This is a genomic window from Fervidobacterium sp., assembly GCF_059913585.1.
The window spans coordinates 1-57671 of record NZ_DBOLZL010000022.1; the positions used below are offsets into that span (position 1 = coordinate 1).

General features: G+C 37.9%; 56 protein-coding genes (1 of these 56 running past the window's edge). 30 read left to right on the forward strand and 26 right to left on the reverse strand.

Going from position 1 to position 57671, the window contains the following annotated elements; translation table 11 throughout:
- The 4 genes from AC3M61_RS07605 to AC3M61_RS07620 all read right to left on the reverse strand — a co-directional run.
- A partial coding sequence (locus AC3M61_RS07605) for a hypothetical protein (RefSeq protein ID WP_500780272.1) occupies positions 1-407 on the reverse strand: 407 nt, incomplete at its 3' end.
- 89 nt (positions 408-496) lie between these two features.
- A complete protein-coding gene (locus AC3M61_RS07610; RefSeq protein WP_500780273.1) occupies positions 497-1540 on the reverse strand; it encodes a hypothetical protein in 1044 nt (347 codons plus the stop codon).
- Positions 1541-1555: 15 nt separating this feature from the next.
- A complete protein-coding gene (locus AC3M61_RS07615; RefSeq protein ID WP_500780274.1) occupies positions 1556-4114 on the reverse strand; it encodes a dynamin family protein in 2559 nt (852 codons plus the stop codon).
- Between the two features lie 39 nt (positions 4115-4153).
- A complete protein-coding gene (locus AC3M61_RS07620; RefSeq protein ID WP_500780275.1) occupies positions 4154-6667 on the reverse strand; it encodes a dynamin family protein in 2514 nt (837 codons plus the stop codon).
- Between the two features lie 411 nt (positions 6668-7078).
- On the opposite strand from AC3M61_RS07620, the gene AC3M61_RS07625 reads away from it, so the two are divergent.
- From AC3M61_RS07625 to hisIE, 10 genes are all read left to right on the forward strand, one after another.
- Positions 7079-7339 carry a DUF6429 family protein gene (locus tag AC3M61_RS07625; protein WP_500780276.1) on the forward strand — a complete coding sequence of 87 codons (261 nt, stop codon included), beginning with the start codon at positions 7079-7081 and terminating at the stop codon, positions 7337-7339.
- Positions 7340-7589: 250 nt separating this feature from the next.
- Positions 7590-8423 (forward strand): ATP phosphoribosyltransferase regulatory subunit, encoded by an 834-nt coding sequence (locus tag AC3M61_RS07630; RefSeq protein ID WP_500780277.1) that lies wholly within the window; start codon positions 7590-7592, stop codon positions 8421-8423.
- Positions 8417-9031 (forward strand): ATP phosphoribosyltransferase, encoded by a 615-nt coding sequence (gene hisG / locus AC3M61_RS07635; protein ID WP_500780278.1) that lies wholly within the window; start codon positions 8417-8419, stop codon positions 9029-9031. Before AC3M61_RS07630 ends, hisG begins: the two co-directional genes overlap by 7 nt.
- A complete protein-coding gene (gene hisD / locus AC3M61_RS07640; RefSeq protein ID WP_500780279.1) occupies positions 9015-10310 on the forward strand; it encodes a histidinol dehydrogenase in 1296 nt (431 codons plus the stop codon). The genes hisG and hisD overlap by 17 nt, the downstream gene beginning before the upstream one ends.
- Entirely contained in the window at positions 10307-11329 is a 1023-nt protein-coding gene (locus AC3M61_RS07645; RefSeq protein WP_500780280.1) for a pyridoxal phosphate-dependent aminotransferase, read from the forward strand. The genes hisD and AC3M61_RS07645 overlap by 4 nt, the downstream gene beginning before the upstream one ends.
- Entirely contained in the window at positions 11322-11909 is a 588-nt protein-coding gene (gene hisB / locus AC3M61_RS07650; RefSeq protein WP_500780281.1) for an imidazoleglycerol-phosphate dehydratase HisB, read from the forward strand. The genes AC3M61_RS07645 and hisB overlap by 8 nt, the downstream gene beginning before the upstream one ends.
- A complete protein-coding gene (gene hisH / locus AC3M61_RS07655; RefSeq protein ID WP_500780282.1) occupies positions 11906-12529 on the forward strand; it encodes an imidazole glycerol phosphate synthase subunit HisH in 624 nt (207 codons plus the stop codon). The genes hisB and hisH overlap by 4 nt, the downstream gene beginning before the upstream one ends.
- Complete coding sequence (locus AC3M61_RS07660; RefSeq protein WP_500780283.1) at positions 12508-13233, forward strand: HisA/HisF-related TIM barrel protein; 726 nt, start codon at positions 12508-12510, stop codon at positions 13231-13233. Before hisH ends, AC3M61_RS07660 begins: the two co-directional genes overlap by 22 nt.
- The gene (gene hisF / locus AC3M61_RS07665) at positions 13223-13975 is read left to right on the forward strand and encodes an imidazole glycerol phosphate synthase subunit HisF (RefSeq protein ID WP_500780284.1); all 753 of its coding nucleotides are present in this window, start codon (positions 13223-13225) and stop codon (positions 13973-13975) included. Before AC3M61_RS07660 ends, hisF begins: the two co-directional genes overlap by 11 nt.
- 23 nt (positions 13976-13998) lie before the next feature.
- Positions 13999-14643, forward strand: coding sequence for a bifunctional phosphoribosyl-AMP cyclohydrolase/phosphoribosyl-ATP diphosphatase HisIE (hisIE, locus tag AC3M61_RS07670; protein WP_500780285.1), 645 nt, complete (start codon positions 13999-14001; stop codon positions 14641-14643).
- Between the two features lie 166 nt (positions 14644-14809).
- Here hisIE and AC3M61_RS07675 read toward each other — a convergent pair whose 3' ends face one another.
- The 6 genes from AC3M61_RS07675 to AC3M61_RS07700 form a co-directional block, all read right to left on the reverse strand.
- Entirely contained in the window at positions 14810-15049 is a 240-nt protein-coding gene (locus AC3M61_RS07675; protein ID WP_500780286.1) for a thioredoxin family protein, read from the reverse strand.
- A gap of 32 nt (positions 15050-15081) precedes the next feature.
- Positions 15082-16185, reverse strand: a complete 1104-nt coding sequence (locus tag AC3M61_RS07680; protein WP_500780287.1) for a permease — start codon at positions 16183-16185, stop codon at positions 15082-15084.
- Entirely contained in the window at positions 16175-16474 is a 300-nt protein-coding gene (locus AC3M61_RS07685) for an ArsR/SmtB family transcription factor (protein WP_500780288.1), read from the reverse strand. Before AC3M61_RS07685 ends, AC3M61_RS07680 begins: the two co-directional genes overlap by 11 nt.
- Before the next feature lie 403 nt (positions 16475-16877).
- A complete protein-coding gene (locus AC3M61_RS07690; protein WP_500780289.1) occupies positions 16878-21188 on the reverse strand; it encodes a beta-alanine-activating enzyme beta-propeller domain-containing protein in 4311 nt (1436 codons plus the stop codon).
- A gap of 180 nt (positions 21189-21368) precedes the next feature.
- Positions 21369-22433 carry a PP2C family protein-serine/threonine phosphatase gene (locus tag AC3M61_RS07695; RefSeq protein ID WP_500780290.1) on the reverse strand — a complete coding sequence of 355 codons (1065 nt, stop codon included), beginning with the start codon at positions 22431-22433 and terminating at the stop codon, positions 21369-21371.
- A 28-nt stretch (positions 22434-22461) separates the two neighbouring features.
- Positions 22462-23736, reverse strand: coding sequence for a S41 family peptidase (locus AC3M61_RS07700; RefSeq protein ID WP_500780291.1), 1275 nt, complete (start codon positions 23734-23736; stop codon positions 22462-22464).
- Positions 23737-23885: 149 nt separating this feature from the next.
- Here AC3M61_RS07700 and AC3M61_RS07705 point away from each other — a divergent pair, with 149 nt between their 5' ends.
- Together AC3M61_RS07705 and AC3M61_RS07710 are read left to right on the forward strand one after the other, a co-directional pair.
- Positions 23886-24560 (forward strand): phosphatase PAP2 family protein, encoded by a 675-nt coding sequence (locus tag AC3M61_RS07705; RefSeq protein ID WP_500780292.1) that lies wholly within the window; start codon positions 23886-23888, stop codon positions 24558-24560.
- 35 nt (positions 24561-24595) lie between these two features.
- Positions 24596-25570, forward strand: coding sequence for an alpha/beta hydrolase family protein (locus tag AC3M61_RS07710; RefSeq protein ID WP_500780293.1), 975 nt, complete (start codon positions 24596-24598; stop codon positions 25568-25570).
- A gap of 38 nt (positions 25571-25608) precedes the next feature.
- Here AC3M61_RS07710 and AC3M61_RS07715 read toward each other — a convergent pair whose 3' ends face one another.
- The 10 genes from AC3M61_RS07715 to AC3M61_RS07760 form a co-directional block, all read right to left on the reverse strand.
- Positions 25609-25764 carry a hypothetical protein gene (locus tag AC3M61_RS07715; protein WP_448378159.1) on the reverse strand — a complete coding sequence of 52 codons (156 nt, stop codon included), beginning with the start codon at positions 25762-25764 and terminating at the stop codon, positions 25609-25611.
- Between the two features lie 134 nt (positions 25765-25898).
- A complete protein-coding gene (locus tag AC3M61_RS07720) occupies positions 25899-27263 on the reverse strand; it encodes an NCS2 family permease (protein ID WP_500780294.1) in 1365 nt (454 codons plus the stop codon).
- A 92-nt stretch (positions 27264-27355) separates the two neighbouring features.
- Complete coding sequence (locus AC3M61_RS07725) at positions 27356-27583, reverse strand: hypothetical protein (RefSeq protein WP_014451190.1); 228 nt, start codon at positions 27581-27583, stop codon at positions 27356-27358.
- 1 nt (position 27584) lies between these two features.
- Positions 27585-28715 (reverse strand): DegT/DnrJ/EryC1/StrS family aminotransferase, encoded by a 1131-nt coding sequence (locus AC3M61_RS07730; protein ID WP_500780295.1) that lies wholly within the window; start codon positions 28713-28715, stop codon positions 27585-27587.
- Positions 28716-28735: 20 nt separating this feature from the next.
- Positions 28736-29932: a hypothetical protein gene (locus tag AC3M61_RS07735; RefSeq protein WP_500780296.1), complete on the reverse strand. Its 1197-nt coding sequence runs from the start codon at positions 29930-29932 to the stop codon at positions 28736-28738.
- A 31-nt stretch (positions 29933-29963) separates the two neighbouring features.
- Positions 29964-30620 carry a RadC family protein gene (gene radC, locus AC3M61_RS07740; protein WP_500780297.1) on the reverse strand — a complete coding sequence of 219 codons (657 nt, stop codon included), beginning with the start codon at positions 30618-30620 and terminating at the stop codon, positions 29964-29966.
- Positions 30583-31224, reverse strand: coding sequence for a Maf family protein (locus tag AC3M61_RS07745; protein WP_500780298.1), 642 nt, complete (start codon positions 31222-31224; stop codon positions 30583-30585). Before AC3M61_RS07745 ends, radC begins: the two co-directional genes overlap by 38 nt.
- A 17-nt stretch (positions 31225-31241) precedes the next feature.
- Positions 31242-32180 (reverse strand): ribonuclease, encoded by a 939-nt coding sequence (locus AC3M61_RS07750; protein ID WP_500780299.1) that lies wholly within the window; start codon positions 32178-32180, stop codon positions 31242-31244.
- Positions 32181-32198: 18 nt separating this feature from the next.
- Positions 32199-32816, reverse strand: coding sequence for an MBL fold metallo-hydrolase (locus AC3M61_RS07755; RefSeq protein WP_500780300.1), 618 nt, complete (start codon positions 32814-32816; stop codon positions 32199-32201).
- A 34-nt stretch (positions 32817-32850) separates the two neighbouring features.
- On the reverse strand, positions 32851-33987 hold the full coding sequence (locus AC3M61_RS07760; protein WP_500780301.1) for a CD0519/CD1768 family membrane protein: 1137 nt from the start codon (positions 33985-33987) through the stop codon (positions 32851-32853).
- Between the two features lie 211 nt (positions 33988-34198).
- On the opposite strand from AC3M61_RS07760, the gene rnr reads away from it, so the two are divergent.
- The 10 genes from rnr to AC3M61_RS07810 all read left to right on the forward strand — a co-directional run bounded on the left by rnr (position 34199) and on the right by AC3M61_RS07810 (position 44865).
- Positions 34199-36505: a ribonuclease R gene (rnr, locus tag AC3M61_RS07765; RefSeq protein WP_500780442.1), complete on the forward strand. Its 2307-nt coding sequence runs from the start codon at positions 34199-34201 to the stop codon at positions 36503-36505.
- Positions 36453-38471 (forward strand): NAD-dependent DNA ligase LigA, encoded by a 2019-nt coding sequence (gene ligA, locus AC3M61_RS07770; RefSeq protein ID WP_500780302.1) that lies wholly within the window; start codon positions 36453-36455, stop codon positions 38469-38471. The genes rnr and ligA overlap by 53 nt, the downstream gene beginning before the upstream one ends.
- On the forward strand, positions 38468-39178 hold the full coding sequence (locus tag AC3M61_RS07775; RefSeq protein WP_500780303.1) for an IspD/TarI family cytidylyltransferase: 711 nt from the start codon (positions 38468-38470) through the stop codon (positions 39176-39178). Before ligA ends, AC3M61_RS07775 begins: the two co-directional genes overlap by 4 nt.
- Positions 39179-39214: 36 nt before the next feature.
- The gene (locus AC3M61_RS07780) at positions 39215-40279 is read left to right on the forward strand and encodes a lysylphosphatidylglycerol synthase transmembrane domain-containing protein (protein ID WP_500780304.1); all 1065 of its coding nucleotides are present in this window, start codon (positions 39215-39217) and stop codon (positions 40277-40279) included.
- Positions 40224-40736, forward strand: a complete 513-nt coding sequence (locus tag AC3M61_RS07785) for a metallophosphoesterase (RefSeq protein WP_500780305.1) — start codon at positions 40224-40226, stop codon at positions 40734-40736. Before AC3M61_RS07780 ends, AC3M61_RS07785 begins: the two co-directional genes overlap by 56 nt.
- Positions 40717-41400 (forward strand): ComF family protein, encoded by a 684-nt coding sequence (locus AC3M61_RS07790; RefSeq protein ID WP_500780306.1) that lies wholly within the window; start codon positions 40717-40719, stop codon positions 41398-41400. Before AC3M61_RS07785 ends, AC3M61_RS07790 begins: the two co-directional genes overlap by 20 nt.
- Before the next feature lie 33 nt (positions 41401-41433).
- Positions 41434-41694 (forward strand): hypothetical protein, encoded by a 261-nt coding sequence (locus AC3M61_RS07795; protein ID WP_014451204.1) that lies wholly within the window; start codon positions 41434-41436, stop codon positions 41692-41694.
- Positions 41695-41803: 109 nt separating this feature from the next.
- Positions 41804-43063: an ABC transporter substrate-binding protein gene (locus AC3M61_RS07800; protein WP_500780307.1), complete on the forward strand. Its 1260-nt coding sequence runs from the start codon at positions 41804-41806 to the stop codon at positions 43061-43063.
- A gap of 86 nt (positions 43064-43149) precedes the next feature.
- Positions 43150-44064 (forward strand): ABC transporter ATP-binding protein, encoded by a 915-nt coding sequence (locus AC3M61_RS07805; RefSeq protein WP_500780308.1) that lies wholly within the window; start codon positions 43150-43152, stop codon positions 44062-44064.
- The gene (locus AC3M61_RS07810) at positions 44065-44865 is read left to right on the forward strand and encodes an ABC transporter permease subunit (protein ID WP_500780309.1); all 801 of its coding nucleotides are present in this window, start codon (positions 44065-44067) and stop codon (positions 44863-44865) included. It begins immediately after the preceding gene.
- Between the two features lie 65 nt (positions 44866-44930).
- Here AC3M61_RS07810 and AC3M61_RS07815 read toward each other — a convergent pair whose 3' ends face one another.
- From AC3M61_RS07815 to uvrC, 5 genes are all read right to left on the reverse strand, one after another.
- Complete coding sequence (locus AC3M61_RS07815) at positions 44931-46118, reverse strand: ABC transporter ATP-binding protein (RefSeq protein ID WP_500780310.1); 1188 nt, start codon at positions 46116-46118, stop codon at positions 44931-44933.
- Positions 46115-47134, reverse strand: a complete 1020-nt coding sequence (locus AC3M61_RS07820; RefSeq protein WP_500780311.1) for an ABC transporter ATP-binding protein — start codon at positions 47132-47134, stop codon at positions 46115-46117. Before AC3M61_RS07820 ends, AC3M61_RS07815 begins: the two co-directional genes overlap by 4 nt.
- A gap of 27 nt (positions 47135-47161) precedes the next feature.
- A complete protein-coding gene (locus tag AC3M61_RS07825; RefSeq protein ID WP_500780443.1) occupies positions 47162-48076 on the reverse strand; it encodes an ABC transporter permease in 915 nt (304 codons plus the stop codon).
- Positions 48077-48117: 41 nt separating this feature from the next.
- The gene (locus AC3M61_RS07830; RefSeq protein ID WP_500780312.1) at positions 48118-49155 is read right to left on the reverse strand and encodes an ABC transporter permease; all 1038 of its coding nucleotides are present in this window, start codon (positions 49153-49155) and stop codon (positions 48118-48120) included.
- 137 nt (positions 49156-49292) lie between these two features.
- The gene (uvrC, locus tag AC3M61_RS07835) at positions 49293-50984 is read right to left on the reverse strand and encodes an excinuclease ABC subunit UvrC (protein WP_500780313.1); all 1692 of its coding nucleotides are present in this window, start codon (positions 50982-50984) and stop codon (positions 49293-49295) included.
- 209 nt (positions 50985-51193) lie between these two features.
- On the opposite strand from uvrC, the gene pyrG reads away from it, so the two are divergent.
- The 6 genes from pyrG (at position 51194) to AC3M61_RS07865 (ending at position 56172) form a co-directional block, all read left to right on the forward strand.
- The gene (gene pyrG / locus AC3M61_RS07840; protein WP_500780314.1) at positions 51194-52771 is read left to right on the forward strand and encodes a CTP synthase; all 1578 of its coding nucleotides are present in this window, start codon (positions 51194-51196) and stop codon (positions 52769-52771) included.
- Positions 52768-53499 carry a histidinol-phosphatase HisJ family protein gene (locus tag AC3M61_RS07845; protein WP_500780315.1) on the forward strand — a complete coding sequence of 244 codons (732 nt, stop codon included), beginning with the start codon at positions 52768-52770 and terminating at the stop codon, positions 53497-53499. The genes pyrG and AC3M61_RS07845 overlap by 4 nt, the downstream gene beginning before the upstream one ends.
- A 52-nt stretch (positions 53500-53551) precedes the next feature.
- Positions 53552-54145, forward strand: a complete 594-nt coding sequence (gene tsf / locus AC3M61_RS07850) for a translation elongation factor Ts (protein WP_500780316.1) — start codon at positions 53552-53554, stop codon at positions 54143-54145.
- A 195-nt stretch (positions 54146-54340) separates the two neighbouring features.
- On the forward strand, positions 54341-54763 hold the full coding sequence (locus AC3M61_RS07855; protein WP_500780317.1) for a prepilin-type N-terminal cleavage/methylation domain-containing protein: 423 nt from the start codon (positions 54341-54343) through the stop codon (positions 54761-54763).
- Positions 54764-54937: 174 nt separating this feature from the next.
- Complete coding sequence (locus tag AC3M61_RS07860) at positions 54938-55354, forward strand: type IV pilin protein (protein WP_500780318.1); 417 nt, start codon at positions 54938-54940, stop codon at positions 55352-55354.
- A 398-nt stretch (positions 55355-55752) separates the two neighbouring features.
- A complete protein-coding gene (locus AC3M61_RS07865) occupies positions 55753-56172 on the forward strand; it encodes a type IV pilin protein (RefSeq protein ID WP_500780319.1) in 420 nt (139 codons plus the stop codon).
- 76 nt (positions 56173-56248) lie between these two features.
- On the opposite strand, the gene AC3M61_RS07870 is transcribed toward AC3M61_RS07865, so the two are convergent.
- On the reverse strand, positions 56249-56818 hold the full coding sequence (locus AC3M61_RS07870) for a methionine synthase (RefSeq protein WP_500780320.1): 570 nt from the start codon (positions 56816-56818) through the stop codon (positions 56249-56251).
- A gap of 112 nt (positions 56819-56930) precedes the next feature.
- Between AC3M61_RS07870 and AC3M61_RS07875 the strand changes: the two genes are divergently transcribed.
- Complete coding sequence (locus AC3M61_RS07875) at positions 56931-57386, forward strand: YkgJ family cysteine cluster protein (protein WP_500780321.1); 456 nt, start codon at positions 56931-56933, stop codon at positions 57384-57386.
- 14 nt (positions 57387-57400) lie between these two features.
- On the forward strand, positions 57401-57671 hold the 5' portion of the coding sequence (locus AC3M61_RS07880) for a flavodoxin family protein (protein WP_500780322.1). Its footprint extends 227 nt past the window's final position; 271 of the gene's 498 nt are visible here — the first part of the coding sequence; its start codon is at positions 57401-57403; the stop codon falls past the right edge of the window.

Here is a 57671-nt window from a genome sequence, read left to right on the forward strand (position 1 = left end):
GATAAAATTCTGCTCTTTCTTACTAAATCGGCTGTTTTGACATCGATGAAGACACCGAGGTTCAACAATTGTTGGATGGTGTCGAAAACAATTTCTGGAGGGGTGTCTTCGGTGAAAATCAAGGAATCTGATATGTCGAAAGAATCTTTTAACTTGACAAGTTCTGAAAGAGACCTAACTTCTTTTTCAAAAGAATTTGTGGAAAATGTGGCACTTTTTCCAGAGTCAACTTCTCTGCAAACTCGCATTTTGATTTTCATTTCTTGTGGTATATCATCAGAAAGCTCCTCAAGAACGTTGTGTAGTTCTTCTTTTCCTCTCCAAATGCAAGGTTGTCCCAGTTCAAGAGCACGCTTTAGTTCCTTTTTACTTGAAGTGATGACTAAATTTGTCATCTTATTTTCCATATGCAGTCCCCCTCATAAGTCATTCTATACGATAATCTAAATACTTGTAGACAAAAGTGCACTTTATCTATCAATCGATTTGTCATTTTCTATTTTCTCGAACCGGTGTTTGTATCTAAAATTGTTGGAGTTGTTTGTTTGCTGTCAGTATTTTGGGTTGATTTTGTAGTGTAATTGGTTGCAGATGCTTGTTCTTGTGTTAAAGGAATCTTATTAACATTATTTTGTGTATTTGTTGAATTTATAGTTGTTGGAATTACCTTTTCTGGAGCTTTTTGGTCGCCAAGTTTTTCCTGTTTTAAGTCTGTCGCTTCAACCGAGGTTTTGACAGGTGTAGCTGTTTCAGTAGGCGTGTCTATTGTCGTAGTACCAGACAATTGGCTTTGGGGTGAAGCACTTTTGTTTTTTGTCAAAGAAATCGCAATAATTATGACGATGATGGTGAAAAGTAAGATAATCAACATTACTTTAAAGAGGTTAGATTTTTTCTGTTTTGTACTCATTTTTTTGTTATGGTTTTGTTTTGTACCATTTTTGGACTCTTGTGCTGGAGTTGAAATAACTCTATTGATCACCTCTTTGATTTTTTCATAGCGCTTTTTATATTGTTCTCCTGTCTCGTCTATAATTTCTTCAACGAACAGACGGTAGAGTTCACCATTTGTAAGTATTAAATCAAGTAATTCCCTGAGTTCTTCATCTGATTTGCTATTTACGAAATCAATAAAACCTTTTCGAATAATTTTTGAATCGCCCGTTTTTTGGCTTCTAATGTTTTGAAAGTTTTTTCTCAATTTTCCATGGTATTCGAGATTTTTAGCAGCATAAGACAGCTCTACCTCGTCATTTGTAACCAATCTTATTTGTTCACCTAAACCTGGAATGGAAATGTCTATGAGTTCTATTAGGAATGTGATAAGGTTATAATTTCCCAAGATTTTCTCTATTTTTGTTTTGACAAGTGAACTAAGAGTTTTCGATAGTTCGTAGCTCTCCGTCTTGGAACTCTGAGAAGTTATGTCCTCTATAGATTTTTTTAGTTCGTAAGCTCCAACAAGGTCGCAGAGTTTTTTTAAAATGGTTCTTCCTTTTTCGTTGACTAAACAGTCGTTGTAAAGATTGTTGAGGAGCATCTTATTACCTCCTGATTAATCTGAAAAGATAAAGTCTAAGGTTTTTTTCAAGTGTTCAAATCTTCTTAGAATTTCTTCGTAAAGTGAAACAAGAGCTTCTCTTTCACTTTTTTCTAATTCCACATCTTGTTTACGATTCTTCAGAACTTCCGATACTGATTTGTAGAAGTCATCTATTTGTAATACTTGAGAGTTTAGCACATTTTCAAATTCTTTGTATATGTTATTAACTAAGTCTGTCAAATTTTCTTCGATTTGTTTGACATAATTATCGAATTGTTCTTCGACTTGTTCGTAAAAGGCCATCAGTTTTTCTACGATAGTTTGTGGGTTGTAACGATATTCTTCAATCTTCAGATTTTTACCAAACATTTTTGAAAATTCCTTTAATATCTTTATTCCAATCAATACAATCGGATTCTTCATTTCAAGGTCACCAGTAATATCTACTTTTTGGTATTGAACATCTGGTATTTGCTCAATGAATTGTTGTAACAAAACTTCGATGTTAAGTGTTAAATCAATGTTAGGAACTTCTAAAAGTGCATTCTCTTCATTTTGGTTGCAAAGGATATCTGACAACTCTTTGTTTAAACTGTCTACTGCTTGTTTGAATTTTTCATAGTCTTTGCTTATTGTTTCGTTGAGCGCTAAATTGATCTTTTTCACAGACTCGGCTATATCATTTTTAGTAGTTTCGAGGTTATTACTTATAATATTTTCCAAGTCTGAGAAATCAAGGGTTGGTTCAAAGACTGTAGACTCTTCCTCACCATTAACAACACGGTTGAACCAATTCCAAAACTCATTTCTTATCGCTTCCCATTTTCTCTTTGTAGCATCGTCAACCGATAGTTTGATTTTCTTTATGAGTTCTTCTTTCGTTTCCTTCAATTCTTTCGAAAATTCGGATTTCTTATCTCCGACTAGTTTACTGAACTCCTCACCAATGTTACTTGTTTCAGACTCAAACTCTCTTATTGCCTCTATTATTCTGTCAAGTTCTTCAGCCAATAGCACTTTTGATGAATTGAGCTCGTTAAATATTGTCGTTGACGTTGTGGAGATTGTTTTCGCATATGAATACTCTTTTTCTACCTGAGCTTTGTTTTCGAAGATGTAGGTTATATATTTTATAACCATCGAAAAGTTTGTTAATCTGATTAACTCATCAAATGTCAATTTTTTCTCCCTGCCAAATACATTTCTCAAACTGTTCGAGTAATTTAAAACAGTTGTGAGATAGGTTTTCATTTCACTGCTCAACTGGTCGAATTTTTCATCAAGTATGTTATCAATATACTTCCTAGCATCCTCTTGGTTTTTTATTTCCGGGAACATCTTTGATATTTCATTTAAATAGAAATACATCATAGCTGTTGTTGGAATTACCATAAATTGTTGAAAACCAAGCTCTTTAAATTTTTCAAACATAAAGTCAGAAATTTTGACAATACTGTGCTCTACGTTTGCATCTTGGAACATCAAGTCTATTTTGTTTATAACACCTATAAGCGAGTACTTTTTGTCCTGATGAGTAAAGATATCTCTTATTTCATTTAGAATATCAACTTCACTTTGCTGAGCATATTTTGAATAGTCCACGATGAATATAGCCACGTCTGTTTCTTTTATTGCTCTTTCTGTTAATGCTTTGTGCTCAGAGCCAGCAAGGTCCGGACCTGGTGTGTCCCAAATTTCGTAGTTGATTCCTTCTTTTTCCGGATAGTAGATCACCATATCGTCGAGCGCAGTTCCTTTTAGGTTGTGTTTTTCAAATTCTGATTTGATATATGTTTTGAGTTCGCTTGCGTTTAAAAATTCTTTTCTTTCACCTTTGTATTCTAAGAAGATAGTTTTACTTTTGTTGGGCTTGTATATAATTATGTTAGGAGTGGCAAGTTCAAGGCTTGTTGGTGCGTATTCTTCACCTAATAAGGCATTAACCAACATGCTCTTTCCGGACTTTTTTGTTGCGAACACCGCGATTTTTATAACATTATCACTTTTGAACATTTCAAGTGATTCTTCAGTTTTTTCAGCGTTTTTTAATATGGCATCTATTCTGTCATTGAATTTTTCGTTTTCTTTTTCATTTTTCAAATTGCGAATGTGTTCAATGAAATCTTTTAATTCTTGGCTTAAGTCCTCATATCTATTTAGCATTTTCTCCAAGGTCATTCTCTTTTTTTCTTCTTCAGTTGTGTAGACGTCGGCTATATAACTCAAATTTATTAATTGTTGTATTGTCTCAAATACTTCATTTAAAGCCGAACCTCTGATTAGTATTCGGTCATTTTCATCCAAAACTGGTTTTTCAGAAAGTATATCTGAAAGCCTTTTTGCTACCTTAGAATAACCAGCAGTTTTGAATATTGCCTCCTCTGTGTATTCAACTTCTTTGCAAGCCCGAAGTGTTAGTTTCTTGTGCAGTGGCAAGTCTTTTGCTTGTTCGATAACAGAGTATAGGGGTTCTTTACCAGCCCAAACGATGATTCTATCTAATTCGAGGTTTTGTTTTAACTCGCTTTTGTCATTTGTAATAAGTGCCTCTTTCACTTTTTTATGGTCCATAATATCACCCCTTAATAATTGTTTTACGTTTTTTTATAATCATTTGGAGAATTTTAATCTACCATCCAGCTCAGCTTTTAAGTCTTGCAGGTCGCTGATAATTTCTTCGAGTCTTATTTTGCGAGTTTCTATTTTCTTTGCTTCGGAAAGACTTCGCTGTCTGATTAATTTTATGTTTTCCTTAATAAACTTATCAAAGTCCTTACCATCAATCTTAGCTATTAGTATGTTTACATACTTGGTTAATTGATTTTTCAATGCGTCCTCAGGATTTATTGCCGATACAACACATTGTTGGAGAACATCTTTGAGATTTGCAATGTCGTTTTCTATTTCGTTTTTCACATCTTCATAGTTCTGAGCTCTTCTTTCGTTAAGCAAAACTTTTAGCATGTCGCCCTCTTCAGCCGCTGAAATGTAATCATATATCTTGTTTGAAATCGATTTTAAGTCATCGAACTTTACACCATGCTCTTCAAAGAAACTTTTGTATTTTTCAATTTCCCTTAGCATATAGTCATACGGAACAAATACAAAAGTTTCTTCAAGATGTTTGAAAAGTTGTTCTGTGAGATTTTTGTCTTTTAATATCTCTTCAAACTTCGGTCTTACAGCATCTATGGTTGGTTCTTGCACTAAAACATTGAATACAGCTAACTTTAAGGTTTCAGATTTGGAAAGGTTGACACCTTTATGGAACACAAATAAGCTGAAAACTTCTTTTTCGACATCTTTGAATTTATTATACCTATCCACACCAAGAGGAGTCATCATTAGTTCTATTATGTGTTGTGAGAATCTGTCAACCAAAAGTTCTATTGCCGATTCCTCGAATAAAGGTCCCATCTTTTCGTGAATGAATTCTTTCGCTTTGTTCTTGAGTTCGGGTTTAACGGATTCCTCATCAGGTTTCAGAGCTTCGACGAAGAGAGTTGTTAAGTCATCTTCTATTCTGTCAGTCTCAATTTTTATTATTGTTTTAAACGAACCAGAAAACTTTTCTCTTGTCCTTTTAAGTAATTCCATTCGCCATTCTTTGTTAAGTGCCTCTGGCTGTTCGTGAGATGATGAAGAACGTGCTTCTATGCTTTGTTTAATCTGCTCAATTTCTTCTTGAGAAAGGTTTTTGATTTCAGTTTGAACATGCTGTTTCAGTTTTGTACTTAATGGTTTCTTCTCATCAAGCTGTTTCTTTTCTCGATTGATGTACTCCTCAAGTCCAGTTTTGATTTTTTCATATGCTTCTCTTCGCACCTCTAAGACAGTGTCAGTGACAAAGTTAAAAACATCAAGTTCTTCTGCTTTTACATTTATAGTTTGCAGGACATCATCGATAAATTTCTTTGTTTCTTCAATTATAGCGTTAATTCGTCTCTCAAGAATTTTTGAGCGCTCGGTGTTGGCGTAATTGACAAGGCTGTGATATATCTCGTCTATAGAGTTGATAAATTTGTCTCCGTACGTGCTTTTAATTTTATCGTATGCTATTCGAGCTTCTTCTGATTTATCTTCTCCACATGCATAAAGAACGGCTAATGCCGAACCACAGAAGATACGCTCTTCTCCTACATCTAATCCATTTGCGATTAGTTCATTCTTAAATTTCTCAAGTCTTATATTAAACTCATCAATTGTATGTATCCTATCTATCTTGTTAATGAAGAAGAAAAGTTTTTCTTTCAATTCAACGCCATCATCTTCTCTTGTGGCTTTTATAATCTCAACTTCAGGTCCCTTGAAGCTTGGGTCATCTAAACGTAGCATAACAACAGCGTCTGCATCTTTCACCTTATCAATGGTGAACTTAGAATGTGAGAATGTGGGAGAATCAAATCCAGGAAGGTCGTATACTACAACGTTGGGGATATCTTCCAATCGCTCAGAATAGATTGTTACAGACCTAACTCCACGGCTTTTGTACCTGTCTGTTATATATGGCTTGTAGTCTTCTAATCTATCTTCAGGAAATTCAATTCGCCCAGTTGCAAATAATGTTTTTAATGTCTGGCGTGCATTCAACATATCAAGTAGGTCATTCTTTCCGCGATTAATATGTTCGTTGTACAAAGCTTTATTCTTTTCTTTTAAACTTTCAAAATGTTTCTCTAAGTCGTCTACTGAGACACTGTAAAGGTCTTGTTCATCAGGCTTAGGGTATCCTATTTCTCTCAGAAGTGGTCTAAACACTTCCTTAAGAAATTCCTCTTCTGTGTAGAATTCAACTACTACTTTTCCTTTTTCTGCATACCTTAATTCTGTTACTGTATAAGTGGCTCTTTCCTGGGCTGAGGGTAGAATATTTTTCTTGATGAAAGCATTAATGAACGCACTCTTCCCCACTTTTTCTTGCCCCATGAAGGCAATTTCTATTTCGTCTCTTTCAAGTTTGAGTTTGTATCTCTCAAGTTTTTTTGTGAGTTCGTCAATTTTTCTAAGTTTTTCCCTTCGTTCTGTGATGTTGTCAAATAGTTCGTGTTCTGTAATGTTCTTAGAGAGTTTGTTGAGAACATTAAGCGAGTTAATGATTCTTACAAGAACTTCATCTTTTTTCATAAAGAAGCCCCCTTTTGCAGTTTAGGTAGTGTCTATTAATGTTACGATTTTAGCATATGTATGTAATATTCCTTTGGCTTATTAGACGCTGAAAAAAACCAAAATTCCTTTTGTCGGAAATGACAAAAGAAAAAAGGCTTTTGGCTAATGAATATTATAACATTTTTTTATTCCAAAACCAATATCAATTTTTGTTTTTTTGTTTCTTTTTAACGAACCTAAAAAGGGAAATACCAATTACTGGAATTTGAATTTAGTTTCCATAACAAAATGATTTTTTGAAAAAGTTGTCAGGCTATGCTCAGTTATTTGCTTGTTTTCAAATGGCGAAAAAACATATTATTGTTCGGGCTTTGGTTTGGTATAATTTTGAGTGATAGGACGATATTGAATTTGTTGGAGGTGATACTTGTGTCTAGAAATGTTGAAGAAGCTGTTAAAGAGATGACTCTCATGCTTATGTATTTAACTTCTTGGAAAGAAAAGAACTTCGGATTTGAAGTAAGAAGATTCTGGAAGGGGTATAACTTTGGTGTTATAGATGAATTAGTTGAAGAAGGGTTGATTCATACTTCAAATCGTTCAAAGTCTGGTATCATGACAGAAGAAGGAGAAAAGGTTGCTAAGGAGCTTTTGAAAAAATGGGGGATATATGAATCAGATGCATATTGACTTTTTCTTACTGTCTGGATATAATATGAGAAAAGATGTTTTCCAGAGGTGTATCCTAATGAAACTTTCTGATTTCTCCGGCTATTTTAATTTAATTTCAAAACTCCATCATCACAATAAAGGCCCGGCGGTTTATCCTCCGGGAGTTTAGCTATTGGAGTTAAGCTAAACTCGACCGCAAGGGCCACGTTTAAGAAAACGTGGCCCTTTTTTTATTTGTATTTTTCACGAAATGCTGGAGGTGAGAGCTTTGGTTTTTAGTAATTTGATAAAGTTCTACGAACGGGTTGTAGAAAAAGGTTATGATGAGATTGTTTTTACAGCTTTAAAATCGGTTAATGAAAACACTAAGTTTGGTAATTTCTTAATGGATAGGAAAGGGAAACTTTATACTCTGCAAAGTGATTTCACAAAGTCTGTTATCGAGTTTAGAAAGGAGTATAGCATAAAAAAGCTTTCTAAGTTTTGGTATTCAGGTTTTGTTTACAGGTATGTTGGCGATGATTTGTACGCCGAATATCAGTTGGGACTGGAAGTTATTCCCAGTGATGCGGTGGAGGATTTTGTTGAAATAGTCGAACTTTTATTCTTTAGTTTGTATGAAATTTACGATGGTCCCTTCATTTTAGAACTCGGGCACACAGATGTGTATGAGTATTTGTTAAGAGATATTCCTGAAGAGATTCATGATAAGATTCTTAGAATTCTAAATTCAAAGAATCTTGCAGAGGTTGAGTTTCTTTCACAAGTTGAGAAGTTTGAAAAGATAGACTTTTCAAAGATTAAAGCTGTTATTGAAAATAGTATGTATGACAGGGAAAAAGAGAAGATTGCAAACATAAATGTTCCTGAGAAAGTTAAAAGCGACCTGTACAAAGTAATATCGAGAATTTCTAACAAATTTCAGGACTTGAGGATAGAGATAGACCTTTCACTTGCAAGAACAGAGGAGCATTACTCGGGTCTCGTATTTACGATTTACGATGTTAGTCTTTCAAAAGTAGTTGCTGCTGGTGGTCAGTATACAGTGAATGGCGAAAAGGGTGTTGGTGGTTGTATATTTGAGGAGGTGAGACGATGCTGAGATTAGCTATTCCTAAGGGCAGACTCGAAGAAGAAGTTAATAGCTATTTGGAAAGAGCTGGTTATGTGTTCAACGAGAAAACATCTATAATTTATCGTTCACAAGAGTTGGTCGGTTTTCTTGTTAGACCTTTCGATGTGCCAACGTATCTTTTGCAAGGTGCAGCGGACATCGGTTTTTGTGGAACAGATGTTTTAGTTGAAACTGGTGTAGAGCTATTACAGCCTTTCTATTTACCTTCTGAGTTAAGCAAGATGGTTTTTGCTGGACCAGAAGATAAGGAGATTCCCTCTGGAGAGGTATCGATAGCTACGAAGTTTCCACATATAACCCAGAGGTTTTGTGAGTCAAAAGGTTGGAAGTGTAGAATTGTTACATTAAAAGGTTCTGTGGAGCTCGCTCCTATTGTAGGTTTAGCTGATTTTATAGTCGATATTACTCAGACAGGTCGTACACTTCGGGAGAATCGGTTGAAGGTGCTTGAGGAAATATTGTTAATTCGATTACACGTTGTGTTGAATCCTGTTAGTTATAGAACTAAAAGGGCTGAAATAATGAACTTCTTAGAAAGGTTGAAAAGGGGGATTGATGATGTTAAGGTTAGCTAAGTTGGTTAATCCTTCAATAAGAGATGTTGAGCAATTTTTAAATACCCGACAGCAATCTTTTGTGGCTTTTGAAAAGAGAGTTCAAGATATTGTAAATAAGGTCAAGCACGAAGGAGATAAAGCTCTGAGTGAGTTTGTAAGCAGGTTTGAGAAATTTCCTTTAAAGCTCGAAGATATTCGCGTTAAGCCTGAAGAATTCGAAGAAATTATGGTGGATGATGATTTTGAGCAAAGTGTGTCAGTAGTTATTAAGGATGTTATGAATTTTCACGAACGTCAAAAGGAGAATTCTATGTTTTACGCAACACATAATGGAAGTATTTTGGGAGAATTGGTTGTCCCGCTTGAGAGTGTTGGAATTTATGTTCCAGGTGGGAAGGCGAGCTATTTTTCAACGCTCATAATGTGTGCTGTTCCTGCTATCATTGCTGGAGTCGAGAGAATAGTTGTAGTTACTCCACCGGATGAACGTGGAAAAGTTTCTGACTATGTAATTTCTGTGGCTAAAATGTTGGGAATTAGAGAAATTTATAAAATGGGCGGTGCACATGCTATTGCTGCCCTTGCGTATGGAACGGAATCAATTAAGAGAGTAGATAAGATTGTGGGACCTGGTGGGGTATTCGTTTCCCTGGCTAAAAAGATTGTCTTTGGGGACGTAGGTATCGATTCTGTGGCAGGTCCAAGTGAATTGGTGATAATAGCTGACGAGAGTGTGACATTGAATTTTGTAGTCGCTGATTTCCTTTCTCAGTCCGAACATGATGAAAATGCTATGTCAGTTTTGATAACAACCTCCAAGGTGTATTTTGAGGAAATAGATAGTGAGATTGAGCGTCAACTTAAGGAATTAACGCCTGAAAGAAGAGAAACCGTCAAGATGTCTTTGAAGAAAAATGGGATTGTCATGTTGGTTGAGAGCATACAAATGGCTTTAGAGATTTCTAATGTTATCGCACCAGAGCATTTGGAATTGCTCGTTGAAAATCCTTTTGAATTAATTGGAAAGGTAAAAAACGCAGGTTCCGTTTTTATGGGGAAGTATACCTGCGAAAGTGTTGGAGATTATGGCGCCGGTCCGAACCATGTGCTTCCTACTTATAGTAGTGCGCGTTTCTCATCTGGATTAAGAGTGTCTGATTTTGTTAAAAGGGTCTTTATTACTTATTTTTCGAAAGCAGAGTTTTTTGAGAAAAGTAAAATTTATTCAAAGATGGCAAGGTGGGAGGGATTTGAAGCGCACGCTAAGGCTGTAGATATTAGGAGGGATAATTTGTGAGGGTTTTAGAAAATGTGTTTTCCAGAACTGTTGAATATAAAAGTGAAGAACGTGCGGAAATTTATTTGGCACTCAATGAAAATCCATTTCCGTTTCCAGAAGAGATTTTGATAGATGTGTTTAAAAGTATCGATTTAGATAACTTTCGTATCTACTATGATTCACCTGATGCGGAATTTTTGAAAAAATTAAGCACGTATGTCGGTATTGATGGGATTTACGAAAGGAATATATCGGTTGGTAACGGTGCGGATGAAATTATATACGTTATTTTATCGATGTTCGAACGCGCTATTTTTTTTACTCCAACGTATAGCTGTTACAAAATCTTTTCGAGGGCTCTCGGTGTACAGTATGTAGAAATACCGCTCGAAGATAATTTTAGGATTCCAAATTTTAATTTCAAAGAAGGCGATGTTGTATTCGTCCCCAATCCGAATAATCCAACTGGTCATATCTTTCCTGTCGAGGATATTGAGCGTATTTTAAAATCGAAAGCCTTTCTTGTCCTTGATGAAGCCTACTATGAGTTTTCCAAGGTTACGTACGTTGATTTGATAAAAAGGTATGAGAATTTAGCTGTTGTTAGAACTTTTTCGAAGGCCTTTTCCTTAGCTGCCCAGAGAATTGGTTACGTTATCTCAAATGAGAAGTTTATTGAAGCTTACAACAGAGTACGCTTGCCTTATAACCTTAATTATATCTCTCAGTTACTAGCAAAGGCTGCACTTGATAATTTGGAACTTTTCGAAAGGCGTATTGATTACATAATCACGGAAAGAGAACGTGTATTAGATAAAGCAAAGCAGCTTGGATTCAATGTTACAGATTCCAAGGGGAATTTCATTTTTATCTTTTTGAAAAAGGAGGAGATTGAAGATATTAAAGTGCGGTTTATTTCAAAGGGTATTGCTGTTCGTTATTTTGATGAAGGGATAAGAATTACTGTTGGTTCGAGAAAAGAAAACGATCTCGTCCTCGCTGAGTTGGAAAAGTGGAGAGGTGATTTTAATGAGTAAAATAGAACCTGTTGATTTATTTGTCGAAGAGAGGATAACAAAGGAAACAAAAGTTAAAATCAGTCTATCAACATCTGGTAGCTTCTTAGAAGGAAGTACTGGCGTGAGGTTTTTGGACCATATGCTCTCAACTTTTTCAACGTACTCTGGGTTAGGCTTAAAGCTTGAGGTCTGTGAGTCTTTAGATGGTATTGCGCACCACTTAATCGAAGATGTTGGAATAGTTTTAGGTAAGGTTTTTAAAAAAGCGGTTGACTATTCTAAGATTACAAGATTTGGAGAGGCAACAGTTCCGATGGATGAAGCGCTCGTTGGCGCTTATGTAGACCTTTCAGGTAGACCGTTCTTTTTTAAAAATTTCGAGTTTATAGGTGCATATATTGAGGATTTTCCAACTGAAGCATTCGAAGAATTCATGAAAGGATTCTCAAATAACGCAAAAATTACAGTTCACTTCGTTAAGTTTTCCGGTAGAAACGAGCACCATGTCATCGAAGCCTGTTTTAAAGCTTTTGGTTTAGCAATCAGAAAGGCAGTTCAACCTTCGCAATTTTTGAGTACAAAGGGGATGATAGATTGAAAGCTAAGGAACTAAGGATTGGTATCATCGCTGTCGGACCAGGTAATATTATGAACCTTTACAGAGGTGTAATACGAGCTGTTGAAATAGGAAAGTTTAGCGCTCTGATAGATTTGGTGTACGAACCGACCAATGAATTGTACGACATACTGTTCTTGCCAGGAGTTGGACATTTCGAAGAGGGTATGAGAAGAATTAGAGATAGCAGACTCGATAAATATGTTCAAATGCACGCCTCCAATGAAAAATTAATTATTGGAGTTTGTCTTGGTATGCAACTACTTTTTGAAAGAAGCGAGGAAGCACATGGAAGCGTAGGACTTGGGCTTTTGGAGGGTGAAGTGGTTAGGTTATCAAGTAGAAGACTTCCACATGTAGGTTGGAACGTTGTGGATTTTAAAAACAATTTTCCAAGAGGATTTTATTACTTTGTTCATTCATACAGGGCAGTGTGTAAAGACGAGATAGTTTTGGCAACGACGGAGTATGATGGTGAGGTATTTCCATCAGCCGTAATGCATAATAAAACTATTGGTTTTCAATTTCATCCGGAAAAAAGTTCGCACATAGGTAATAAACTTCTACAAGAGGTGATTCGATGCTCGTTATCCCAGCAGTAGATTTATACAACCAAAGAGTAGTACGAATGGTTAACGGAAGTAAGCAAAATATGATAGTTTATAAGTTTCATCTAAAAGACTTAGTTTCTGAACTTATAAAGGATGGATTTCCACTTGTGCATATTGTTGACTTATCTATGGCAATTGACAATAGCGATGTGAATAGAGAACTTTTGGTGGAACTGGCTGATTACTCCTGTCATGTCCAGCTTGGAGGTGGAATAAGAAGTTTGGAGTATTCGAAAGAGCTTTTGGAGATGGGATTTAAAAGACAGATTTTTAGCTCGATGTTGATTGAAAAGCCTAAGGCTATTGCCAATTTGATTAATATGGGTGTAACACCAATCTTTAGCCTGGACACAAGGAATGGGTTAATGCAATACAATGGCTGGATGAAACAAGATGACCGAGATGTGCTCTCGTTTCTCTTGGAATTGAAATCGTATGGTCTTACTGAATTGATTCACACTTGTGTTGAATATGATGGCACAATGCAAGAAAGAGACTTCGGTTTGACTAAAAAGCTTGCTGTGAAAAGTGGTTTGAAAATTTACGCTGCCGGTGGTGTATCGTCTGAAAAAGTTCTTGAAAATGCAAAAACGCTTTACAAAGAGACTAACGGGGTCTTTGCTGGAGTCATAGTCGGAAGGTCTTTTTTGGATGGTTATTTGAGCAAAGAGGTGATGAAAAAGTATGTTAGCTAAAAGAATTATTGCTTGTCTCGACGTGAAGGATGGAGTTGTAGTTAAAGGTGTGAATTTTGAAGGACTTAGACATAGTGGAGAGCTCGTCGAGCTTGCAAAATTTTATAGTGAACTTTGCATCGATGAGCTTGTGTTTCTTGATGTAACTGCTTCGATTGAAAAGCGAAAGATCGTTGCCGAACTGGTTACCAAAGTGGCGGAGCAATTGGATATTCCTTTCACAGTGGGAGGAGGCATAAACAGTTATGAAATTGCTGCTGAGCTTATCACAAATGGTGCCGATAAGGTTTCGATAAATACGGCTGCTATTGAAAACCCAGATTTGATAACAAAAATAGCAAATAAATTCGGTAGACAGGCTGTTGTTGTCGCTGTTGATGCTAAGAGGTGCTCTGGAGAGTTCATTGTCTTTTCGCATTCTGGTAAGAAAAATACTGGACTTAGGCTAAAAGATTGGTTATTTGAGGTTCAAGAGCGGGGGGCTGGCGAGGTTCTACTTACAAGCATTGACAGAGATGGAACAAAGTTTGGGTACGATTTGGAAATGTTAAGCTTAGCTCGGGATGTGTTGGATATACCAATTATCGCTTCAGGTGGCGCAGGAAATTTTTCTGATTTTTTGGAAGTTTTTAATATCGGTATCGACGCAGCACTCGCTGCTTCTATCTTTCATTTTGGTGAAATTTCTCCTATCGAACTTAAGAAATACTTGAGGGAAAAAGGTGTATATGTAAGGATTTGATGGTGTTAATTGGAGGTGAATCTATGCTACTTTTTCCAGTTATCGTTCAGGAAGCAAAAAGTGGAGAGGTTTTGATGCTGGCTTATGCAAATAATGAGGCTATTGAACTAACTAAGAGCACAGGTTACGCTCACTTTTTTTCAAGAGAAAGAAGAAAAATTTGGAAAAAAGGAGAGACTTCAGGTAATATAATGAAGGTTGTTGAGATAAGAAAGGATTGCGACGAGGATGCTTATCTTTACATCGTAAATTTTCCAGATGACAAAGTGGCTTGTCATACAGGCAACAGAAGTTGCTTTTTTAAAAGTGAATTTATTAGTGCCACTTCTTCATTCAAACCGGATATTTTTTTAGAACACGAACAAAAAACCTCTATGACTCAAGAAAACTTGCAGGCCTGGTCTGTTTTGTATAAAACTGTTCTTGAAAGGAAGAATAATTTGCCAGAAGGTTCTTATACAGCTAAGCTTTTTGTTGAAGGAAAGTCTAAAATCGCAAAAAAATTTGGCGAGGAGGCAGTTGAAGTAATCACAGGATATTTAATGAACGATAAGGAAAATGCGATTTGGGAGATTGCCGATTTAATTTATCATCTAACCGTTTTAATGGTTGATATGGATGTAACACTTGAAGATGTTATAAAAGAGCTTAATAGAAGAAGAAAGTAGCAGTATTTGAATTGCGTGTTTCTGTTTTTTCAATCAAATAGCAGGTATTTTTATTTTCAAAAAAATTATCTTTGCGTTTTTCGGAAAGCGAGTAATGTGAGTAATAATGTAAAAAAGCTGAGCAGGGTAACTTTCCGCTCAGCTTTTTTGATTATCAAGCAATTTTTTATTTACTTAACAATGCCTTTGCTTCATCCAACGTTGGTATCTTTCCACTCAATACTACTTTTCCATCAATTGCCACCGCTGGAGTTGCGACTATTCCTCTGGAGATGATTTCGTTGATGTCTTGGACTTTTTCGATAACTGCATCGATTCCAAGTTCTTGAACTGCCATTTCCATGATTTTGATAGTTTGTTTACACTTTGGACAACCTGCACCGAGAACTTCGATTTTCTTTGCCATATAACTTCCCCTCCTTCTATTCTTTTGTTATATTAGGCTATTAGCCCGTATATCATTCCAAATAAAGTTGAGAAGAACACAACCAGTCCGAAATATGTAAATGCTTTCTTTTTGCCAAGCAGTTTTGTGATAACTATCATACTTGGCAAGCTAAGTGTGTTTCCTGCCATAAGCAGTGCAAGTGTTGGACCTTTTGCCATTCCAAGTTGTGTGAGTGCCTGGACTATAGGAACTTCTGTAAGGGTTGCAAAGTACATCAGTGCTCCGATAATGGAAGCGATAAACGTTGAGAACAGGTTATTTTTTCCAAGCAGGTAAACAACTATATCTTGAGGCAATAGTTTTGTAATGACTCCTGCAAGGAATACACCAACAAATAGATATGGGAGTATCTTTTTCGCAAAGTCCCAAGTTTCTGCTATCCAACTCTTTGTTTGGTCTTTTTCAAAAGCAAATACCGCCATTGCTAATGTGGTTATACCAAGAACGCCCAAACTCGAATATTTAACGGTAGGGTTAATCTTTAGTCCTGAGACAATGATGAAGAGTAGCTGTATCAGGAAGAAAGCTACTGCTTTTACATTGTCAGTGCCATCCGAGGTTGTTTGGACAAAACCCCCAACTCCTTTTTCTTTGAATAGGAATTCCATTATGAGACCAATTATTATCGCTGCTATAATTGTTGCAATCATTCTGGCGATTCCTAAGTCCCAGCCGAGCACACGAGCGGTCAAGAATATTGCAGCAATATTTATCGCAGGTCCAGCAAATAAAAATGTCGTTGCAGGTCCAATTCCAGCGCCCTTTTTGTATATACCCCCAAATAGTGGAAGAATTGTACAAGAACACACAGCAAGAATAGCCCCACTGACTGCAGCAATCGGGTAAGAGATGTATCGTTTAGCGTCAGGACCAAGTAATTTTAGAATAGCATCTTTCTTTAGCATGACCGAGATTGTTCCAGCTATAAAGAACGCTGGCACGAGGCAGAGAAGGACATGTTCGCGTGCGTATTCATTGAGCATCTTGAAACCGTTGAGAATGCTTTCACTGACAATAGGTAAATCAAATGGAACGAAGTAGAAAATCAAAAAGACGATAAGGAGAGCTATAAACAGTTTAATCTCACTTATCATTTAAACCCACCTCCAAGTTCGTATGTTTTTCGATGATTTCTAAAATTTCGCGCAATAGTTCGTTATCTGAGAGTCGATATCTGATAGTATTACCCACTTTGTTATTTTCGACCAATCCACTCAATCTCAGAATCGAAAGGTGTTGAGATAGGTTGGGTTGGCTTACTTCCAGCAAAGGAAGAAGCTCACAAACACACAATTCACCATTTCGTTTTAGAAGCTGTAGTATTTTTAATCTTATTGGATGACCAATTATTTTTAATAATTCTGCCACGTTTTCCAATTCCATATAGACCACCTTCCATGAGGAATTTTGATTTCCAGTTTTAGTATATAAGAAAATTCGAATATTGTCAATAACGAAATATGAGAGTCAGTGTACTTGATTTTAATTACTTGGAAGTTGACTGAGAATTATCAGATTTTTGAGTATTGAGTATCGACTATTAGGACAATCAAAGAAACCCTTTACTTGTATAACCTGGATATTTATACCTTCGCACCAAGCAAGTATTTTGTATTTTTTTGATTTGCAAAACCTTTTTATGTAATGCTTTGCTTTGATTCGGTTTTGAAAAGCGGAAGGTATAATGAAAAAGCACGGCTTCAAGAATGATTGAAGCCGTGCGAGATGAACTGCGGAATATTTTACATATTACGTTTCGCAAGTAAGCATTTGTGAAGTTTCAGATTTACCATTTTACAAACACCAGGATTCCATATTCGCTTGAATTTCCGACAATGTCGTAAGCAACGGCCTTAATTGTGACTGCACCGTCCGATACACCATACTTATCCCCAGACCTTCCTGTGTTTAGGTTATTTGCTCTGTCTTTGGGCCAAGGTGTGTTAGCCAATCCAAATGATGTTGTGTAAAGTGCGTAAAGGTGGTTGTCATCGCTTCCAAAATATATTACACCATCTTTACTAATTGTCAGACCGGAAGCTATATCCTCACCTGCTTGGAATCTCCATTTGAACTTTCCGTCTGAAGTTATCGCGTACAAATTGTTATCGTTGCTGCCTATGTATATAACACCATCAGCACCAATCAATGCGGAGGAAGTTATTGAATCTCCAGTTCTGAGTTTCCACTTCAACTTTCCATCAGGTGATACAGCATAGAAATGGTTGTCTGCACTACCGAAATAAATAGTGCCGTCAGGTCCTATCGCCGGACACGAGAGTATTTCTCCGTTTGTTTTGAATTTCCATTTCAGGTTTCCGTTTGGTGAGATGGCATATAGATTGGTATCTCTGCATCCTATATAAATTGTGCCGTCGGCTCCAATAGCAGGTGAAGCCAAGATTTCACCATCCATTTTGAATTTCCATCTGAGCTTTCCTGTGGGTGAAATTGCATATAAGTGCTTGTCGGTGCTTGCTACGTATATGGTGCCGTCGTTACCAATCGCTGGGGAAGAGTAAATCCAATTTCCAGTTTGAAATATCCATTTCAGTTTTCCTTGTGGTGTGAGTGCATATACGTAACTGTCTTTACTTGCAAGGTAGATTGTTCCGTCGGGAGCTATAGCAGGTGATGACCAGATTTCATAGCCAGTTTTAAATTTCCACTTTAGCTTACCATCTGGTGTAACAGCATAAAGATAGCTATCGCTACTTCCAATGTATATTGTGCCATCGTCACCTATAGCGGGCGATGACCAAATCTCATAGCCAGTTGGAAATTTCCACTTGATTTCTCCATCAGGAGATACTGCATATAGGTAACCATCAAGACTTCCAATGTAGATTGTTCCATCTTCAACTAAAGCGGGGGTTGAGAGTATGTCACCGTTGGTTTTTATTTTCCACTTGAGCACACCTTCACGGAGGTTTAAATTGAATTCGTAAGGTTCAGAGGTTACCTCACTTATTTTCTGTCCGGCAACGTACAACTCAACTTTGGAAACTCCGTTTTCGTCATTTGCTGTTACAGCAATCCTTGACTCTTTCGTTATTGTTGAACCATCTGTCAAATCTATAAATGATAATTTCGGAGGAGTTCTATCGATGATGAGGGTTATGTATTTTTCTGATTTGTTCCCATACTTGTCCTGCGCAATTACTTTTAATGTATATGGTTTTTCTTCATATTCTGAAGTATTGATGTTCAAAAGTGCAAATCCTGCGTTAGTTTCGTGGACTTTTTGTTCTTCAAGATACGTTTCCAGTTTTCCTATTCCGCTTTTATCAAATGCGTAGGTAGTTATTTGAACATTTCCAGTGACTACTGTTCTGTCATTGTACGGTGAGATGTAAACCTGTGGTTCTGTGTTGTCTGTTTTAACAAATACCCTTTGCTTGTTTTTGTTCTCCGCAACGTCGTAAGCAACTACGGTTAGTTCCAATTTGATTCCTGAATAGTCAAGTTCATCGAGGATATTTGCCGTATTTGCGAGATTTCTGCCAAGCTTGGGCCAAGGACTTGCTGCTAATCCCAACGAAGAAGATTGAATTGCAAACAAATAACCATTTGAACCTGAGATGTACAACCTACCGTCATCATTAATTGTCGGAGACATCAAAACTCCTGCGTCTTCTTCAAGTTCTAAAACCCATTTCTTTTCACCTGAAACAGTTATCGCATATAGATACTTGCCGGCTGTAACATAGATTAAATTATCAACGCCAAGCGTAGGGGATGAAGTAACGGGGTTATCAGTTTCAAATTCCCACTTTAGCTTTCCATCTGGTGAAATTGCATAGAGTTTGTCGCTGCTTATATAAATCGTTCCATCTGGACCAATTACTGCTGAGTATTTTGGAGTACCATGTGTCTGAAATTTCCATTTGAGTTTTCCTTCTGACGTGATTGCGTAAAGGTATTTATCACTACTTGCAATAAATATGCTACCATCAATACCTAGTGCTGGAGATATGGCTATTTCACCTTCCGTTTTAAATTTCCAAAGCAGTTCACCTGTTGGTGTTAGTGCGTACAGATACCCGTCCTTACTAGCGATGTAAATTGTCCCATTATAGTCTATAGCTGGCGACGAAAGAATTTCACCGTTAGTTTGGAATTTCCATTTCAGTTTCCCATCAGCATCCACAGCGTATATGAATCCGTCTTGACTTCCAAAGAAAATAGTACTATCTTCTGTGCTAATGGCTGGTGATGAGTATATTGCATTCCCAACTTTAAAATCCCATTTCAAAGTACCATCTGAGGATAAGGCGTATAGATAACCATTGAGATTCGCAACGTATATTGTTCCATCCTTCGATACTGTCGGTGAAGCATGAACTTTTCCGTTTGTTTGGAATTTCCATTTAGCTTGGCCAGAAGGGGTCACTGAGTACACAAAACCATCATAAGTTCCTATGTACATTGTTCCGTCTCTTGCCAGCGCAGGACTTGCCCATACTTCGCTATTCAATTTTGCCTTCCATATTTCTCTTCCTTCGTTTTCTATGCTTAGGGTTTCTATTTTGGGAATTTGAACAGTGTTTAGGTCGACAACAAATGTGTATGGTGGAGTTAGTTTCTCCGCTATTTTTTGGCTTCCTAAATACAATTCTACTTTGCTGATACCGTTATCATCTTTCGCTTCGGTTTCTATGGTGAACTCCTTCTTTACAAAGTCTCCATCCTTCAAGGTTTTGAAGTAAACAACTGGAGGCACGTAATCCGGCGTGACTTTTATAACTGCTTGTGCCTTGTTACCAGATTTGTTATACGCAATTGCTTTTAGTTCCAAATATGAGCTGATTCCTGAACTGTCACCAAAAAGTGCTGTATTGCAGGCATTTCCCTTGAACTTGGGCCAAGAACTGTTTGCGAGTCCAAACGAAGAAGTTTGAACTGCGTAAATAATTCCATTTGCTGTGGTAAAGTAAATCGTTCCGCCAGGATTTATAGCAGGTGATGAGGTAATGGCGTCAGCTGCTTTGAAGCTCCAGGATAGCTGGCCATCGGATGATAGACAATAAAGGATACTATCGGAACTTGGTACGTAAATCTTGCCATCAGCACCTATTAGTGGAGAGGAGATTATTTCTTTCTCTGTTTTAAATTTCCACTTTACTGTTCCGTCTTGTGAAATTGCATACAGATAGCCATCTTTACTTGTTGTGTAAATCGTTCCGTCGGGTCCTATTACAGGTGAAGAAACGATATCATCACCAGTTTCAAACTTCCACTTCAATGTTCCATCAGGATTGATTGAATAAAGGAAGTTGTCGAGGCTTCCAAAGTAAATTGTGCCATCAGTTGCAATTGCAGGTGAGGAGGTTATATCGTTATTCGTCTTGAACTTCCAAATAAGTTTACCTGAGGGAGTGACTGCGTAAAAGTGATCGTCAGAACCTCCAAAGTATATTGCATTTTCTGTAATAGCCGGTGAAGAGGAAATCCAACCACTGGTCTTAAATTTCCATAAAAGCTTACCATCCTTTGTAACAGCGTAAAAATAGCCATCATAGCTTCCAACATATATCGTGCCATCTTTTCCTATGGATGGAGAAGAAACGATGCGGTCGTTTGTTTTGAATTTCCATTTCAGTGAACCATCTGGTTTTATAGCATAAAGATATGTGTCTGAACTACCGATATATACAGTTCCGTCAGATCCTACTGCAGGTGAAGAAAGAATTGCACCGCCGGTTTTGAACTTCCACTTTATTCTTCCATCAGGGGTAATAGCATACAGGTTAGTATCTTTGGTCGCAACGTAGATTGTTCCATCAGCTGTCAATGCTGGGGAAGATGCTGTGGACTTACCAATTTGAAGCTTCCACTTAAGTTGACCGATGTTAATTGGAATTTGGAACTCGTAAGGTTCTTTAAGTTTTTCCGAAATTTTGAACCCGTTAACGTATAGCTCAACTAATTTAATGCCTTTTTGGTCACCGGCTGAAATATTAACTAAGAACTCGGATGAAACGTAGCTTCCATCTTTAGGAGAGGTAATTTTTACATCGAGTGCGAATGCCAAGATTGAGAAAAAGATTAGCATCACCCTTAGAACTTTAAACCCCGATTTTTGAGAATAGTTCATAACTTCACCCCCTGATTGGATTTATTCCAAATTTAATTAGAAATACAGTATCCCCCTATTTGGCTCTGCATAAAGCAAAGTAATTTACTTATTCGATTAGTCAACTGCTTTACAGTTAGCTTGTGGGCTCCAGATAGTTATTTGAAAGGAAACAGAGCCTGCATTTGTGGGCAAGTATAGTTATTTTTTGAACAATACCATAGTTATATCATCTTCTTGTAAACCTGAAGCGCGCAAATGCAGTGTTTTGAGATATATAGTCGACGTAGTATCATTTGGTGAAATTATATTAAGCAATCCTTGAGTAGTAAGCATCCCTGATTTTGTTTTCATCTCCGTTAATCCATCTGTATACAACAGCAAGTTTCCATCGTTTAGGTTGTAAGTGTTGATGGCGGATTCATCGTATTCTTCGGAGAACCCAAATCCGACGGGTATCACATTTTTCGTTTCAATCAATGTCTTTTTGGTCACGTTTATTGGTGAAGGATGTCCCATGTTGACAAATCTATAAACATCCTCGCTAAGTTGACCGATAATGCCTGTGAGGTATATGCTTTGAAGGCTGAATTTTTTGAGTTCGTTTTCCAGAAGGAACGGTAAACCTTGTAAGGGAGGGTCAAACGCAATTATTGTATCCAAAGTAGTACGAATAAGCATGCTTACAAGTGCAGCAGCTATACCGTGTCCACTTATGTCTATTATACCTACCCAAGGTGGATTGTAATATATCATATCTCCACCAAGTCCAGTGGATGGTCTGTAGAAGAATTCGATATTTTCGGTGTTTTGTGGGACAAAACTTTCTTGAATTCTTATAGCAATAGCCATATCAGCGTCCATTTTTTCGGCATCCGTGAATAATTCAATAGCACCAAGTACTTCGTTTCCCTTTTTTATGGGCAAACCAACAACGGAAAATGGGCGCCTTTTTCCTGATTTGGTAAGCCCGTACACTGCAAAAGGGACTTGAACAGGGATACCATTTTTGATTGATTGATAAAGTGGGCACAGTTCTGTTTTACACACAGGAATACCCGTTCTGTCAACATGGTTCAATACTTGTTCAGCACAGGGTTTACCAACAACTTCTCTTGCTTCGTAACCAGTCAACTTTTTAGCTTGCTTATTCCAAAAAACAATATGTCGGTCTTTATCTACAACATACGCAGCTATTTCTAACTCGTCAAGAAAATCTACAACTTTTGTTTCTTGAAGATACTTTAATATTCTTTCTGAGAACATACTCTCACCTCTAAGATTTTTTGTGACTTTATTTTATCATGGAAATTAATTCTTTAAGCCAGCCTTCATATAACGTTTTGTCGAACAGCTGGCTTTCATCAATTGCCAGATTAACAACTTGAATCTGGTCCTCTTGTAAATTGTTTTCAACGAGTACTTTTGATAATGGCATTACGATATAAGCTCTCGTGTTTGGGAGAATTTTCCAGAATTCATCTGTGTAAAATGAAAGGTCCGAGAAAAGTGAGCCTGTTTCATTCTCTGTTGTTAACACCTTACCAATCCTATTAGTTGCTACAAAAGAAAGCAGAATTTTGTGAGGCGTGTAAAAACAGGAACCGTCTACAAGGAAATAGATGTCTCTGGAAATTCTGGCGATGTCTGGTTCAATGGGAATTTGCTTTTTTTCCACTTGACGGTATTTGTAGCGTGTTATCAATTTTGGATAAAGATAAGTTGGTTTATCTATAAGCTTTGAGATGATGGCTGAGGGGATGGCGGCATCACCATCAGAAGCGTAACGCAAATCGAAAATTACGCTTCCATTCTTTTTTGATAGTTCTTGAAAGATTTCTTCCACAACTTTCATATCTTCTTTTTTTGAAATATCAAAGGTGTTAATCTTTACAACGGTGTATTGTCCCAGGTCGTATAGCTCAACAGGTTTTAAATGCATATCTTTTTGGAAATCCTTAAAGGAAATGGTTTTGATGTAAGATGTACGTTGGGCTAATGAATTGGGTAGCTGGTACTTGATTTGTAAAGTGCTTGCATCGATTATCTTGGGATAGTATGGGAGGAGCTTATCTACAAAAGAGTATACTTGCTGGAAGTTCTCACACATGGGATACAACCTTTTATACTTTTCTAAGATATCTTCGATAGGATAGCCGTTTATCGACAGTATATTTGAACCAACGGGTATTTCACATTTGCTCATTGAGACAACAACTTTTCCATCAACGTATTTAAACCTTAGGGGCAACACTTTGTCTGTAGACTTTAGTGGTATTTCCAAACGAGTTGTGTTGTCTTTAAAAAGCGAAAGGATCGGGTAAATTGTCAGAGCAAACTCGTACGGTGTTTGATGTTTATCAATAAGCAACTTTGTGTTGTTTAGTTCATAGATTAGTTTAGTATCAACGAGGTCAACATGCCTGTCTTTAAGCCATTCTTTGACTACTCCTAGATCAACTTGTAGGGCATATGGGGAGTAACGAAAGTGCTCGTAAGCGTAAATAGCAATGCCACCTATTACGAATACTGCAATGATGAAAATGATAGTAAAATTAATCCCTTTCATTACTTATCACCTCACTTTTAAATCATACTTCTTTTTTTATTATACTACTTTTCAAGCAATTGGGCGAAGTTTGAAATGGGTTTTGGTTGAAAAGTAATAGACAAAGAGTATAATTTTTTTAGGATGCGGTCTGTCAGGAGTGAGATTGAATGGGGAAATTAAAATTTTTAAACACTCATGTTAGGTTTGTAGTAATTTTTTTAGTAATACTACTCAATTTTAACTTATCCTTTGGTCAAAATTGCTGTAGTGCGGATTATTTTGATGAGTTGAGAGTGGACTTAGTGTCTTTATTTAAAACCACAAATTCGCAAATTTACCTGTTCTCATTAGGAGCTTTTAGCTTTGCACTCGACGGTCCTATTAACGAAAGCATTCCAAGGTCAGATTTCCTCGAGGTATTGAACGATATTGATATTTTTGATTTCGCATTAATTTCAGTAGTTGTATCAGGATTGATATTCCCATTTGATAGCTACACAGCGTGGACTGTTATCGAAAGTTTCACAATAAGTGCAATTTTAACAGGAACCATAAAGTTTCTCGTGGGGCGTGCAAGACCTTATGTTAATGGAAATCCTTTCCTTTTTAAATTCTTTTCAATGGAAAACACCTACCAATCATTTCCATCAGGACATACCGCGTTAAGTTGGGCGATATTTACACCTGTCGCTGAAAGGTTCGGAAAGTTTTGGTATGCTGTTCCAACAATATTCTCACTTCAGCGACTTTGGTCAAAAAACCACTGGTTTTCGGATGTTTATTATGGTTTGCTTCTTGGATACACAACAGGACACTCTTTGTACTATTCCAGAAGTGAGTGAACAGATATTTCAAATAATGTTCACCTTTGATGGGGGTGATAGGATTGTTCATCTACGAGTATGATAGGACACTACCGTTTAACCTTAAGGTTGAAAGAACAGAAAAGTATGAACTGCTGTCGTATGATGCAGTGTATGAACCTGATATTCCTGAATCAAAGAGGATTTACACGTATCGTTTCCGTGCAACAAATCCTTGGGCAAAGGTTATATTTTTACACGGAATAGGCAATGGACATATACCCTATCTTATGTGGTTTGGCGAGTATTTTGCTTCGAAAGGTATCGAAACATTTTTTGTGATTCAACCCTATCACATGCAGCGTGCAAAACCTGACTGGAATGGTGGTGAACCGTTCTTTCATCATTCACCGGCACATTGTGTCGTTAGATTTCATCAGGCAGTTAAAGATGTGAGAAGAACTCTCGATTTACTTGAGATGCTCGAAGATGTGAAAAGTCTTCCAACAGGTATCATTGGATTTAGCTTCGGTGGTATGATAACGGCAATGAGTATGGCTTTGGATAAACGATTGGAGGCTGGTATCATCGCATTTTCGGGCGGAGATTGGCGATGGATAAATTGGTATTCACCTTATGTGGAACCAGTTAGGGAAGGATACAAGAAATACAGTAACGAATGGGGATGCAAGGATGAGCAAAAATGCGTCGAACTGAGGAGTGCAAGTAGAAAAAAGGTTCACGCACTGAAAAGTATAGACGAGATATTCTCGCTTACTCCGACGTGTTTTCATTACGACCCCATTTCGTATGCAAAGTTCATTAACCAACCAGTTCTAATGTTCACAGGAGTGTTTGATAAAGTTATACCATCTCAAGCTTCAAATGGTTTTTACAGATTACTACCAAATGCTAAAAAAATACCTGTGCCATCTGGTCACAAGTCATCATATCTTTTTAGAAGGTTCATCGGTAGAGCAAGTGAGAAATTTTTGAGAGACCATCTTATCAAGAACAGAAGCCAAAATGCTGAATTTAATATCGTTTAATGGTTCATTTTTGAGAAGTTCTTTCAAAATGGTTGTTCTTATGGATAACCTTTCAAACGAAGTCCTAAGAGGAACCACAATTTGCTGAGTATTACAACAGTTATAATAAGAATAACGAGCACCGCAACTAGAACACTGCCGTTCCTAAATCTTTTTAATGAGTTCGAGAATAGAGCCTTTTTACGTTTTTTCATGAAAATTTTCCCCCATCCCCGAAACAATGGCAAGACAAAATTTGGGGCTTATGTTCGCTTTTTAGTATACCACACCGTTTCCGTTAAAATGAAACCCCCGACTTTTGAGTCGGGGGCAAGTTTTAAGTGGTATTTTATTCTCTGAAGAACGTCAAGTAGGCAATAAAGAGAATTGCAAGCATCCATGTGAACCAATGAACTTCTTTGCGTTTTCCAGAAAGCGTTTTGACAATAGGATATGTTATTATTCCAAGAGCTATACCGTTTGCAATTGAGTAGGTAAATGGAATCATCGTAAGCGTTACAAACGCAGGAACTGCATCCGTTACATCATCCCACTTGATACTCATCAAGCTCTTGACCATAAGCACACCAACGAATATAAGTGCTGGAGCAGTTGCGGCAGCTGGAATTGTCAAAGCAAGTGGTGAGAAGAATAACATGGCAAGCATGAGTAAAGCAACGACAACTGCCGTTAAACCTGTTCTTCCCCCAACTGCAATACCAGTGCTACTTTCTATGTAAGTTGTAACTGTTGATGTCCCAAAGAGTGCACCCACAACTGTTCCTATAGCGTCTGCAAGATATGCCCTCGTGCCTCTTTCTAATTCTCCATTCTTCTTTGCAAAGCCTGTTCCTTCAGCAAGACCTGTTAGTGTTCCGAGTGTGTCGAAGAAATCAACAAAGAAGAATGTAGCAACAACAACCCAGAAAGTTCCGGAAAGAAGTGTTTGAGCATCGAACTGCAATTTGAAGAAGGTAGGAGATATATCAGGAATTTTTCCTATTATTCCTTGATATTGAGTGACGTTGAAAAGAGGAGTGGCACCAATTATAGTTGTGAGTATTATACCAAGGAGAATCGACCCCGGAACGTTCAATGCAAACAGAACTACTGTTATGAAGAAGCCAAGAATTGCTAATAATGTATCAGGTCTGTTCAAATGTCCAAGTGTGACAGCAGTCACAGGGTCGGGCATCACGATTCCTGCATTTTTAAGACCTATAAGTGCTATAAAAAGTCCAATACCGGCACCTGTTGCTGCTTTTACAGGCTGTGGCACAGCCCTTGCTACAAATGCTCTCGCACCCGTAACTGTCAGAAAAACAAAGATGAGCCCTTCGATAAAGACAGCCGTTAACGCTAACTGCCAGGGAATTCCAAGTTTTAAACAAACCGTGTAGGTAAAATACGCATTGAGCCCCATACCAGGTGCAAGTGCAAATGGATAATTTGCAAAAAGTCCCATGATGATTGTTGCAACAGCACCACCTACGATGGTTGCAACCATAAATGCACCATAGTATGAGTTGTAAAGAGCCTGGTCAATAATCTTCCCTGTTTGGTCAAAGATTCCCGGGACAGCTTGAACGAGGATGGAAGGGTTAACAAAGACGATGTAAGCCATCGTCAAGAAGGTGGTAATACCGGCTACAACTTCTCTGCGAACCGTAGAACCTGCCTGCGAGATACCGAAATACCTGTTAATACTCTCCATACTCTTTTCCCCCCACGCTAAGATTTTGGAAATTTTTGCTGGGAAACTTTTTCTTTTTCTGTCTGTTTCCCAGCTTGGTTTAACCTTTATCCTTATTTCAACTTGATTTTTGTCCTATTCTCAAACTCTACGACAACGCCATCAACTATTATATGGTCAATGTCAGTGCCCTCAACCATTTGAATAATGGCATCTTCAAGGTCCTTTCTTTCTTTGTTAAGTTCTTTGATGGTTTCCTTAACTCGGAGGTATCTTCTAACAAAGTTCTCCAATGTTTGTAAAAATTGTTCTTTCTGTGCATCACTAATAATTTCCGCCATTTTATAACACCTCGCTTATTTTTTCTACTACAAACTGAATTTCTTCATCTGTAAGTTCTGGGAATATCGGGAGTGCAAGTGTTGTCTTTGATAACTTTTCTGCAACAGGAAAATCCCCTTGTTTGTAACCATACTCAGCAAAACATTTCTGTAAATGCAAAGGCAATGGATAGTAAAGCGCTGTTCCAATCTCGTTCTTCGTTAGGTGTTCTCTAACTCTGTCTCTTGTTTTTTCGTCTTCGAATTCAACAACATATTGATGGTAAACGTGGCTTCTGTAACCTTTTTCTTCAACTTTTGGATACTTTATTGGGAGTTTCTTTTCTTCAAAAAGTCGTTGATACGTTTTCGCTATTTCTATTCTCCTTTGTGTCCATTCTTCTAAGTACTTAAGCTTGATGCTCAGTATTGCGGCATGGATTGAATCAAGCCTTGAGTTGTAACCAACCATCTCGTGATAATACTTTTTCTTAGAACCATGTTGTCTAAGCATCCGTGCACGTTCGGCAAGTTGGTCGTCGTTTGTCACTATTGCTCCGGCATCTCCATAAGCTCCCAGGTTTTTAGTTGGGAAAAAAGAAAAAATGCCAATATCGCCAAAAGTACCTGATTTTTTGACAATATTGCCAATTTTCCCTTCGCTTCCTATCGATTGTGCGGCATCCTCCAATATTTTAACATCAAACTTTTGTTTTAGGAAGTCCAATTTTTCAAAATCAACTGTACGACCAAATAGATGGACAGGAATTACAACTTTTATCTTTTCTCTCCTTAACACTTGTTCTACCTGGTTTAGGTCAATATTGTATGTATCGGGTTCAACATCAACAAATACAGGAACACCTCCGTTGCGAACGATACAAGAAGCGGTAGCAAAGAAGGTGTAAGGGGTGGTTACAACTTTTTCACCTTTTTCAATTCCGATAGCATGAAGTGAAATAACAAGAGCATCACTACCGTTAGCTACGCCTATTGCATGTTTAACAGCTAAGTATTCTGCAAGTTCTTTTTCAAACTTTTCAACACTTGGTCCAAGTATGACTCTTCCATCCAAAATAACCTGGTCAATTGCATCCAAAACTTCTTTTCTTATTTTTTGATACTGTCTTGTTAGATCGAAAAGCGGGACCATATGAATACCTCCTCAAGACCTTATCGTTTTGATGAATAGTTAATTTTGCAATGTTCTTCTGAGAAAATAAGCCTTACAAATTCGGTGTTCCGGAAGTTTACATAAATATCGTATCCCGGATTCTCTTCAATAAACTCCAAAATACCCTTATTCTCGCTAACTGGTTGGAAGCCAGTTGGCACACGGATGAACTGTTCCATCCCTATTTTGGATTGCTTTAATGGTTTGGCGTAAATTTTATATTCACTAACCTGAACCTCAAAAACTTTTAAATACTGTTCGGCGATAGTTCTATTTTTCATATTGTAATAAAGCATTCCTAAAAACAACTTACCTTCAGGAGTCTTTTCAAATTTTCTTATTTTGTTTAAGTCAACTTGATACCCTGCCAAAAATCTCCTTGCTTCGATTGCTAACTGACCAAATACACACCATTCAGGTGCAGTTATACTTTCACCTCTGAGATAGGCTTTGTGAACATTCAAACACGTATGATTTTGGATAGGATAATCTCTGTTACTATCGATGTAAACACCAAGGAGAACAACTAACGTAGCAAATCCTTTTTCACGTACAGCAACGTTTAAGGTTTCTTCGGTTGCCTTGTTAAGATACATTTCGTAAACAAGGTTCCATATTGATGATTTTCTCGCTAACAACGCTAATATTTTCTCTATTCCATCGGCTGTCCCCTTTAATAGTTCTCTTTCAAGCAAAAGCAGTAATGGGTAAATCTGCTCTGGATTGTTCTTTAAAAATGTAATAGCCTCTTGTGATATATCTTCTCCGTTGTACATAGCTGATAAAAGCCTGTTATAATTGGCTTCAATCCCACTTGCTTGTTGGAAAGATTCTTTAGCCTTTGATATACTTCCTTCAAGCAAGCAAATTAAACCTTCGTAGATAATCTTCCAGTTCATATTTGTGGCTCTCGTCATGAAAGTTCTAAGAGTCTTGATTACATCATCTATGCTTGCATCATAGTCTTGAAAGTTTATATCGTAAAGTGTTAGACTTTTGTCTTCGGACAAGTGAGCTGTGGTAACAATACTTTCTCGAAGTTTTTTGATAGTTTCTTTGTCAACAGTAGATGGCTTCTGCTTATCTGTCTTCTTTTCCTTAATCAACCCTTTCTTTTTCAAGTCTTTTTCGAGTTCTTCTTTAAGTTTCATAATGTTTTTCAACTTATCATCTTCTTTTTCGAAACCGCCAATCATATTATCACCTCTTAAGGTTTCCTGAATTGTCTTACTTCAATCGTTGCACGATACTGTAGTATGTGCTTCCTATAATTACGTGGTCGTGAACGGTTACACCTAGGACTTTACCAGCTTCTATCAGACGTTTGGTAATTTCTATATCATCTGCACTCGGAGTAGGGTCTCCTGATGGATGATTGTGGACTATAATTACCCCGTGAGCATTTCTCACAAGTGCTTCTCGAAATACATCACGTGGGTGGGCAATTGATGTCGTTAACGTACCTCTTGAGATATCGGAAGAACCAATTATTCTAAGTTTTGAATCTAAGAATATAACCCTCACGACTTCTTGGGGAAAGTTCTGCATATCTAAACAGTATTGAAAAACTTTTTCTGGAGAATTTAAAGGTCCTTCCGAACTCTTTACCTCCTCTTTTGCTAAGCGTTTGGCTATTTCTAAAGCAGCTATCAGTGTTACTATCTTCACCATTCCTAAACCTTTTACTTTTCTCAAATCTTGCACCGTAGCCCGCGATAGTTTATATAAGCTTTTCCCATTTTGTTCGAATATTTCTTTTGCAACAGTCAATACATCTTTGTTTTTCGTTCCTGTGCGCAAAAGTATCGCGAGCAGTTCTTCTGTACTGAGGACTTGTGGACCTTCCTTAAGTAATTTTTCCCTGGGACCATTTTCGAGTGGCATATTTTTTGATGACCCCCCTATCCAACAATAGCTGCCAAAGCTTTGGCATTGGTAATCCAACTACATTTGTGTAATCGCCTACGATTCTTTCGATAAAAACGCCACCCAATCCTTGGATACCGTAGGCTCCGGCTTTGTCTAAGGGTTCACCTGTTGATATGTAATATGAAATTTCCCAATCGCTGAGTTCTTTGAACTTAACTTGTGTTTCTTCGAAAAAAGTTATCTCTTCATCTAGTATTTTAACACAGACTCCAGTAAAAACTTTATGCCAATTTCCTGAAAGTTTTCTAAGCATTTTTTCGGCTTCATTTTCGTTGGCGGGTTTCCCAAGGATTTCCCCTTCTAACCATACGATTGTATCAGCTGTTATAATGGCGTCGACCTCGTTAAGCATGAAATGGTATCCATCTTGGTTAGAACTTAGTCTATCAAAAACAGCTTCACATTTCAGTTTGGCAAGTTCTGTAACTATTACTTCTGGATTGTAGATTTTCTCATTAGGTATCTCTTCATCGACATCGGGTTTTACAACCTCAAAAGGCAAACCTAATAATGAGAGTAACTGTATCCGTCTTGGGGAAGAACTACCAAGTACAATCAAATATATACCTCCCTGAACTACAATTTCAAATCATACCAGATATTTCTGATGTTCATATTGTAATCTTTGAACTTATCTTTTGAACATACAACGCCCTTGACCTCTCTTGCAAGTCCTAATATCAGCTCATCTGCCGGTGAATGATAGTAAGTGCGTTTGTAGTTAAAATATCTCGTATGAAACTTGTATTTAGCATTTGCATCGAAAACCAAATAAAATGGAAAGTAAGTTTGGTCTAATTTCGAAATTAATTCCAAAAGTGTATCTATCCTCTCTGGACCCCTAAGTTCAGAAGCAAGAAGTATGTTGTTGCCATCTATAATCACGGGAATTGTTTTTGACTTTGAGTTCAACACTTTCCACACATATGGGTGCACCTTGTTTTTTATCTCACTTTTTTCTATGGGGCTGAGGTAATCAACAAAATCATTTATCCAAAGGTATTCCTCAAGGTTTTCAGGTTTGACTTTGAAAATTGCTTCCTTCACATCTCTTAAGAATGTGTCTTTTTCAATACTTTCCAATGCATACAACTGAAGAAAATTTTCTAATTTCGCTTCTTTAAGCTTTTGGCGCTTTTTTGCAAGAAAAACTTTGTAGTTTTCGACTTTTTCATCTGGGAACGGATACGCGGAAGGCTTTGACCAAAAGAGGATTTCGAAAAGAACATATCGGGAAAGCTTGTTTTTCTCAAACTCTGATATTTTTATCTCAATATTTTCTTGGATTGTAAAAAGGCTGTCGAGTAAGAATGAAAAAATAATAGGATTGATTTTTCTCAATCCTTGCTTGTCTGGATGTTCCAAATTTTTTGTGAGCACTTCAATCTTTGCTTTGTCCAAATTTTTGTAATTCTTCAAGATGTCTACAATAACCTTTCGTTTGACTTCAAGGCTTCGTAATCGCTCCAAGTAAGCTTGGTCGTATATATCTACGTTCCGAAAAGCTTTTGACAAACTACCACTTCCTGGATTTTATTTGAAAAACGGATTTATTTCAAACAATCTTTTTATAGTCACTATTTCCCCGTGTCCTGGACAGATATACCAATCCTCTGGTAGCGTTTTGAAAAGTTCTCTCAATCTTTTTATCGTTGCTGTCATTTGCTTTCTCATTTGCACTTGTTCTGATTTATCTACATACAAATCGACCCTGCCAATCGAATTGGAAAACACAACGTCACCAGTGAAGATAATCCCTTCAAAGATAACTATCCTTGAACCGGGTGTGTGACCAGGCGCAACAACTGTTTGAAAATACTCATCTATATTATACCACTCTACCTCAAAAGCAAAAGGTTCCGTAAAAAATACCGATAAGTTTGATGTTGGATCTGTGAGTGCAATGCTGTCTTCAGGAGAAATGTATATTTTGTCAAAATCAATTTCAGTAAGCCCACTTATGTGGTCATAATGACCATGTGTAATGATGACATCAACTTTTTTGTCTTTACTAACTTTTTTACCTATACCAAATCCAGGGTCTACAAGGTAAGTTATACCATCTAAACTGAATTTATACGTGTTGGTTTCAAACTCTCCAGATGTCTTAAGTATTTCGATTTGGGAAACACTAAGCTTTGCTAGGTTCATCGAATACCCCCTTTGGAAATAGCACTCTTGAATGCTAAAAGAATATTCTGTAGAGAATGTTCGCTGAAAATCCAGCAACTAACCCTCCAATTGTGTGCGAAAGAATAGCTTTGCTTGTAAGGTAACGATAACCCAGGGCATCCATCATGCCAACATGAGTACTAAGGTATCCACTCCAAGTCATCCCAACTGCTGTAAAAACAGCAATATCACTTGGCTTGATAAACCCATGCTCAAGGAACTTGGGAACCAATGCAAGTGCCGCACCTGTTGAACCAAGACAAGTTATTGGGAATGCGATAAGCTGTGGACTATCAAACCCGAAGAGGACTTTGATAGGCCAGTATATGAGCTTTCCAAGCTTATCAAACAGAGCGATACCTTCATACGCAAGCCCTTGGTAGCCCATGGAAGGGTTTTTTGGTCCAAATGTTAGCATCATGACTAAGGTACTTATCACAAGTACGCCTGGAATTATGCCAAGACCTATGTCAACTCCAGTCTTGCCACCATCAAGCATTGCTTCTAAGAACCTTTCGAATACATTTCCTTCTCGAATATCTCGGAAATGAGACACGCTTTTGTCCACTTCTTTGTGCACGCTTCCCAAACGTTTTTTGGTCCATATCGAAAATAATCTAACGCTCACAATGCTTCCAATCAGTGTTCCTATGTTTCCCATAATAACAGCAGGTAATAGATTAACACCAACTTTACCACCTTGGGCAATAAAGAAAGTTGACACTATCATTCCCATTCCAAATGATGTCCCCAGATTACAAAGTAAAGGCTCTTGCCATTTTTCAAAATGTGATATGAACGATTTATCTTTGGCAAGCGCTATTATCGCTGGATTGTCCGAAAAATACGTAGAAATTATCCCCATTGCAGCGATACCTGGGAGACCATACAAAGGACGCATAAGTCTATCGAGTAGTAAATGAATCCAATGAACAATTCCAAACTCGTAGAGCAAACTGGCAAAAGCTCCTGTTAATACTGCCACAGCCATTATAAAAAAGACAGTGTTCAGCAAAAGGTCATGAGCAGTTGCCATGAGGGTTTTAAAAAAGTTGGCACTGCCCATCACAAATATAAACACCCAGAAAAAAATAATTACTACAGCCAAAAAGACAAAGCTCTCGAGTGAAAAGATGTGTTTCTTTTGCACACGTATACCTCCTTGACTTTTTTAATTTTCTCAAAGTTTCTACTGGAAGTCTATCATCTAAAAAGAACATAGTCAAAAACGTTTTGTTAGGAAAAATCAAGGTCGTTTAGTAATTAATCGTCGTTTGGTATTTAAAGTTTTATGAGATTCAACGCTACTTAGGTATGATATAATTGACAATAGATTAGCAAGGAAAACAATAAAGGAGGGAATTTCTGTGTTAAAAAAATCAGAGTTAAAGAAATTTTTCAAGTCACCCGATTACAGTCCTATGACATTCAAAGAGTTGTCCAGACATTTTGAAGTCACTGACCCGAAAGAAAAGCAAAAACTGAAGGCTATGTTGGAGGATTTGGTAAATCAAGGTTACATATTCAGAGGTGACGATGGGCGATACACACTAACGAAGGGTAATCTGCTTACTGGAATTATTGAATTCACCAGGAGTGGAAATCTGGCTTTTGTGACAACTGATGAAGGTCAGGAAATTGCTGTACCAGTTGAAAAAACGAATTTTGCAATGCACAAAGATAAGGTCTTAGTTCAAATCATAGGGAAATGGTATGAATTACCGGAAGGGCGAGTTGTCAAAGTACTTGAGAGGGGTATCAAGCAATTCGTAGGGGTTTTCGAAACCCGAGGTCAATTCGCATTTGTGATTCCAGATGACCCAAAATTGCCAGTTGAATTCAACGTTCCTATTGAGGAGATAAACGGTGCAAAACCCGGTATGAAAGTTGTTGCCGAGATTATCAGATATCCATCTGCAACAAAATCTCCTCAGGCACGTGTGGTAGAGGTTTTAGGAAGGGTTGAGGACCCCGCTACTGACTTTCCTACAGTTGTGATAAAACACAACCTACCTGTTGAGTTCCCAGAGGAAGTGCTTAAAGAAACGGCGCAACTACCGGATTACGTTCGGGAAGAAGATTTGGAAGGCAGATGGGATTTTAGAAATGAAGTTATTGTCACGATAGATGGACCTGATGCAAAAGATTTTGACGATGCAGTGCAGGTGAAAAAACTTCCAAATGGGAATTACCTTCTTGGTGTTCATATTGCGGATGTGTCACATTATGTGAAACCTGGAACCGCACTTGACAACGAGGCATACAACAGGGCAACAAGTGTCTATTTAGCCGACAGAGTAATTCCTATGCTACCTTTTAAACTTTCTAATGGTCTATGCAGTCTTGTCCAAGGAGAGGACAGGCTTGTTATGTCTTTGATTATGGAAATTAACAAACAAGGAGACGTTGTCGATTACAAAGTTGGAAATGGGGTAATTAGAAGTTACAGAAGACTTGTATATGATGACGTTAATGCTTTCCTTGAAGGAAAACCTGAAGGTGATAAGCTCAAGGATTTGGCTGAACATATATATTTGATGAAGGAATTAAAAGATATCCTAAGAGAAAATAGAAGGAGAAGAGGAGCGATACTTGATATCGAAGGTGATGAAGTAAAGATTATCCTTGATGAGAAAGGACATGCGATTGATATTATTCCAAGAAAACGAGGCGAATCCGAGGTAATCATAGAGGAGTTTATGATTAAAGCAAATGAAACCGTTGCTGAAATATTCCACAACGCAGGCATTCCATTCCTCTATAGAATTCACGAAGAACCAGATTTTGATACAATGCTTCAACTGAAGAATTATCTAAGTGCACTGGGAATTAAAATGAAATTACCACAAAATATACACCCTAAGATTTTGCAAGAGCTTTTGGAAAAAACAAAGGAGCATCCATTAAGAAGCAGTATCCAAAGACTTTTGGTACGTTCTATGAAGCGTGCAATATATTCACCGAGCAATGTTGGACACTTCGGACTTGCATCAGAAGCTTACACACATTTTACATCACCAATACGAAGGTATCCGGACTTGATAGTCCACAGATTATTGAAGATGTACCTCGAAACTGGTGGGGCTATTCCAAAGAAAGAAATTAAGAAGTTAGAAAAATACCTTGCAAAAGCGGCAGTACATTGTAGCAAGAGGGAAAGAGTCGCTGATGAGGCCGAATGGGACTACGAAGCTCTGAAGAAGATTGACTACATTTCAAGACATGTCGGTGAAATATACGATGTTGTCGTCACATCAGTAACAAAATTTGGTATGTTTGTTGAGATACCAGACAAATACATTTCCGGTCTTATCCATGTTTCAACTCTCGATGATTATTACTACTACGATGAAATTAAGAGCTTACTTATTGGTAAGCGCACAGGAACTGTCTACAGAATCGGTGATATGCTAAAAGCCAAAGTAGTAAGAGCAGACAAAGTAAGGATGGAAATCGATTTTGAAATAGCTTCACCTGAGGATTTAAAGAAGATAAAAAAAGATAAGTCAAGTGAAAGTGTAAAAACTGAATCTGACAGTGAAATAGAAAAGCTCCTCGAAGGTGTTAAGATTAAAGAAAGAGGAGCAAAGAAAAAAGGTAAAAGAGGGGATAGAGATGGTTCCGGAAAAAATAAGGGAAGAGGTAGAAAGGCTAAGAAGAGAGATTGAGTATCATAACTATCGTTACTATGTCTTGGCAAGTCCAGTTATCACAGATGAAGAATATGATAAATTGATGCAAAGACTTATTGAGCTTGAAGAGAGATACCCGGAGCTCAGAACACCTGACTCGCCAACTCAAAGGGTTGGCGGTCAACCTATTGAAGGATTTGAAACTGTCGAACACAGCGAACCTATGCTTAGTTTGGATAATACTTACAACGAAGCTGAGATATTGAATTTTCATGAGCGTGTTAGAAAAACTGTAGGTGATGTAGAATACGTTGCTGAACTCAAGATAGACGGGGTTTCAATTGCACTTAGATACGAAAACGGTTTGTTGGTGAGAGCTATCACAAGAGGTGATGGATTAAAAGGCGACGATGTAACAGCCAATGTAAAGACCGTGAAATCTATTCCTCTAAGACTGCCTGAACCGCTAACTATTGAGGTTCGTGGAGAAATTTATATGCCTGTAAGTTATTTCGAAGAATACAACCAGCAGAGGGAAGAAGAAGGGCTAACACCATTTGCAAATCCAAGAAACGCAACGGCAGGAACGTTGCATCTATTGGACCCTGCCGAAGTGGCAAAAAGAAGCTTAGACTCTTTCATGTATTACATTGTAAAACCGCAACAATATGGATTGAAAACTCAATGGGAAGCTTTGGAGTTTCTTAAAAGATTGCATTTTAAAGTGAATCCACATAGCAAGTTGTGTAAATCTATAGAAGAAGTTATAGAGTATTGGAGAAATTGGTCTAAGGAGAGAAGCAAGCTTGAATACTGGGTCGATGGCGTCGTCGTAAAGGTCAACGACTTTGCAAAGCAAAACGAGTTAGGTTGGACTGCGAAGTCTCCTCGCTGGGCAATTGCCTTTAAATTCCCAGCCCAGCAAGCAAGGACAAAGATTATTGGTATTACATACCAGGTAGGTCGAACCGGTGTGATAACCCCTGTGGCAGAATTTGAACCTGTGGAGCTTGAAGGAACTATAATTAAACGTGCTTCTTTGCATAATTTTGACTACATAAAGGAGAAGGATATAAGAATTGGAGATTACGTGTTAATTGAGAAAGCTGGTGGAATAATACCACAAGTCGTTCATGTGGTTAAGGATCTAAGAACTGGTCAAGAGCAACCTGTAACGGTTCCCGATGAATGTCCTGTATGTGGTGGGCCTGTAGGAAAGGAATCGAAGGAGTATGTTGCGTATAAATGTCTCAATCCGCATTGTCCGGCGAAATTGAAAAGGCATTTGGAAGTTTTTGTCTCAAGACAAGCTCTGGACATTCAGGGCTTAGGACCAAAGATTATTTCAAAGCTTGTCGACGCTGGGTTAGTCAAAGACATAGCAGACATATTTTATCTTACCATCTTTGACCTTGCTCAAATCAGTGGGTTGGGTCCAAAGATGATAGCAAATATATTGTCAGAGATTGAAAGGGCTAAATCTGTAAGCCTTGAGAGGTTGATTGTTGGACTTGGAATTCCTGGAGTTGGCGAAAGAACAGCAAAGATACTGGCAAGAAAATTCCGTTCTTTGGAAGAACTAGCAAACGCATCGATTGCAGATTTGCTTTTAGTGGAGGGTATTGGTGAAGATACTGCAAAAAGTATATATGACTACTTCAAACTACCTAAAACAAAGGAAATAATAGAAAAACTTAAAAAAGCTGGGGTAAATATGAAAAGCGACATCGAAGTTAAGGAAGATGTTTTATCTGGATTGACGTTTTGCGTAACGGGAACACTCACAAATTTCTCAAGGGAAGAAATAAAGAAATATATTGAATCCTTAGGTGGACATTATACTGATAACGTCTCAAGAAAAACTGACTACCTAGTTGTTGGTGAAAATCCCGGCAGTAAACTTCAAAAAGCACAAAAATTTGGAGTCAAGACTATAACAGAAGATGAGTTTCTGCAGATGGTTGAGGAAAGAAGAAAGAAAAAGGGTGAACAGCAAAAATGAGTCAAAAGACATACGTTCTCTTAATGTTCGGGGGTGTTGGTTCCCGATTTGGTTGGGATAGACCTAAACAGTTCTACGTTATCGACGAAATTCATAAAAAAACGTTGTTACAGCTCGTTGTTGAAAAGTTTGTAGATTTTAACCTTTTTGATAGAATAGTTATTGTCTGCCCTGAAAAGTACCTTGATGAAACCAAAAAGTTGGTAAGTGAATATGACGGTTCGCTCGATTTTGTAGTTGGTGGAGATACAAGGGAATATTCCGTTTGGAATGGGCTTGTTTTTTTAAAAGATTTTGCAAGTGAGGAAGACATTGTTGTTATCCATGATGGTGCACGCCCTCTTGTAAGTAAAGAAATTGTTCAAAAGAACATCGAGTACGCCAAGCATTATGGTGCTGTAGTAACTGCAATCAATGTAACTGATACGGTTAGTTATTCTGAAAATGGTGAAAGAGTAGATGAAATAATTCCACGTAGTAGGGTATTCGTTCATCAAACACCCCAAACTTTCAAATATCACATCGTAAAGAGCGCAATGGAATCGCACCTCGAAATTCTTCACACATTTACCGATGAAGCATCGATAGTAATATCGGCAGGAACTGACGTTTATTATGTCATTGGAAGTAGGATGAATATCAAAGTTACGACACCAGAAGATGTGATTTTTGTTAAAAGATATTTGAATGATGAACACTCTATCTGAGGTAAATCATAATATTATTCTCAGGGGGAGATTTCCTTGGATATAAAGAAGATTGTAAAAAACGTACTCATAGCTTTAGTAATAGGGTTAGCAATAGTGAATATCATAGGCATATTTTTTGCAAAACAGAACCCTATAACAGCGCTCAAGAGCTATCCATTCAAAGCCATAATAGTTTTAATCCTACTAATGTTCTCAGATTACAGTTCTCAAGCTATCCGAACAATGATTGTCGTGCGTAGCTTGGGTTACAAAATAAACTTTTTCCAATCACTTGAAAACTTCTTCTTTACGGTTTTCTTTTCTCTCGTGACTCCTATGTCTATAGGTGGTCAGCCATTTCAGATATACCATCTTACAAAATTAGGGATTCCCTCTCATGAAGCTACAAACATCTCCCTGACCAGAATGTTCGAAAGTGTTTTTATAACATTTACAATCGACATCATAATGTTGAAAACTATACTTAGAGTTCTTAATGGAACCCTTGGTTTATCAGTTATTATGTTGGGATTCTTTGTTACGCTTGGAATAACAATAGCCGGCCTTTTAACGTTCACCAACAGAGACTTACTTTTCGTTGTCTTCAAATTCTTTTCCCGAATAACGAAGTCAAAAAAACTTGAGGAAAGAGAAAAAAAGGCTTTAGAATGGCTCGATATGATGACAAAATCAACAAAAGAGCTCTTCCGCAAGAACTATTGGACCTTGATTGTTGATTTCATCCTGGGCTTACTAATATCTTTAATTCCGTCTTTTATGATTAAGTATGCAATTGAAATTGTAAGTACCAAAAATGTTTCATTATCTGTTGTCTGGGGTGCAGTCAACATGCTCAACACTATTGTCTTTTATATCCCAACTCCAGGTTCAAGCGGTGGTGTTGAAGGGTTTTACCAATTGGTTTTCTCTCACATTTATGAACCGAAAGCTGTGATGATAGGAATATTTGTGTTTAGGCTTGTAACATACTATCTTATCGTTTTACTTGGAATATTCCTTATGTGGAAATTTGCAGGGTTCAGAGAGGAGGTTTCGCATGTCGATGGAATTGAACAAGGAAATGAACAAGCACAATCAACTGTGGATGATAATAAGTGATTCGCATGATAACATACCTAAAATCAGGAAATTCATGGAAGTTGTTAAACAAAGAGAAATCACACATGTATTCCATTTAGGGGACATTGTTTCACCTTTTATGGCTCCGCATTTTCTTTTTGAAGGGGTTAAGTTCATAGGAATATTTGGTAATAACGATGGAGAGAAATTGTTCTTAATGCAAAAATTTCAAAACAAACTGCACAACCAACCATATGAAATAGAAGAGTCTGGTTTTAGAATCTTCCTGATGCACGAACCGTATGCGCTGGTGCCTGCTATAAAATCTCAGCTTTACGATTTCGTTTTTTACGGCCATACGCATCAAATTGATATCAGAAAAGAAGGTCGTACATTGGTAATCAATCCTGGCGAATCTTGCGGTTATCTCACAGGGAGAGCTACCGCTGTGATTCTTAACCCCGAAACATGTGATTATGAAATCATTGAAATTTAACAGCGAGTTGTCAAAACTATTCAAACATTTTGAGAACGCATTTGAGAATGTATTAAACCTAACGACGGACACAGAATGCGTGGTGTGTGGTTCGCAAAGTTTTGGTAAAAGACTTTGCAAAGATTGTGCTTTTGTAATTGATGGTCCCCCCGCAATAACGACACGAAAAGTAGGTCCCTACGAAGTTCATTACTTTGGATTTTATGAAGATAAGCTCAGGGAATTCATCTTAGCTTATAAATTCAAAAACCATCATTCGCTTGCAAAAACTTTTGGCGAAATGCTATATAAAACAGTTGTAGTAAATAACATACCAGTTGAAATGATAACATACGTTCCGGCGACAAAAAGGGCCAAGAAAAAGCGTGGATACGACCATATGAGACTTGTTGCTGTTGAACTTTCAAAACGATTACAAAAACCGATGATAGACGCGCTAAAAGCCGTTCGCGAAACGGACCAGCTGTTAACAAAAGACAGGGCAGAAGCTGTTAAGGGAAAGTTCACTTTAAGAAAGGAAGCGAAACTTTTAGAAGGCAAGAGAATACTTCTAATTGATGACGTTTTGACAACTGGTAATACTATGTTAGAGGCTGTAAGGATACTGAAAAGTGCAAAACCTGATGGTATAAGTTGTTGCGTGATAGCTTTAAATAAAGGTTGATAAAGTTTTGCATGGAATAGGGAGGGAAAATGCATGGATAACATTCAAAACAATCAAGAGGTATACATTACCGAAAATACGAGTTTCGAAGAAATTGCAGAATATTTTCCATACTTAATACAGCCTTTACTTGAAAAAGGTATTAAGGTGATAGTCTGTGGAGATGTGAAATGGGGAACAATAGGAGAAGAATTAGAGAGATTAGGTTTGAAAAAAGAAGAAATTTTAAGGGAATTGAACGAAATTGCTAAGAAACAAGGAGGACCTGTGCGTTCTTTCAAATTGGACATATAAAAAAACTTAATGAATCTCGGAGTGTTTAGTGGTATAATATTATGCTACGACATATGGATTTATGAATTCTCCCAAGGTCTTACTAATCACACAGTAGGAGGTGTAAGGTATGAAGAAGATTCTTTTAACACTCTTATTAGTTCTCTCGGTGACTTTCTTTGCTGCAACTAAGGTTGTTTTTTGGCATGCTATGGGCGGTGGACACGGTGAAACATTGAACCAGATTGTCAAAGCTTTCAACGAGTCTCACCCAGACATTGTTGTTGAAGCAGTTTACATTGGAAACTACAACGCATTACAACAAAAATTGCTTGCAGGTGCTCAAGCAGGGCAATTACCAACCATTTCTCAAGCATACGCAAACTGGACGGCAAAGTTGCTACAAAGCAAGATTGTAGAACCACTTAACAAATACATAAACGACCCAAAAATAGGAATAACAAAAGAAGAATGGGAAGATGTTTTCAAAGCATTCAGAGACAATTGTACATGGGGTAACACTGTATACGCTGTTCCATTCAACAAGAGTCTTTACATCATGTACTACAACGCAACAGCACTCTCTGCGGCAGGTATAAGCGCGCCAAAATCAATTAACGAACTCCTGTATGCTGCAAAAGCACTTACGAAAGACAAGAACAAAGACGGAAAACCAGATGTCTACGGTTTTGCATTCAGAACAACAGTTGATACATTCCAAATTTTCCTCATGATGCGAGGTGGAGAAATCGTCAAGAAAGATAAGAGCGGTAGATATGTATCGGCAATCGATTCTCCAGAAACAAGGGAAGTACTCTCGTTCTTCAAAAAACTACTTGACGATAAAGTTGCCTTCGCTCAGGGTGGTTACCTCAACGATATCTTTGGTCAAGGCACTGTTCTCATGTACATAGACACAATAGCTGGAAGAACTTACGTTGAACGGTCGACAAAAGGTAAATTCCAGTGGTCGTGGGCACCAGTTCCGGTTTGGAAGACAAGAAATGTTCCATTCGCCGGAACAGATATAATTATGTTCTCCACAGCAAAAGAAGATGAAAAACGAGCTGCTTGGGAATTCATGAAATACCTTATTTCTCCAGAAGTCACAGCTTACTGGGCTGTCAACACAGGTTATCTGCCAGTTAGAAAATCTGCACTTCAAACAACGATTTGGAAGCAAGCAGCAAAAGCTGACCCACTCATTGAAATACCATTGCAGCAAATCGATAATGCAAAAATGGATCCACAACTTTCTGTATGGACCGAAATCAGAAACATTGTGAGCACAATGTTTAATGACTTCATAAACGGAAAAGTCGATATGGAAACAGCTATAAAGAGGGCAGATGCAGAAATTAAGAAATATCTGGCTGAAGAATACAAATAATTTTGTGAAGTTCAATATCCTTGAGAATCTTCGAATCCCCCTCGCAAGAGGGGGATTTTAGCTTCTAATTGAGAGAGGTGAGTTACGTGCTTTTGAAAGTTTCTAGTTTGACTAAGTATTATAATGGGAAGCTTGGAGTAGAAGACATTAATTTGTATGTCTCAGAAGGTGAAATAGTAGGATTCGTTGGTCCGAATGGTGCTGGGAAAACAACAACAATCCGTACAATGATGGGTTTTCTAAAACCAGATGCTGGAATAATTGAAATCTTAGGTCAGCGAGCTGATAGAAAAAGTTTTAAGGATATTCTCGAAAGTGTAGGCTACGTGCCTGGAGAAGTGAATTATTATGCCAACGAAAGAGTTGAGAAAATAATCGAATTTTACAAAGGATTTTACAACGATTTTGATGAACATTATTGCGAAGAGCTATGCAGAAAGTTCGATTTACCACTTAAAAAGAGGTTTGAGGAGTTATCAAGTGGAAATAAGAAAAAGGTTGCAATAATTCAAGCTCTTGCACACAAACCCAAACTTGTAATAATGGATGAACCGACCAACGGACTTGATCCATTTGTTCAAAAAGTGCTTTACAAAACACTTAAGGAATTGAGAGAAAATAGTGTTGGAATTCTCTTGTCTTCGCACATTCTAAGCGAAGTACAAAAACTTTGCGACAGAGTAATTTTCATTAAGGAGGGGCATATAATAGAACCAAGAAGTTTTGAACGAGATTTGAAAAAGATAGAGATAATACTTAACGACAACTCAAAGGGTAATCTTAAAAAAGTTATAAATGAGCTCTCTGAGGTTGTTGAGTTGAAGGAGGAAAATGGAAAAGTAGTTCTATTCATGAAATGGAATGTCGAGAAATTTAAGAGGCTCATTGAAACGATAGAATTTGAAGACATAACGATAGAGGACCTATCACTTGAAGATGTGTTTGACGAACTTTACAAACCCGCTGATGTGTCAACAACAAAAGCCAATGAGGTGATGTAGATGCTGATTTTTAAATGGGAATTTAGAAGGAACTTAAAATCACTCTTCGTTTGGCTTGTTTTTATAGTAGGCATCCAATTCATGTATTCTGCGCTCTTTCCTAGCTTTGCCGGAGAAGGTGGATTATTCAGCTCAAAAATGCAGTTGCTCCCGAAAGTTTTTCTGAAGATATTTGGCATCGAAGAGATTGACTTTAGTAACATAATACATTTTTTTGCTATGCAAGGTCAAATATGGATATTCTTATTTGCAACTTTTTATGTAATGCGACTTGCGTCTTCGATAATCGTAAAGGAGGAAGACGAAAAAACTGTTGAATTTGTCCTAAGCAAACCTCTTTCCAGAAGGCAATACATTCTCGAAAAGATTCTTCTGGTAACTGTGAATATGATTATATACGACTTCGCTATAGCGTTCGCACTGCTTTATATGTTCAATACGTACAAGGTAAAACCATTTGATATGAGACAGTTCTGGTATATTGTATTTGCGTATATAGCAGTTCACATCTCTATGGCTTTAATTGGAATTATTTCTTCTGCTGTTGCACGCAAACGAGCAACAGCCGATACAATAACACTCTTTTTCTTAGGTTTCTTCTACATACTTAGCTTGATAGCGAGGGTTTACGAAAATTACGCTTATTTAAAGAACCTAACCCCATTTGGTATCTTTGATCCTGCCGATATAATTAAGACTAATTCTTTCAATTACAAAGCCTTTGTCTTCGTTATTCTTTTATACTTTGCAGGCACTATTTTCTCAATTCTATATTATGAGGGAAAGGATATATATGCTTAATGAAAAAAACAATGTAGTAAAGTAAAAAAACCGACCGTCTTCGCTTGACGGTCGGTTTTTAATTATTATAAGCTTCCAGGGAAGTGACATGCAACGAAGTGATCAGGCTTAACTTCTCTTAATTCTGGTTTTTCCTTTGAACAAATTGGTTTTGCCACCGGACATCTTGGGTGGAACGGACAACCACTTGGCGGGTTAACCGGGCTTGGAACATCGCCTTGAAGAATTATCCTTTGTTTTTTGTACTCCGGATTTGGCACTGGAATTGCGCTCATCAACGCCTTTGTGTAAGGATGCAATGGCTCGTCAAACAGTTCTTTTTTCGGCGCGGTTTCAACAACCTTACCTAGATACATAACAACAACCCTACTTGAAATGTATTTAATAAGTGACAAGTCATGTGAAATGAATAAATACGTTAAGTCATGCTCTTTTTGCAAGTCCATCATCAGGTTTATAACTTGCGACCTAATTGAGACATCAAGTGCTGCAACTGCTTCGTCGGCAATTATAAGTTTCGGGTTCATCAAAAGTGCTCTTGCGATACCTATTCTCTGCCTCTGTCCACCAGAAAATTCATGTGGGAATCTGTACATGTGAGTGGGGTGTATTCCAACTTCCTGTAATGCCTTCCCAACGGTATCTATTACCTGTTTTTTCTCAATCATCTTGTGGGCTAGTGGTCCTTCCGCAAGTATATTCTTAACCCTCATCCTTGGGTTTAAGGAACTGTATGGATCCTGGAAAACTATTTGAACCTCACGTCTGAATGCCAATCGCTTGGACTGTAAATCTCCAGTTAAGTATTCGAGAAGACCATCTTCACCTTTTTTTGTGAATATATCATAGTATTTTCTATCAATATCATCTTTTGGAACAAATCCGGATTCTTTGAATCTTTCTATATACGTCTTCCTAACGTATTTCTTAGCCTTCCATGTTGGAAGGAAGTAGTGCGTAGTATCTTCACCCTCTACAATTATTCTTCCTGACGTTGGCTCATATAGTCTTAAGAGCGTCATACCAACGGTGGTTTTTCCACATCCGGATTCACCAACAAGACCTACTGTCTCACCCTTGTATACTTCAAAACTCACTCCATCTACAGCCTTAACCCATGCTACAATGCGTTTGAAAACCCCAGCTCGAATAGGAAAGTATTTGACAAGGTTGTCTATACGCAAGAGAACTTCTCGCTCAGGTTTAGTCGTATTATTGTTTGTTTGAGTGACAGCTTGTCTGTTTTCCATCATGCGCCTTCACCAGCCTTAAGTATCCTCTGAGCTTCTTCTAATTTATGATAGAAGAAACACCTTGAATAATGCCCTGGTTCAACCTCTACAAGCTCAGGCATCTCGATTGTACATCTTTCTTCCTTAAAGTCACACCTGTTACTGAATCGACAACCCGGTGGGAAGTGCAATGGGTCTGGAACCATTCCTGGGATACTGTAAAGTCTTTCTTGCTCAACATCAAGCCTTGGAATGGAATTCAAAAGTCCCCATGTGTATGGATGCTTGGGCTTCTTAAAGAGAGTCTTCACATCCGTGGTCTCCATGACCTTTCCACCGTACATAACAACAACTCTGTCTGCATTTTCGGCAATCACGCCAACGTCGTGAGTAATGAGAATAATTGCCATACCGTATTCTTGTTGAAGTTCTTTCATAAGCTCAAGTATTTGAGCTTGGATAGTAACATCTAAAGCTGTTGTTGGTTCGTCGGCAATCAAGAGCTTTGGCCTACAGGAAAGAGCCATGGCTATCATGGCCCTTTGCCTCATACCACCAGACAATTCATGTGGGTACTCATCCACACGTTTTTCCGGTTCGGGAATTCCAACTTTTCTTAACATATCAATTGCCATCTGCCTTGCTGTCTTCTTATCGACATCCTGGTGGAGCAAAATAGCTTCCATTATTTGTTCGCCTACTGTGAAAACTGGGTTCAGTGCTACCATCGGTTCTTGGAATATCATAGCAATTTCGTTGCCTCTGATTTTTCTCATTTCATCTTCGCTCAGTTCTAATAAGTTTTTACCGTTGAATATTATCTGGCTACCCTCTTCTATTCGTCCTTTAGGGTCAAGTAGTCTCATTATGGCAAGGGAGGTAACACTCTTACCACTTCCAGATTCACCTACTATTCCAAGGGTTTCACCCTCGTAAACGTCAAAATCAACACCATCGACTGCTTTGACAACACCATCTTCTGTATAGAAATACGTTCTTAAATTCCTTACACTCAAGAGTGGTTGCTTTTTTTCCAATTTATTCACCTCCAGCCATTTCAACCGTTATTTCAATCTTGGGTCAAAGACGTCTCTTAAGGCATCACCAACAAGGTTCCAGGCAAGAACGAATAAGACCATAGCCATACCTGGATAAAAGACCGCATACCAATACGTAAATGCTGACCCGCTTGTTCCAAGTATCCAGTTCCTTGTGAAGTTGAGCATCGAACCCCAGTCAGCATATCCTAGAGGCGCACCAAGTCCCAAGAACGAAAGACCTGCTGCAGTAATAACAAGAGAACCCATACGCATTGATGCTTGAATGAGAACTGGGAATATAGTGTTCGGCAGGATGTGTCTTATTATAATGAAGAAGTCCTTAACTCCAAGTGCCTTAGCAGCTAAAACAAATTGCTCTTCTTTGACTTGAAGAATATTAGCTCTTATAAGCCTGGCAGCACCCATCCAACCAAATACAGTCATCGCAATCATAACCTTGTCAAGACCGTTACCTAAGATTGTGGTCAACACCATTGCTGCCAAAAGGAATGGAATGGACATAAAGGTATCCGTGATTCTCATAAGTATTTCATCAATCCATCCACCGTAATAACCAGCAATTGAACCGATTATTATACCGAAAATCGTGGAGAGTATAGTAACAGTCAAGCCTATATAGAATGCCGTCCTTGTGCCCCACACAACTCCGTAAAAAATGTCTCTTCCTTGTATCATACCAAACGGATGTTCACGTGATGGTGGAACAGGTTCCGAGCTCCATGTAATGATTGGCATAATGTAAGGATTATCTAATTTCATCGGTTTTCCTTCATCATCGAGCATCATCGGATTCAATGGCTTTGCGATAACTGGTGCGAATATAGCCACGAGGATGAAAAATATAAGAAGCGAAAAACCAAGAATAGCAGAAGGATTCCTAAATATCTTCCTCAAAACTCGCCTGAATTCTGTGTTCATCCTTGTTGTTGTTACGCCTTCGCTCATCTTATGGCACCTCCTTAACCAAGTCTGACACGTGGATCGAATACTGCGTATAGTATATCAATGATGAGGTTACCGAGCACTAAGATTATGGAATAGAACAGAGTAGTTCCTAACACTGTAGCATAATCAAGTTGAACGGCAGCTTCTGCAGCTAATCTTCCTATACCTGTTCTGTTGAATATAACCTCGATTATAACGGTACCCGAGAGCAAGCCTATTACCATAGCACCTGCAACTGTTACAACTGGAATCATCGCATTTCTCTTTGCATGCTTATGTATGACATCTTTTTCAGGAACTCCTTTTGCCCTTGCAGTTCTCACGTATTCTTTCGAAAGAACTTCAAGCATGCTTGACCTTGTGATTCTCAACAAGTATGCCCACCAGAGGAATGAAAGTGTTATGACCGGTCCTATTATATGCCTGAGTGCATCCCAGAAAACATCAAGCCTTCCGTTAATAAGAGCATCAATTGTAAGAAGGTGCGTGACTTTTAAGTATTGGGGTGACTTGACAATTTCTTCAGCCCATTGTGAAAGGTTTCCCGGAGGGAACCAACCAAGCACTGAATAAAAGACCATGAGCACGAGCAATCCAAAAACGAAGTCTGGGAAAGACCATCCAATAATTGCAATAATCCTAATGAAATGGTCTAGGAACTTATCGCGTTTAACTGCTGCAGTCACACCAAGCCATATACCTACACCGACGACTGGGAATAATGCGTACAAAGCGAGTTCAAGTGTATACGGGAATCTGCCCCAAATCGCTTTTAAAACAGGTTCTTTTCCAACCTGCGACCAACCAAGGTCACCTCTGAGTGCGTTGAATAACCATCTACCATACCTCTCAACAAAAGGTTTGTTCAAACCGTACTTTTCCTTCAAAGCATCCAACTCGGCTGGGGTTAACTTATCAAATACGTTTGGGTTAACGTATGAAGCAAGAAGCTTATCTGGACCCAGTATTTGGAAGAGCGAGAAGATAATCAGTGACACACCCAACACGATGAGTGGTAACAAGAGCAACCTCCTGATAATAAACGTAGTCAACTACATCCACCTCCCGAAGTATATTTTGACACAATTAAAGTAAACTTATTCTCCTCTAAACAAACGTAACATTGCTTGTTTATTCACGCATAAATTATAACACCTATGAACAATTTATCAACTTGCTTAATATGAATTTAACTGTCTTTCAGATAAAATAGTTCGTTTAATAAACTTTCTGTAGCCTTTTTCCCAATTAATTGTTCAATTTCTTCCCTTGACGCTTTTTTCAATTCTTCAACCGAAGAGTAACGCTCAAGTAATATTCTCTTTCTCTTAGGACCTATCCACTTTATTTCATCTAAAAAACTCCTCAGGGACCTCTTAGTTGCCAACTGTCTTGCAAACGTATTGGCAACTCTGTGTGTTTCGTCTCTGAGCTTTACTAACAATCTCAAAACAGGATGCTCATAACTTAGACTTACGTTCCCGTGCCTCGTTACAACCACTTCCTCTTCCTTGGCCAAGCCGATAACATCGCACTTTCTACCTATGGCTTCTAACGCTTCGTATGCTGCATTAACTTGTCCGATGCCCCCATCAACAAAAATAAGGTCAGGTAATTCATGTTTAGTATATCTTCTTTTTATAAGCATCCTTATACTCTCATAATCATCCAAAATGTCCCCCAGTTTATATCTTCTATACTCGTCTCTTTTGACTTCTCCATTTTCGAAAACTATAAGCGAAGCAACAGTATTTTTGCCAGAAGTGTGAGATATGTCAATGCCTTCTATCCGATAAGGCACTCTGCTCAATCCTAATAATTCCTTCATCTGCCTAAGGATAGCCTTGTTGGAAAGTATAAGTCCAATTTCGTAATTTAGATTCTCAATCGCCTTGTCAAGTAATTGAGAATAGAGTGTGTCTTTCTGGGATGGAACTACGAATTCTATTCCAAGCATTTTGGATAGTTTTGTTAACGCTTTAGTTTTGTGTTCAACTAAAACAATCGTTGGCAGTTCAGAACCTTTCGATACATAAAACTGTTCTACAAAATCTTCAAGTGTGCCTTCAAATTCGTAGAGTAATTTACCAATCAGATAACCTGACCGTATTCTCAAGACTAAGTAAGTATTGCTCTTACCAACTATCACATCTAAATTGACTTGCTCAGGTAAGACCACACCTTGTGCTTCCATAACTTTGCTGAAATTTAGCAATATATCTCTATACTTTGCTGCGTTTTCAAAATCTAACAATCTTGCATGTTGTTCCATTTTGGTTTTGACATATGCGACAACATCAGAAAAGTTTCCGCTAAGCACTGTTTTTAGCTTTTGCAACCTTTCGTTATATTCTTCAACACTTTCCTCACCAACACATACCCCAGAGCAAAGTCCAAGATGGTAATCCATACAAGGTTTCTTTATCGATGTTAACTCTCTTCTACATGTTCGAAATTTGTAAACTTTTCTAAGCACTTCGAAAAGTTGCCGAGTAAAAGCAACGTTCGTGTATGGACCATAAAAACTCCCTGTTCCTTTGCGCGAACGGACAATCTCTAAATAAGGAACTTCGTCATCACTTATGCGTATGTAAGGATACACTTGTGTATCTTTTAGCATAGCGTTGTATTTTGGTTTATGTTCAAAAATCAAATTGGCTTCAAGGATTAGAGCTTCCTTTTCGTTTGAAACTAGGATAACTTCCAAATTATCCGCTTCCTCTACTATTAGCTTACTCTTTCCTGTGGTTGCTCTAAAATGTGATGTTAATCTTTTCTTTAGGTCCTTTGCCTTGCCAATGTAGATATATTCGGTGCCCTTTTTAAATAAATACACTCCAGCTTTGTGAGGGATATCATTTAGTATATCTGGATTAACCATACCGAGTCTCTCACCCCTGCGTAAAGAAAACATCTTTTGGTTATATTATACTACCTTATACTACCTTACGCTACCATTTGTACGAGGTTCTATATTCAACGCAAAAGTTAACTAAAGTTAATGAGTTTTTCGTTGAAGAAAAAACTATTTGAGAGTAAACTTAACATGAATTGGCAAAACAGCTATACGTTTTTCGTGGGGGTGTAATAATGCCTGAAAAGTACATAGTAGTAACTGGTGGTGTTTTGAGCGGTATTGGAAAGGGAATATTCTCTGCATCACTTGCGAGACTCTTAAAAGAAGTTGGGGTTGATATAAATGTGTTAAAAATAGACCCTTATTTAAATGTTGATGCAGGAACGATGAACCCGAATCAGCACGGAGAAGTTTTTGTCACCGACGATGGTTACGAAGCAGACCTTGACCTCGGGCATTATGAAAGATTCTTAGGTGTTAGTATGTCAAGAAGAAACAACATCACAGCAGGGCAGATATATTCAACGATAATCCAACGCGAACGCGAGGGAAAATATCTTGGTTCCACCGTTCAGGTTGTTCCACATGTTACTTCTGAGATAAAAGAGCGAATTACATCGATGCCAGGGAAAGTGCTTTCAATCGAAATAGGAGGAACTGTTGGAGACATAGAAGGTGAGGTATTTCTTGAAGCAGTTAGAGAACTTGCATTTGAAAAGAACAGAAATGATTTCCTATTTATTCACGTTACTTATGTGCCTTATTTGAGAGTTACTAACGAATTTAAAACAAAACCAACACAGCAATCTGTTCAGTTGCTGCGAAAAATAGGTATTCAGCCGGATGTTATTGTAGTCAGAAGTGAAATGCCAATAGATTCCCAAAGCCTTTACAAAATAGCACTTTTCAGTGGTGTTCCAAGAGACATGGTCATAAATTTGCCTGATGTTGGAAATGTTTACCAAATTCCGGAAACACTCTACGAAGCTGGGGTTCACAAACTTGTTGCCAATCGACTTAACATTCAAATCGAAGAGAAGCCATTAGGCTGGTCATATCCAAAGTCATTTAAACCCTACAGAATAGCACTAGTTGGTAAATATCTTGGAACTGACGATGCTTACAAGAGTATCATTGAATCTATTTTCCTTTCCGGTGTTCAAAAACCAGTTGTTATAGATGCGCAGGAACTTGAGGAATTGGACGATGAAGGTGTTGCACAAAAGCTTTCAAGTTTCGATGCACTGATAATCCCCGGTGGATTTGGCAAGCGTGGAATTGAAGGTAAGATAAAAGCAATAAAATATGCGAGAGAGAACAAAAAGCCCATCCTTGGTATATGCCTTGGAATGCAACTTATGGTCATAGAATTTGCAAGAAACGTTTTCAATTTGAAAGGTGCCAATTCAACTGAATTTGATGTTGAAACTCCTTATCCTGTTGTAAATATGATGGAAGAGCAAAAGAAAATCATGAACCTCGGTGGCACAATGAGACTCGGTGCTCAAAAGATGCAGGTTCTTAAAGGGACAAAGCTTTATAGTATTTACGGACAAGAAGAGGTTTACGAAAGACATAGACATAGATACGAGGCAGATACCGTTAACTTTGGGTTTATGTACAAATTCCCAGGAGAAGAGGGTTATAAACTAACAATATCCGGAAAGTCTGAATTTCTCGAAGCTATTGAACTAGATGACCACCCGTTCTTTGTTGGTATCCAGTATCATCCTGAATACAAATCAAAAGTTGGAGCACCGCATTCACTATTTACCGCTTTAATAAAGGCAATAGAGGAGGTTAACAGGTGAGCGCAAAAAGTAAAACTCTGATAGCAGATTATCATATTCATAGTAGATACTCTCCCGATTCTGAGTCTGAAATTGAAGACATCATCGAAACTGCTCGAGAAAAGGGAATAAAGCACATAATAATTACAGACCACTATGAGCTTGCTGATGAACACGCAAATATCATAGACGTTGATACTTATCGTTCTGAAATGGAAAAATACTCACTTCCAGTGGGAGTCGAACTCGGTTGGGATGGGTTAAAAGAACTAAAAGTTGATACAAAGAAATTTGACTACGTTTTGCTTTCTCATCACTATGTAGAAGACCCAATTACTCAAGAAAGTTACAAAAATTATCTTCTTCGTTTGCTTGATATAATAAAAAGATTCGATGAGTACCATGCACTCGCGCACCTTGATTTCCCACGAAGATATCAAAAAAACAAAGAACCGTTCTCTGTGGAATTATACGATATTATCAGTGAAATAATGAAGATACTTATCAAAAACGGCAAAATGCTAGAGGTAAACACTGCTGCTATTGAAATTTACGGAGAACCTAACCCTTCCATCGAACTTTTGAAGCTTTACAAATCTCTTGGAGGCAGGAATATAACAATTGGGTCTGACGCACATTCATTGGAACAGATAGGAAGAGGTATTGAGAGAGGTATTGAAATACTCAAAGAATTAGGTTACAATTATATCTTAGTGTTCGATGCTGAATGGCGGGAAGTAAGGATTTAATAAAGTGAATAATCAGATACATCACAAAAATACGTAGAGGAGGTTGGATGGTATGGAAATTAACGCCCAAATGGTTAAAGAACTTCGTGAAAGAACAGGTGCTGGTATGATGGATTGTAAAGCTGCACTTGCAGAAGCAAACGGCGATATGGAAAAGGCTATAGAAATACTCAGAAAGAAAGGCCTTGCAAAAGCTGCGAAAAAGGCTGGAAGGGAAACTAAAGAAGGACTTATCATCTCTTATGTTCACCACAACGGAAAAATAGGTGTTCTTCTTGAACTCAACTGTGAAACGGACTTCGTTGCAAGAACAGATGAATTCAAAGAACTTGGAAACAAAATTGCAATGCACATTGCAGCTATGGCTCCAAGATGGGTCAAAAGAGAAGACGTCCCAGCAGATGTTATCGAAAAGGAAAAAGAAATATACAGAGAACAACTGAAAGATTCTGGTAAACCTGCTCAAGTTATCGAAAAAATAATCGAAGGAAAACTCGAAAGTTTCTATCAAGACAACTGCTTACTTGAGCAAAAATACGCTCTTGACCAAACAACTACAATCAAAGATATGATACAACAAGCAATTGCAAAGATAGGAGAAAACATCCAGGTTTCCAGATTTGTCAGAATGCAAGTTGGAGAATAATAAACAAAAAAGACAAGCCATAACAAAACACCGCGGAATACAAACCGCGGTGTTTTTTTACACCCGTATTTTTGCAGTTCATTAGTTAGAGAAAGCTATTCATCTCCAAAAATCAGCCTTTTGTGGTTTTGTAACGAAACGACGAAAAGAACGGTGTAAAATATTTTCGACGTCTTTCAAAAGGTGGTGAAGTGTATGAAAACAGGTTTCACTCTAATCGAACTGCTCATTGTTATAATAATCATCGCCACTTTGATAGCAGTGACGATATACCTAACCCCTGCAAGCACAATTATGGCACATACCAAAGCAAATCAGGTTGCCCAAAATTTTAGAGCAATAAGAACAGCAGTGGAGAGTTACATACAAATCGAAAAACGCAAACCAGTGGGCATGGAAGACCTTGTTGAGAAGAAGTATCTTTCATTTTCACCTGATGGCTTTTCGATTAATTTCGAAAACGCCGATGGAAACGGCAAGTACATTGTTCAGATAATCTATTCAAAATCGAATGTTGACCTCGAGAAAGTTTTAAAAATTCTTCCAGATGTTCAAGAAAAAACTGAAGGGACAGAAAAACAGTTGGTTTACTCGTTTAGTATACAAAAATCTTGGTAGTTGTTGCAAAAACTTTATCCTAAAATTAATGCACTTCATCATGATTTGCTTGCATTTTATCCCGAGATGCTAACCGTTTAACCCAAGACTATCCAAAAACAAAAAAATTGTGCGATAATATTTATAGAATATTTTTAAAAACAAATCCAAACCCTAAAAAAGGAGGTTGGTAGTATGAGAAAAGGTTTTACGTTGGTTGAACTTTTGATTGTTCTTGCAGTTATCGCAGCGCTTATGTCCATTGCAACACCTGTTGCACTTAACGCAGTTAGAAACGCAAAGGCAAGCCAGGTGGCACAGAACTTTAGAAACATCAGGACAGCATTTGAAAATTATTTTAACACAGAAAAACCGAATAACCCGGCAACAGCTACCATTGCTATTCTAAAAAACAAAGGATATCTTAGCAGTGAGCCACAAAGCTTTGACTTACAAGTTACAGGAGGCACAGGTGGTTTATACACCGTTACAATTACTTACTCAGGCGGAGACGTTGATGCAGACAAAGTAAGAGAAAACGGAATGAGAGAGGTTTCAGGTAACACAGGTCAGCCCTTGACATTGACTTTCAGTGTGCAAAAATGGTGGTAATGTTTTAGGACAATTCGTTACACCCCATCCCGTTTCGGGATGGGGTTTATTTTTTGGGGTTTATTTTTTAATATTGCAGAGTATTTTCATATGAAAATGAAACCAAAAGATTCTTGAACGCTTTTTTACTCTTCTTAGGTCTAATAGATTGTAGTACTAATTAAGGACTGCCTTCTTAATGTGTCACAAATGGATTTGCTTTGATTAGAGGACCGTGAGGAACGTAGGGTAAACTTAAGGCACAGGGGAACGCCGGGAACCCAAAGAGAAAGATTTTTTGGCTTGACATGGGTATCCTTCTGTGTTTAAAAAACGCGGACTCGAAGAGTATAGTACTCCCCCTTGCCAAACCTCCTTTCTCAAGACAAGTTCTCGAGCTCACAAAAAAAGGTGACACCATGAGGACCACGAGAAGAGGCTTTACACTGGTTGAACTCTTGATAGTGCTTGCCGTTATCGCTGCACTTATGGGAGTTGCAACACCTGCTTCGATAAATGCAGTGCAGCAAGCAAAGGCAAGTCAAGTGGCTCAAAACTTCAGAAACTTGAAAGCAGCGTTAGTTACCTACTTTTACACTGAGAGACCTGCGGATCCAACTGAAGCAACTTGGACCGATATAGTCCCGAATCACCTCAGTGCTATACCAAAGAACTTTGACTTCTCAGTTACAAGTTCCTCGGGTGGAAAGTATACCATGACGTTGACTTATAACGCAGACGATGTTGATAAACAGGCAGTAAAAGATATTTTTGACGAAGTTAACATATCTGGAACATATCCTACCCTTCAGACAACCGTTCAAAAGTGGTGGCATTAACGGGTGGAAACGTTAGAGCTATAAGTTACTGACAAAACCCATCCCCACAGGGGATGGGTTTTTGTTAAAAAAGAGCCTATTTTACAATTCCAGCAATACAAGTTGTTGTCTTTCTTGGAATCATAAGCCCTGTATCAAGCACCGTGATTTTGTCTGTTACACCGAGTAGTTCAACGTAAGTTTTGTTCACAGTTATGTGCAAATCACCATATCCTGGAGAAAATCTCATTGTTAAATCGCAGTTGTTTTGACTTTTGAACACCTGCTCAAAAGTGTCATTTAGCTTTTCGATAGCTTCAGAACCCCACGCGTCAAGTAACATAGCCTCAAGTGTTGAACTCTGCGAAAGCTTTTCGATTTCTTTATCAAGCGTTTCTCCTAGTGTGGAAATGAAAATGAGGAATGTATTGAACGCCTTAAACTTACCAGGTATTGCGCTTTCTGGAAGTTGGTCTTTTTTGAAAACATCCCAGTAAACAAAGGGTTTTGCTACTTCTAATCCTTTTAGATATATCTTGTTTGCAATCTCCAATAACTTATCATCATCTATAGCCTTTGAATAAATCAGTCCCGCGCGTGCAAGAAAAATTTTCTTGGAAGGCATATATTGATACTTTTCAGGAACAAAGATTTGCAGTTCAACCACCTCCAATCGTTTGGTGATAAAATATACGTAGAACAAATGTATGGTTTCTTTGGTTCATATGATATCACAGAGCTTTGCCAAAGTTAATACACTGTATCAGGAGGTATATTTTATGAATAGACCAATCGGGGTTGAAAATCCTGAAGTTTGCAAGATTTGTGGTGGGAAGTGTTGTAAAACATATCCTGGACTTGCTACGCCTGAAGATTTTGGTGCACCGGATATTGAAAAACTCAGAGAAAATCTGTTCAAAGCCTTATCCTCTGGTAGATGGACAATTGATTGGGTTAGTCAGGAAGAAGGACTATATTTTGTTCGGCCTGCTGTTAAAGGATTTGAGGGTAGTGCGTTTGACCATAGATATTCAGGTGAATGCACGTTTTTGACACAAACCGGGTGTGAGCTCTCATTTGAAACCCGTCCAGAAAGCTGTAGGATGCTTATCCCAAAAATTGATGAGAGGTGTGATCCTCAAGGCTACACACGAGCCGTGTTGGCACAGCGTTGGAAGGAATACTATGATATTTTGATTGATGTAGCTATTGATATAGAAAATTCCAACCTTTGAAAGGGGGTTAGGGTATGAAGAGCTTAGTTATCTTCTATTCTCTTGATGGCCACACGAAGTTTGTTGCCGAGTTATTAGCACAAGAATTAAAGGCAGATTTAGTTGAACTTGAATTGGTAAAACCTTTTCCAACGAAGGGTTTCAAGAAATACTTCTGGTGTGGAAAATCCTCGGTCTTCAAAGAAAAACCAGAACTGAAAACTATAGTTCCAAATCTACATGGATATGACCTGGTAGTAATCGGCACACCTGTGTGGGCAGGAAATTGTGCCTCACCGATTAATA

What these genes read in the sequence shown, in the direction of transcription:
- AC3M61_RS07610 (WP_500780273.1), bottom strand. Translation starts at nt 1,540, where the DNA reads ATGCTCCTCAACAATCTTTACAACGACTGTTTAGTCAACGAAAAAGGA.
- AC3M61_RS07615 (WP_500780274.1), bottom strand. Translation starts at nt 4,114, where the DNA reads ATGGACCATAAAAAAGTGAAAGAGGCACTTATTACAAATGACAAAAGC.
- AC3M61_RS07620 (WP_500780275.1), bottom strand. Translation starts at nt 6,667, where the DNA reads ATGAAAAAAGATGAAGTTCTTGTAAGAATCATTAACTCGCTTAATGTT.
- hisG (WP_500780278.1), top strand. Translation starts at nt 8,417, where the DNA reads ATGCTGAGATTAGCTATTCCTAAGGGCAGACTCGAAGAAGAAGTTAAT.
- hisD (WP_500780279.1), top strand. Translation starts at nt 9,015, where the DNA reads ATGTTAAGGTTAGCTAAGTTGGTTAATCCTTCAATAAGAGATGTTGAG.
- hisB (WP_500780281.1), top strand. Translation starts at nt 11,322, where the DNA reads ATGAGTAAAATAGAACCTGTTGATTTATTTGTCGAAGAGAGGATAACA.
- AC3M61_RS07660 (WP_500780283.1), top strand. Translation starts at nt 12,508, where the DNA reads ATGCTCGTTATCCCAGCAGTAGATTTATACAACCAAAGAGTAGTACGA.
- hisF (WP_500780284.1), top strand. Translation starts at nt 13,223, where the DNA reads ATGTTAGCTAAAAGAATTATTGCTTGTCTCGACGTGAAGGATGGAGTT.
- hisIE (WP_500780285.1), top strand. Translation starts at nt 13,999, where the DNA reads ATGCTACTTTTTCCAGTTATCGTTCAGGAAGCAAAAAGTGGAGAGGTT.
- AC3M61_RS07675 (WP_500780286.1), bottom strand. Translation starts at nt 15,049, where the DNA reads ATGGCAAAGAAAATCGAAGTTCTCGGTGCAGGTTGTCCAAAGTGTAAA.
- AC3M61_RS07680 (WP_500780287.1), bottom strand. Translation starts at nt 16,185, where the DNA reads ATGATAAGTGAGATTAAACTGTTTATAGCTCTCCTTATCGTCTTTTTG.
- AC3M61_RS07685 (WP_500780288.1), bottom strand. Translation starts at nt 16,474, where the DNA reads ATGGAATTGGAAAACGTGGCAGAATTATTAAAAATAATTGGTCATCCA.
- AC3M61_RS07690 (WP_500780289.1), bottom strand. Translation starts at nt 21,188, where the DNA reads ATGAACTATTCTCAAAAATCGGGGTTTAAAGTTCTAAGGGTGATGCTA.
- AC3M61_RS07695 (WP_500780290.1), bottom strand. Translation starts at nt 22,433, where the DNA reads ATGTTCTCAGAAAGAATATTAAAGTATCTTCAAGAAACAAAAGTTGTA.
- AC3M61_RS07700 (WP_500780291.1), bottom strand. Translation starts at nt 23,736, where the DNA reads ATGAAAGGGATTAATTTTACTATCATTTTCATCATTGCAGTATTCGTA.
- AC3M61_RS07705 (WP_500780292.1), top strand. Translation starts at nt 23,886, where the DNA reads ATGGGGAAATTAAAATTTTTAAACACTCATGTTAGGTTTGTAGTAATT.
- AC3M61_RS07715 (WP_448378159.1), bottom strand. Translation starts at nt 25,764, where the DNA reads ATGAAAAAACGTAAAAAGGCTCTATTCTCGAACTCATTAAAAAGATTT.
- AC3M61_RS07720 (WP_500780294.1), bottom strand. Translation starts at nt 27,263, where the DNA reads ATGGAGAGTATTAACAGGTATTTCGGTATCTCGCAGGCAGGTTCTACG.
- AC3M61_RS07725 (WP_014451190.1), bottom strand. Translation starts at nt 27,583, where the DNA reads ATGGCGGAAATTATTAGTGATGCACAGAAAGAACAATTTTTACAAACA.
- AC3M61_RS07730 (WP_500780295.1), bottom strand. Translation starts at nt 28,715, where the DNA reads ATGGTCCCGCTTTTCGATCTAACAAGACAGTATCAAAAAATAAGAAAA.
- AC3M61_RS07735 (WP_500780296.1), bottom strand. Translation starts at nt 29,932, where the DNA reads ATGATTGGCGGTTTCGAAAAAGAAGATGATAAGTTGAAAAACATTATG.
- radC (WP_500780297.1), bottom strand. Translation starts at nt 30,620, where the DNA reads ATGCCACTCGAAAATGGTCCCAGGGAAAAATTACTTAAGGAAGGTCCA.
- AC3M61_RS07755 (WP_500780300.1), bottom strand. Translation starts at nt 32,816, where the DNA reads ATGAACCTAGCAAAGCTTAGTGTTTCCCAAATCGAAATACTTAAGACA.
- ligA (WP_500780302.1), top strand. Translation starts at nt 36,453, where the DNA reads ATGGTTCCGGAAAAAATAAGGGAAGAGGTAGAAAGGCTAAGAAGAGAG.
- AC3M61_RS07775 (WP_500780303.1), top strand. Translation starts at nt 38,468, where the DNA reads ATGAGTCAAAAGACATACGTTCTCTTAATGTTCGGGGGTGTTGGTTCC.
- AC3M61_RS07785 (WP_500780305.1), top strand. Translation starts at nt 40,224, where the DNA reads ATGGAATTGAACAAGGAAATGAACAAGCACAATCAACTGTGGATGATA.
- AC3M61_RS07790 (WP_500780306.1), top strand. Translation starts at nt 40,717, where the DNA reads ATGAAATCATTGAAATTTAACAGCGAGTTGTCAAAACTATTCAAACAT.
- AC3M61_RS07795 (WP_014451204.1), top strand. Translation starts at nt 41,434, where the DNA reads ATGGATAACATTCAAAACAATCAAGAGGTATACATTACCGAAAATACG.
- AC3M61_RS07800 (WP_500780307.1), top strand. Translation starts at nt 41,804, where the DNA reads ATGAAGAAGATTCTTTTAACACTCTTATTAGTTCTCTCGGTGACTTTC.
- AC3M61_RS07810 (WP_500780309.1), top strand. Translation starts at nt 44,065, where the DNA reads ATGCTGATTTTTAAATGGGAATTTAGAAGGAACTTAAAATCACTCTTC.
- AC3M61_RS07815 (WP_500780310.1), bottom strand. Translation starts at nt 46,118, where the DNA reads ATGATGGAAAACAGACAAGCTGTCACTCAAACAAACAATAATACGACT.
- AC3M61_RS07825 (WP_500780443.1), bottom strand. Translation starts at nt 48,076, where the DNA reads ATGAACACAGAATTCAGGCGAGTTTTGAGGAAGATATTTAGGAATCCT.
- uvrC (WP_500780313.1), bottom strand. Translation starts at nt 50,984, where the DNA reads ATGGTTAATCCAGATATACTAAATGATATCCCTCACAAAGCTGGAGTG.
- pyrG (WP_500780314.1), top strand. Translation starts at nt 51,194, where the DNA reads ATGCCTGAAAAGTACATAGTAGTAACTGGTGGTGTTTTGAGCGGTATT.
- tsf (WP_500780316.1), top strand. Translation starts at nt 53,552, where the DNA reads ATGGAAATTAACGCCCAAATGGTTAAAGAACTTCGTGAAAGAACAGGT.
- AC3M61_RS07855 (WP_500780317.1), top strand. Translation starts at nt 54,341, where the DNA reads ATGAAAACAGGTTTCACTCTAATCGAACTGCTCATTGTTATAATAATC.
- AC3M61_RS07860 (WP_500780318.1), top strand. Translation starts at nt 54,938, where the DNA reads ATGAGAAAAGGTTTTACGTTGGTTGAACTTTTGATTGTTCTTGCAGTT.
- AC3M61_RS07865 (WP_500780319.1), top strand. Translation starts at nt 55,753, where the DNA reads ATGAGGACCACGAGAAGAGGCTTTACACTGGTTGAACTCTTGATAGTG.
- AC3M61_RS07875 (WP_500780321.1), top strand. Translation starts at nt 56,931, where the DNA reads ATGAATAGACCAATCGGGGTTGAAAATCCTGAAGTTTGCAAGATTTGT.